The following is a 46,890-nucleotide window of genomic DNA, read 5'->3' on the forward strand; positions in this document are numbered from 1 at the left end:
CGCCCACCATCCGGGCGAAGGCCGGCGACAGGCTCCGCGTGGCGCTCAAGAACAACCTTCCGGACCCCACCAGCATCCACTGGCACGGTCTGGCGCTGCGGAACGACCAGGACGGCGTACCCCACGTCACCCAGGATGCCGTCGCCTCGAACGCCGACTATTCCTACGATTTCCGGATCGCCCACCCGGGCACCTACTGGTATCACTCGCATGTCGAAATGCAGCGCGAACGCGGGCTCTACGGCGCCCTCATCGTCGACGACCCGGCCGAGAAACTGGTCTACGACCGGGATTGGGTCATTGTCCTTGACGACTGGCTGGACGGCGTCACGGGCACCCCCGACGAGGTCCTCAAGGAGGTCTCCGGCGGCATGGGTATGGGCGGCGGCTCCATGCCCGGAATGGATCATGGTTCGATGGGCGGATCCATGGGTTCAACGCCCTCTCCGTCGCCCGGGTCCGGAACGCACATGTTGATGGGTTCACGCAGTGACTTCCTGGGCGGCGACGCCGGCGACGTCCGTTACCCGTACCACCTGTTCAACGGCAAGGCTCCCGATCAGGCAGAGGAATTCACGGCCAAGGCCGGCGAGATTATCCGGCTGAGGATCATCAACGCGGCCGGGGACACTGCTTACCGGGTCGGCATCCCCGGCCGGAAGCTCACCCTCACCCACACGGACGGCTTCCCTGTAGTGCACAAGGACGTCGACGCCGTGGTCCTCGGCATGGGCGAACGCATTGATGCCCTGGTCACGGTGGGCGACGGCTACAGCCCGGTCCTGGCCTTGCCCGAGGGCAAAACCGGCCAGTCGGTCGGTTTCATCAGCACGGGAACGGGCAAGCGGCCGGTGCCGGCGACGCTCCCCATCGCACTCGACGGCGATGTGGTGGACGGCGGCCAACTGAAGGCGGACCCGTCGGTCGCCCTGCCGTCAAAGACCCCGGACAGGACCCACGTTCTCAAGCTCACGGGCGGGATGATGAAGTACGACTGGGGCATCAACGGCCGGCGGTTCGACATGAACGACCCCCTCCGCGACGCGTTCGATATTAGGCGCGGCGAGCGGGTTGAAGTGCAGTTCGTCAACGAGACCACCATGTGGCACCCCATGCACCTCCACGGCCACACCTTCCAGGTGGGGCGCGACGGTGCCCGCAAGGACACGGTAATCGTCAGGGCGGGTCAGACCGTTACGGTGGTTTTTGATGCGGACAACCCGGGCCAGTGGCTGACGCACTGCCACAACGCCTACCACGCCGAGCGCGGCATGATGGGTGTGATCTCCTACGTGGCCTGAGAACGGCAGCGGAACCCGGCGCGCTGGTCAGCGGCCGGAAGCGGGTGAAGGGAAGGGTGATTGTCGATGTACTGGGGAATCCTGAGCATGCTGGGGCTGGTCCTGGCAGGAGTAGGAGGCTTGTATGCCTTCGCCAAACTCACCGCCGTCGCGCGCAATCCGCTGATCAGCCGCCCGTTCCTCAGCGGCTGGATCCCCGACCAGCACGCGCTCTCCCGCTATCACGCCCGCTACTACCCCGTGACTCTGGTGTTTCTGGCCTTCGATGTCGAAATGCTCTTCATGTACCCGTGGGCGGCAGTGGTGGGCCGACTTGGAGCGGGGGCCGTGATCGAGATGTTTGTCTTCCTCGGAGTGCTGATGGCCGGCGTGGTCTGGGCCTGGCGGGAAGGGGCGTTCAAGTGGGTCTAAAGAATATTTTGGGCAGGCTGGCGACCACGCGCTGTCACGTTCTTATCGTCGAGACACCTGGTCATGCCTCAGTCCGGATGGCAGTGGAGCAGGACCTGGTGGAGCGGGGCTGGGTGCCCGCGCTCTCCCCAGCGGACGCGGACATCCTCTGTCTCTGCGGGGAACCCGCAGCCGACCTCGCCGGGGTCCTGGACCGGATCTGGGATGAGCTTCCCTCGCCCCGGGCCAGAACAACTGTCGTGGCAGCCGCGGACATTGACGGGGCACTGACCGCGTGCGCCCGGGAACTCGCCGACCCCGAGCGGCAGGCCTCCCAGGCCGGGGCGCGGAACAATGACGCCGGCTCACCGGACTCCGGGGACCACGGCCAGATGGACGACGGCGACATGGACCACGGAAGCATGGATCATGGCGGCATGGACATGCCGATGCCGGACGGGATCGCCCTCGCCGGGCAGGGCTCGGACCGGGACGGCTTGGACCTGGACGAGCTTCAGGTACCCCTGGGGCCCGTGCTCCCCGCCTGGCCCGCCGGACTGGTGCTGCGCTGCACGCTACAGGGCGACGTCGTAATGTCCGCGCAGGCCGAATGGCTGTCGACCGGCCCCGGAGCCGAGGCAACCGTGGCCGACTCCCGGGCGGTAGTGGTTCACCAGACCGATCTGGCCTCCCGGCTCCTGCGGCTCGCGGGGAGTACCGACGCAGCCGGACGGATGGAGCGGATCCGGAACCAGGCGCTGGCGAGCGGCTCCGCGGCGGCCAGCCACGGACCTCTCACTGCCGAACTGTCGCGACTGAAGCGTTCGTTCCTGCTGCGCCGGTCCCTGCGGGGCGTGGGCCGGGTCGGGACGGATGCGCCCCGTCCGGAGGCGGGCACCGATGTCTGGGATCGCCTGCTCGGCATGGTCGAAGCAGCAGTCTCCGCTGCCGCGGGGGTTTATCAGCCGCCGTCCCGGCTCAGCCGACAAGTGGACGCCGCGCTGCTGGCGGACTTGGCGGCCGGGCTGGAACTCGGGACGGTCCGGCTCATCGTCGCCAGCTTTGATCTGTCCCCGGTCGCGGCCTTGACGGCGGCAGCCCGGTGAGCGGCGTCGTACAGGTGGCCCCGGTCTGGGCCGTGGCGGCGGTGCTCCTGACTGTGCTGGCGGGCGTTGCCGGGGCGGTCTTCGAGGCCGTGGTGCAGGCGCGCTCGGACGGCCGCTGGGGCGGGCTGCTGGCGCCTGTCGCGGAAACGGCGCGGCTCCTTCGGCAACCGCGCCGGTCCTTGGTCTCGGCCGATGTCCTGTTGTGGCGGATCGGGACGGCAGGTCTGCCGGTCATCGCCGTGCTGATGGCCGCGGTCCTGCCGTTCGGGTCCTGGGTTATCGCGGACCTACCGGTCGGGCTGGTCTGGTTCAACGCCATGGACGTCATGGTGTGGGCTGCGGTCTGGCTGGCAGGGTGGGGGCCCAACTCCGCCCACGCGATGATCGGCGGCTACCGCTTCCTCGGGTTGGCCCTCGGGTACGAGCTGCCGCTGATGTTCGCCCTGACCGCGCCGGCGGTCGCGGCAGGAAGCCTGCGCATGGCGGACATCGTCGCGGGCCAGGAAACGCTCTGGTACGTGGCCTGGATGCCCGTCGCGTTCGTGGTTTTCTGCGCCGCGGTGCTGGCCTTTTCGCTGCACCGGCCGTTCGACGCACCGGCCGGGTCGGACATCGCCGGAGGGGTGCTGGCCGAGGCCGCCGGCGTGGACCGTCTTCTGCTGCTCGCCGGCCGGCACATGCTGCTGGCTGTCGGTTCGGGCTTCGCCGTCGCCCTGTTCCTGGGCGGCGGCGCGGGACCGTTCCTCCCCGGCTGGGCCTGGTTCCTAACGAAAACGCTGGTGCTGCTGGGCGTGCTCCTGGTCGTCCGCCGGCGCCTGGCTCCGCTCAGGCCCGACCAGCTGATGGCCCCGGCCTGGCTCGTGGCGCTGCCGGCCGTGCTCCTCCAGCTTGCCATCGTCGCCGTCGTCGCTGTTGCGAGAGGTTGAAAACATGCTGACTACCGTTATTTTTGCCGCACTTGCCCTGATCGCCGTAGCCGCCGGCATCGCCGTGTTCCGCACGGATTCCATGGCGCGGGCCACCTACGCGCTGGCCGTGTCCTTCGTCGCCGTGGGCGCCATGATGCTGCAGTTCGGCCTGGACTACATCGGTGTGGTGACGATCCTGATGATGGTGATGGAGATGGCCATCATGGCCATTTTCATGGTCATGTTCATGGGGATGAATCCGGCCCTGATGCCCATGGACATGGTGCACAACAAACGGGGTTCCCTCCTGATCTCCAGCGGCGTCTTCGCGGTGCTCGCCGCCGGGGCCCTCCTGGTTCCCTGGCCGGCCCGCCGCGGCGCCCCTGCCGTGGACCTCACCGCCTCGCTGGGCGAGGCGATCATGGGCAATAAGATGCTCGTGATGCTGACGGTGAGCCCGGTGCTGTTCGCCACCCTCGTCTCCGCCGTGGTCCTCGCCAATCCCCGCGGCCGTTACCGGCAGTATCCCCCGCCCCTGGCTGCCCCCGGGGATGCCGACGGCGGCGCGGAGAACGGCAGCGCGGAGAACGGCGGCGCCGGACCTCAGGGCCATGGACACCATGGAGGTGGGCACTGATGAGTCTGCCCCTTGTCCTGGTGGCTGCCGCCGCGCTCTTCAGCGTGGGACTTTACGGCGCACTGTCCCAGCAGGTGGTCGTCATGGTCATGATGGGACTGGAACTGATGATCAACGGCGTCATCCTGGCCGCCGCCGGCTTCTGGTGGTTCCTCGCCCCCGCTCCGGACGGCCAGGTGCTCCTGCTGGTCGTGATCGCGGCGATGACGGTCGAAATGGCGTTGGGATTTGCCGTGGCGACACTGTTGCACCGGTCCCAGCAGACGGACATGACGGACATGGCCAAGGAGCTCTCCGAATGAGCGTCCTGCTGATTCTCGCGATTCTCCTTCCGGCGGCCGCCGGCACCGGGCTCTGCGTCTCCGGCCACCGGGCCGACCGCATCGCCCCGGCCGCCGCCATCGGGGTCTCCCTCCTGGTGCTCGCCGCGACCGCCGCGCTGGCCGCCGCCCGGCCTTCCTGGAGCGCGCCGTTCATGGCAGGAACCAGCTTCGGGCTCACCGTCGACGGCCTGACGGCCCTCATCCTTCCGGTCGTGGCCGCGGTGACGCTGCTGGTGCTGGTCTTCGCCGCCGCCGAGGGAACGTCCGGCGCCGCCCGCTTCCACGGACTCATGCTCCTCTTCTCCGCCGCGGTCCTGGTGACGTTGACGGCGACCACGTTAGCGGCGCTCCTTTTCGCCTGGGAACTGATGGGGGCAGCCTCTTTCGCGCTGATCGGCTTCAACTGGCGCGAAAGCCACCGCGTCGGCTCCGGCCTGAGCGCCTTTATCACCACTCGAAGCGCCGACCTGGGGTTGTATCTTGCGGCGGGAGCGGCCTTCGCCGGCGGCGGGACGCTGGACCTGGGCTCCCTCACGGACCTGCCCCCGGGATGGCGGGACGCTGCTACGGCCGGCATCCTGGCCGCTGCCCTCGGCAAGGCCGCCCAGCTGCCGTTCAGCTTCTGGCTTTCCCGTGCAATGGAGGGCCCCAGCACGGTCAGCGCGCTGCTGCACTCCGCCGCGATGGTCGCCATGGGCGGCTACCTGCTGCTGCGGACACAACCTCTGCTGGCCTCAACGGCATGGGGCTCGACGACGGCCGCCTGGGTCGGCGCCGCCACGGCCGTCCTGCTGGGGATCGTCGCGCTCGCGCAGCAGGATCTGAAGCAGTTGCTCGCCGCGTCCACGGCCGCGCAGCTCGGGTTCGTCGTGATGGGGGCCGGGGTCGGCGACGTGGCAGGCGGCGCCGCGCACCTGATGGCCCACGCGGCGACGAAGGCCGCGTTGTTCCTCTCCGCCGGGGCCTGGCTTGCCGCCCTGGGCACCAAGCAGCTTCCCGCGCTCCGGGGCGCCGCACGCCGCTGGCCGATCCTGGGGGCCGCCTTTACCGTCGGGGCGCTGAGCCTGGCCGGGATGCCGCCTCTGTCCCTCTGGGCCACCAAGGACAATGTGCTCGCCGCCGCCCTTGAGGTATCCCCGGCCCTGTATGCCGCAGGCCTCGCCGGTGCCGCATTGTCCGCAGCTTACGCCGGCAAGGCCCTGGCCTTGGTGTGGCGGCCGCTGCCAGCCGACGCAGCCGCCGCCTACGACACGGAAGAGAAGGGCACGCGCCGGGTGGAGCCCGGGCAGATTCTTCCGGTCGCTGCCCTGGCCGCCGCGGCCGCCGTCGGTGGCCTGCTGGTCTCGGGCCCGGTCGGCAGAGCCGTCAGCGCCGCCGTGGGTGGCGGTGCGGAGCCGGGCGTTGCCGAATTGATCACCTCTGCGGCCTTGGCGGTCGCGGTCCTGGTCTTCGGCCTGTGGCGTCCCGTCTCCGTCCGGGCCGGGCACGCGGCGGACTGGTTTGGACTGGAGCGGGCCGCGGCCGCCGTCGTGGTCCGCCCGGTTGAGCGGGCCGCGCACGCCCTGGCGCTGTTCGATGACCGGGTGGTGGACCGCGGCGTCATGGCGACGGCCCGGACGATCGTCAAGGCCGCCGGTCCCGCGTCCCGGGCCGATGCCGCGGTAGACCGTGGCGTCGAAGCCGTGGCCCACGGCTTCCGCAGCGCGGGCCGGCAGGCCAAGCGGCCGCAGACCGGCTTGATCCACCAGTATTACGCCCAGGCGGTGCTGCTCCTCGTGGGCGCCGCGGTTCTCCTGATTTTCGTGAGGTAAGTGTGCTTAGCCTGATTATTGTGTTGCCACTGGCTGCAGCGGCGGTGCTGGCCGGACTGCCCCGGCTGAAGGACTCCGCAGCACGGACGGTGTTCGCCGCGACGGCGGGCGTCGAGACCGCCCTGGCCGTCGGCCTCTGGGCCGGCTACCGCGACCCCGGGCCGGGCGGCCTGGCCTACGAGGAACGACTGCGGTGGATACCCAATGTCGGCAGCAGCTACCACCTGGGCGTGGACGGCTTGTCGCTGCCGCTGCTGGTGCTGACAACGGTCATCTTCCTGGCCTGTGCCGTCTACGACTGGAAGTCCCGGGACCGGGTCAGGGCCCGGTCGGCCCTCTTCCTGTTCCTGGAAACAACCTGCCTCGGCCTGTTCGCGGCGCAGGACCTGATCCTGTTCTTCCTCTTCTTCGACCTCTCGATCGTGGCGATGTACTTCGTCATCGCCGGATGGGGCCACGGAGACCGCGCCCGCTCCGCCATGAAATTCTTCCTCTACACCTTCCTCGGCTCCCTCGCCCTGCTGGTTGGCTTCATCGGCCTGTACCTGGGCGCCGATCCCCACACCTTCGACATCCCCGAACTCGCCGCGGCGAACGCTTTCCGCGGCAACCCCGCCGGCGGCTTCGTCCTCGCCGCGATTCTCCTGGGCCTTGCGGTCAAGACACCCACCGTGCCCTTCCACACCTGGCTGCCACCGGCCCACACCGACGCCCCGGCCACAGGTTCCGCGGTGCTGGCCGGAATCCTGCTGAAGATGGGCACCTACGGGTTCGTCCGAATAGCCATGCCTCTCCTGCCGGACGCCTGGCGGGCTTGGTCCCCGGCCATCCTCACCGTCGGGATCCTCTCGGTCCTGTACGGTGCCCTGGTCGCACTGGCCCAGAGCGATCTAAAGCGGATGATCGCGTACACCTCGGTCAACCACATGGGCTACATCCTGATTGCCCTCGGAGCGGCCGGAGCCGCCACGGGCGCCGGGTCAACGATCCGCGCCACAGCCGTCACCGGCGCCGTCACCCAAATGGTCAGCCACGGCCTGATCACCGGTGCGCTGTTCCTGCTGGCCGGGGTCCTGCAGGACCGGGCCAAGACCTACGACATGGGTGCCTTCGGCGGGCTGGCGACGCCGGCCCCGAAGTTTGCCGGGTTCTTCGCCGTCGCGGCGTTCGCATCCCTCGGGCTCCCTGCCTTCAGCGGCTTCATCGCCGAGTTCCAGATCTTCGCCGGAAGCATCGGTGCCGTTCCGCTCACCGCCATTGCGCTGCCAGGAATCGTGATCACCGCCGCGCTGTTCCTCAGAGCCCTCCAGAGGATCTTTACCGGCCCGGTCAAGGGCAGGGCCGAGGGGTTCACGGACCTCCGCCCGGCGGAAATGCTCTCCGCGGGGTCCCTGCTGGTGCTCTCAGCGGTCGTCGGCGTGTTCCCTGCACCCTTGCTGGCGGCCATCACCCCGGCCGCCGACGCCATTGTTTCCCTGGTTCGGCGGTAGCCGGTGGCACTTCAACTCTTGACCGAAGTTGCGCACTCGGGCCCGGACCCGCTGGCCCTGCTGCCCGAAATCTTCCTGCTGGCCGGCGCCATCACCGCCCTGCTCACCGGATCCTTCCTGGCCCGCCAGCGGCAGTGGATCACCCGGGTCATCGCCGTCGTGGCGCTCGTGGCCTCGGCTGCCGCAGCCGCTGCCGCCCTCGGCGCGCCGGAGGCCAGCGTGTACGAAGGCAGCTACACCGTCGACGCCGCCACCGGTGGGGCCCGGCTGATCGTCGCTGTCTCCGCGTTGCTGGTCATCCTCCTCGGCCGCGATGAGCTCAAGGGAACTGACCGGGAAAGCGAACACCACGTCCTGGTCCTGCTCGCGTCACTTGGCGCCGTGGTACTGGCCGGCACCAGCGACCTGCTGGTCCTCGGCGTCGCGTTCCTGCTGGCCAGCGTGCCACTGTATGCCCTGATCGGCATGAACCGGACCCGGGGCGGCGCGGAAGCTGCCCTCAAGACCTACCTCCTGGGAGCGCTGCTCGGCATTGCGCTGCTCCTCGGAGTGACCATCACCTACGGGCTCGCCGGGACCACCGACTACGCGGGCCTCGCGTCCGGCATGGCCACCGCGCCCGGTGCCGCGGTCGCCGTCGGTCTTCTCGGCATCATCGCCGGGCTGATGTTCAAGGCGGGCGCCGTGCCGGGCCACTTCTGGGTTCCCGACGCCGCCCAGGGGGCGGGGACTGCCAGCGCGGCCTTCGCCACCACGGTGCCAAAAGTTGGCGGATTCATCGCCGCCTACCGCCTGTTGGACGCGGTCCACGGGACGGTGAACTGGCCCCTGCTGATCGCCGTGCTGGCCGCCCTGACCATGACGCTGGGCAATCTTGCGGCCTATACGCAGGACGATCCGCGACGGCTGCTGGGCTGGTCAACCGTGAGCCAGGCAGGCTACCTGCTCATGCCCGTCGCCGTCGCCGGAAGCGTGCCCCTGGCGCTGCCGGCGCTGCTGGTTTACCTCGCCGGCTATGCCGTGTCCAACCTGGCCGCCTTCGCTGTCACGGCCGCTTACCCTGACCGGCGCACTCTCGCCGGGTTCCAGGGGCTGGGCAGTGCCCGGCCATGGCACGCCGGGGCACTGGTCGTCTCCCTCCTCAGCCTGGTGGGGACCCCGCCCACCGCCGTGTTCCTCGGCAAACTGACGGTTTTCACGGCGGCCTGGGACGGAGGGTTCTGGTGGCTGACAGTCATCGCCGCCCTAAACACCACCGTCAGCCTGTTCTATTACCTGCGCTGGATAGCCCCCGTCTTCCGAGCAGCCGGCCCAGACACGCCGGGCGCCGGCGACTTCTCACCCCGGCCATGGGCGGCCCGAACCGCCGTCGGCGCGGCATTCCTGATCCTGGTCATCGGCCTCGCCGCCGGCCTCGCCTGGGCCGCACTCGCAGGGGCGCCTCACAGCTGAAATGTCTTTTGTGATCATCAAAGATTGCCAAGGCGGGACGAGCCGGACAGCTTGTCCGTTCCACTATCGGAATTCGCGGACGTCCGGAAACCAGCCGGATGGGGCCTTTTTGGGTTCAAGATGATCGGGGTCGCGGTGCTTCTGCATGTCACATTTGTAGAACGGGCCCCGGGGGTCCAGGAGCACGCTCATGTGGTGGTCGGCATGGTCTTTGAACCACACGCTGATTCCCGTCGCTCCGTCCAGCCTGAGGTGCTCCCAGGCCCGCCACAGCGCTTCGACGCGCGAGACAGCTTCCGGGTGGAAGTACCACTCGAGACACCATTTTGCGGCGCGGCCGTCGACGTCGCGGACATATGTCGGGAGCAGCTGCTCGTGAAGGAATTCCTCAGCTGAGCCGTAAACCAGCTCTGGTGCCCTCTGGTCTTCTGCCGGAGCATCTGGGGGTGTTTCAGCGTCTATTGAGCCGAATCGGCCGATCTTGGTAGCCATCCCAGCGTCTCCTAGCCTGTGACCCAGGGGTTGGAGCCCGGCACGGCAGCGACCGGCACAGCTTCCTCTTCGGGGCGCGGGCTGTACTGCTTGATCGACGCTTCCACAGCGTCCTTGTGTGTGCCGGTGTACCAGGGCATGGTGCGGACGAGTGTGGCGGGGGCGCCGGATGCGAGGATGACGGCGCGGCCGCGGTCCAGCTCGGCGAGGTTGGATACGTCGAAGATGCGTTCCTTCCCTTCCTGGCGGGAGCGGCTGGACCCGGTTTTGCCGGAACTGATGGAGACGTTGGTGTAGCTGTAGTCCCCGATGAGGTCTGAGAGGGCGCGGAGGAATCCTTCTTCGGCGACGCCGCCGCCGTATACCTTGACGTTCGCGGCGGACCAGATCTTGCGCATGTTCGCCTCTCCCCAGAGTTCGACGCCCTGGGACCAGGACTGCAGGATGCCCATGACGATCAGGCCTTTGGAGCCGTAATGGCTGAACTGGTCCGGCAGGCCGGCCCAGCGGACGACGTTGGCCAGCTCGTCCAGAGCAAACAGGGCCGGCTTGGGGAGGCGTCCGCCTCTGCGTTCTGCCCGTTCTTCCATGGCTTCTGCGATGGCCACTGTCAGGGCTGTGGTGAGCGGGGCGGCGGAGCCGGCACCTTCTTTGGAAAGGATGTAGATCGTTTCCTGGGATGCGGCGAAGGCGTGGGGGTTGAATTGCCGCCGGGAGTCCGTGGTGACCGTGGCTCCTCCGGTGGGGGCGACCCAGCGGAGGGTGTTGCGGCTCTTGAGGCACTGGATCATCTTCTCGGCGGTGCCGAAGATTCCGTCGCGCTGCTTGTCCGCGAGCTTGAGCGTGGATTCCAGGCCCCGGTATTGAAGCTCGTAGTCGTGCTCTTTCAGGATCTCGATTGGTTCCTGGCTCACCTGTTCGGTGACCCAGAAGTAGACCTGCGTGATGGGCAGGTCCCCGAGGGCTGCGGCGAGGAAGTAGGAGGAGAGTATGTCTTCGGCCTTGGGGTCGAAGTAAGCGTCCGGCTTGGACCCCGGGACGCGGGAGCCGACGGAGAAGTGCTGTGTGAGCTTGTAGGCCTTCTCTTCGTCGGTGACGTAGGAGAGCGGGTTCCACCACCAGTCGGGCTCTTCCTGAGCGATTTTCTGCGGGTCAAAGACCCAGACAGGGGCGGTGGCGGCGCGGACGCCACGGGTGCCGTCAACGACGTCCCGCTTGTTCGAGGTAGAGACGACAGCGCCGGGCGCGTCCAGGATCGCCGGCATGACCCGTGAGGTGGACTTACCGGTCCGGGGTCCCCATATATCGAGGCTGAGGTCTTCCCAGGACTGGATGAACGTTTGCCCGGTGGAGACGACCTTGCCCACGACGATGCCCGGGTTGCCGGTGACGCCCAGTCGGTCTGCGGTGGCTTGGGCGCCCTTTCCGGAGAACGCGGTGAGGTTCTTGCCGCGGCCGAGGTACCGGGCGGCTTTGTCGACCCGGGCACGCTTGGAGGCACCCTTCCGCCAAGCCCAGAACACGAGGATCGCCAGGGCGAGGACCAGGCCGGCCATGACGGCCACGACGACGGTGGCCTGGGCCGGCCAGATGACTTTGCCCTTCACGAGGCCGGCGATCAGGTCGATGGGGTGGCCCGGAGGGCTCGGCAGGCCGGCCATCCATGAGCCGATGTGCACGGCGGCGTACGCGCCGCCGCCGACGATGACGATGAAGCCGATGGCCAGCCAGATCAGGATGGCGTCCCCCAGGCCCATGCCTTTGCGGTTCGGTGCGCTCACTTTTTGCCACCTCTCGCTTTACCGCCATTCTGGAGGAGATCCCTGTTCCCGACCGTGGCCTTCCTGTTCGCTGCTTCAAGTTTCAGCTTCACGATTTCCAGTCGGAGGGCCTTGATCTCAGCCTTGTCTTTGGTTTCGGCTTTCCAGATCGGTTCGAGCAGGGCAAGCGACAGGAATATGAAGATCCAGCCGATCAATGTGCTCCACAGCGGAACCGCATCCAATGGTGTTTTCCATGACGGAGGAAAATTGAAGGCTATGGCAGAGGCAAACACGCTGAGGATCGTAAGGCCATTTCTGGTCCACGTGATTTTGTGGTTTGGAGTTCTCTTGACGCGGTGGATGTAGATCCCTAGGGCGCCCGATGCCACCGCCAAAATCAACCAAAGCCAGAGCCAGGACACCAGACCCTGAGAATGAGATGGGTCAGCAATCATGTTCACCAAGACGCTAAAAGCCACTGCAGCGCAGAAGAACACGGCCTCAACGCAGCGGTACCACAATTCGGTGAAAGTCGGTCTTCTCATGAGCTGGCTCCTGTCGTCGGCAGCTCAGTGGTCGCAGGATCAAGCAACGGAGCCGCGGGTTCGTGCCAAAGGGTGTTGGTGTCGTTCAGGCCCTCGGCCCGTTCGATGGAGGTCAAGCCGATCTGGACCGGGATTCCCGGGCGGCCGCCAACCTTGATGAGGAACTTTCCGCGGCCCGGGGGTTCGACGTCGGCGCCGCGTGAGTCCCAGGCGGGCGGGTCCTGCCACCCGATGAGCTTCTGCTGTTCCTGCCGCGAGAGCGGGATTGCCTGGGTCAGCAGCGGCATCTCGGAGGCGGGGAGACCGCCGCAGATGACCATGCCGGAGCGTTCAACGAACCCGCGGGCTTTCATCCGGTCTTCTTCTGCCGGCAGTGCGAGCAGGTCGGACATGGTGTGGGAGATCATGATCTGCCCGACACCCACGGAACGGTTCAACCGGGTCAGGGCATCGACCCGGTCGACCATGCCCTTGCCCGAGCGCAAGGCCCGCCACAGCTCGTCCAGGACGACGAAGTAGTTCCGCCGCGGCTCCAGCCCGGCGTCGGCGAGGGCGTTGGCGACGTTGACCGTGCCGAAGCCGTAGGACCAGCAGGCCAGCAGCACGGCGGCCTGCAGGTCTGTTTCGGTCTCGTCAATGGTGGAGACGTCGAAAACGACGGCGCGGTCCCGGCTCATGGGGTTGGTGGTCTGGCGGGAGAAGATTTCGCCGAGCTTCCCGCCGCCGGTCAGGCCGAGCAGCGTTGCCTCCAGCGCCCGGGTTTCCTTCAGATAGACGTTGATGTCGCCGCGGTCCAGCGCGACCTGGCGCAGCTCGTCGGGTGCGGAGACAATGACGTCGAGCAGGTCCTTGAGGACCGGAACCCCGTCGAACCGGTCATCGAGCACCCGCAGAGCACGGTCCAAGATGGTCTGTTCCTGGTCGGTGGGCGGATTGTTCCGGCTGATCGTGACCAGGGAGACGACCATGTTCAGCCGTCGGCCGTGAGCATCGGCGCGGACGCGGGTGGCGGCCTCGTGGTGACCGGCCTCTTCGAGGCGCTGGGCGACTTCGACAGCCTGGCCCGGGTCCAGGATGTTCAGGTACCCGACGCCGCGGCCGAGCTTGATGACCTGCCCGCCCAAGGCCTGCACGGCTTTGACGTGCTCACCTTTCAGGTCGCCCAGGACGAGGGCGTTGACGCCCTGAGCGGCTAGCCCTAAGAACATGCGGCGGACCAGTGTGGACTTGCCCAGGCCCGGCTTGCCGAGGATGAATGCGGACGGGTTGGAAATCAGCCGGGCCCGCTGGAACCAGCTGATCGGGTCGCAGCAGACGGTGGCTTGGGTTTCCTCGTGCCGGCCCAGCGGCACACCGATCATCGGTGAGGACGCGCCCGAGGAGAACGGCCACAGGCCGCAGACCTGAACAGTGGTGCCGCGGTATTCGGTGACGGAGGAAACGAGCGCGGCCATGCCGCCGCCGCGTCCGGTCCAGCCTCGCGCGCCCGGGCCGGCGTCCCGGGCGGGGCGCTTTTCCGGACGCACCGCGGGTTCCTTTACTGTCTTTGACTTCTTTGCAGTCAAAAGGCGCATGCGGGCCACTAGAGGGCGTCCTTAATCTCGGAGGGCACCATGCTGTGCTTGGGCAGGACCAGTCCCAGGGGCAGGGACGCGGCGAACGCGGTGTCCTGGGATCCGTAGGCCCGGCGCAGCAGCACCCGTGCGGTGCCGGAGGTCTGCTCGATGGCCGCGACAGCGTCAGCGAGGCGTTCCTTATCGGTGACGGTGGCGGTGACGACCATGCCGAAGTTCACCAGGCCCGCGCCCTGGGCTTCCTCCTGGGCGGTCTGCACGGCGGACCGGGCATCGACCAAGGCGCGGGCAGAGGGGCGGGTCCCGGAGGTGATGCGGACGTTGGCGTTGTTCTGGTCCCGTTCGACCACGGCCGCGGCGCGCGCCGAGTCCATCGGGCGGTACAGCAGGGAGATGCGCTTGCGGTCGATGTCCCCGTGCGGGGCCAGCAGGCGGGAGAGCACCGAGGAGTTCACGGAGCCGCGGGGTGCGCCGGTCATCGTCCAAGACGCCGAGAAGGCGCTGTCGTGTCGGTAGTCGTCCCAGCTGGCCTGGGTCGCGGTCGGGCCGACTTCGCCCCAACTCAGGGAGACAGGGGAACCGGCGGCGTGCGCCTCATCAATGATCAGAGCCGCCGGCGGGTCATAAGCGATCCGGACGACCTCGCAGAGTTCCTGCGCGGACATGGGCCGGGCGATGCCTGCACCTGTGGACTGCAGCCGGGCCGAGAGACCCGGAATGCGGGAGGCCAGGTCGCGGGCAACGTCCTCCGGGGTGCGCTTCTTCGAACCCGACCGGAGTGAGGCGTTGAACGTCAGGGAAACCCAGGCCCGCACGGTGGCGGAGCCCTCGGGGTAGGTGTCCACGACCTCGCGCAGGATCGCCTGGGCGAAAGCCGGGGCGTTCGGGTCGATGTTCATCTCGACCTCGTTACGGAGACGGTAGCCGGAGTCGGGCGCCGTTTCGACCGTGGCGGCTGCGGCGTCCAGACCGGCTTCGTCGGCCAGACCGGCGAGCCAGCCGCCCCAGTTCGCCACCCACGCATCGACCTGTTCAGGGTCGACCAAGGACGCGCCATCGGGTTCGGTGGAGAAGATGACGGTGAAGTGATTCGTGGCCGGGACGTGCAGGAGGGCGAACGGGCGCTTGTAGGAGTCGGAGAATTCGTACAACGTGGACTTCGCGGCCAGTCCTGGCAGCTGGTACATGCCCCACTGCGTGACGCCCAGAGGGCCGGAGCGGTAAAGATTGGTGCCCGAGCCTTTGGAGATCCGGAAACTCATCCGGGTCGCGGTGCGGTCAACAACGGACTGGCCATGCTTGTCCTTGACCGTCAGCAGCAGCGCGCTGATCCCGGCAACAGCGAGGACCGCCAGGCCGGGAAGCAGGCCCCAGATAGCGAAGCTCGTGATGCCCAGCAGCAGACCGACCATGACGATGCCGGTGCCGATGGCACCGAGGTTGCCCAGCCCCGCCGAGCGGGGCACGCGCCAGTTGCCGTAGGACGGTTCTTTGTATTCGGTGTTAATTGCTGCCACTGGGGCCCTCCATTGATTCCGATTGGCCGGTTGAGTCCTGTGCGGTTTGTTGGGCGGCCTGGGAAACCCGGGACGCTACTTGTGTTCCTGCTGCCGCGGCCATACCAGCCGGGCCGGCTGCTGCCGTGGCACCCGACGCGGCTCCGGCAGCGCCAGCGGTGCCTGCCCCTGCAGCTCCAGCTGCTCCTGCGGCTGGCGCGCCCGCGGTACCGGCCGATCCGGGGGTTGGTTTTCCACCGCTGCCCTTGGGGCCGGGGGTCCCGTCGCTCCCCTTCGGGGTGGAGTCCGGCTGGTTGGAGCTCGCCGGCGTTGGGGCGGCGTTACCGCGGCCGCTGCCGCTGCGTCCCATGGACACGGCGCCGGTGGCCATAGCGCCGACGGCGGCGCCGGCTCCCGCGCCGCCGCCGGATGCGACCGCTCCGACCATGGGGGTTACGAAGCGCATCAGGGCCGGCATGGCGAACAGGGCCACGACCATGAGTGTGAATCCAGTGATTGAGCCGATCAGAGCGTTTTTCCCGCTGCTCCCCATGAGGAGGAATGCCACCGAGTACACGATTGCCGCGGCGGGTTTGTAGAGGATGAAAGCGATCGTCCAGCCGATCGCTTTCTGGAACCACTGCCTGCCCATCTCCGTGTTCGTGAACGCGGCGGTCGTGGGCAGGATGCCGGCGAGGATTACCAACATCCCGCTCCGCACGACCATGAGCACGACCTGGACGAGGGAAGCCAGCAATCCGATCAATCCCAGAATGATGAGGATGAAGACCCCGACCCCGGTCTGGTTGGTCATGACCAGAAGCTTCATTGCGTCCGCGAAGCCTTTACCGTCGGTCGAGCGGTTGATGATCGCGGCCGAGAACGCATCCGCAGCGACCACGAGAATGGAAATGACTCCCAGGCCCAGCCCGGACACCAGCGTCAGCGTGACCAGAGAGCGTAGAAGGTCCTTCAGGGGTGCTCCCCGCTGCTCCCAGATCATGCGAATACCGCCGATGATGACCGCCAGGACGGCCAGTGCGACCGTCCAAACCATGAGCTCCCCGTTGACCATGGAAACAACCGGGCTTGCCGCAGTCCCGTCCTGGCTAGTCAGGTTCACGGTCGGCATCGAGACCCAGAAAGTCGACAGAGTCGTCACCATCTGGCTCATGCCCTCCATGATCGCCTTCGCCATGTTTCCCATGGCGTCGTTCGTCAGATCCGAGATGGCGTTTCCGACGCCGCAGCCGATGTCCCCAAACTTGCAGTCGGCCATGTCAGATTCCGGCCCAGAGGATGTATCCGCTTAGGTCGCGGAGCTGCGAGACATTGCTGTAAGTGACCCCGTCATCCGAGGGTTTTACTTTCCAGTCCCCGTCCATCCAGCGCATTGACATCGTGAAGTGGGCGAGGGCTCCGGTGTCCGTTTTGAAGGCCAGGTCGAGGTTGGCTTCCGACGGGGTGTAGGACTTCAGGAGAAACCCTTGGACCTGGATGGTGGTGCTGTTCCCGGAAGATCCGGCGCCTGCGCCGGTTTCGCGAATAGCTGCGTCCCTCCCGGTGCCCGGAACGAGCAGTCGGTCAGCGAGCTTCTTTTCAAGCTCCGGAGCCTGTGAGGAACCGAGTGCAGCGACATTCATGGCCGCGTAGAGGGCGCCCGTAGGCGAGTGCGCGAAGCATGAACGGAATCCGTCCGCGTCAGCCTTCCCCGGGCCCGTGGTCTTCGGATCGGTGGGGACAGCCATCTTCCCAACAAGCTCCCATTTAGACGCCGGTGCCGTTCCCAGCGCTGTGTCATTGCTGGAGGGCAGCCCGCAAACACTCTTGCCGGTAGCGTCCGCCGCAGCGGACGGGGTAGCAGAGGCGCTGGACGAAGGTGAAGCTGGGGCGGGCTGGGCAGTGGTGTCGCCCTTGGGGAGCAGGAAGATGACGACGGTGGCCGCGAGGAGCGCCACGACCAGCGCCGCAGCGATGATGAACCCGGGCTTGGTGACGGGGTTGGCCTCGGGAGTGCTTTCGGTGGACTGGCTCATGGTGAACCTCCGTGTGGTGGTGATTTAGACGAATGCGCGAACGATGCCGGAGGCGCCGGTGATGATGATGCAGCCCAGCAGTACCCAGCCGAGCTTGCCGATGGCCTGGGCTCCCTCGCCGCGCTGGAGCTGGATGACCATGCCGATACCGACGATGATCACGCCGAGGACGCCGAGGACCAGGCCGATGCCGGAGGCCCAGTTCAGGATGGTGAGCAGGCCGCCGGCCTGGGCCGGGACAACCGGGGTCGGGTTGGGGATGACGCTGGAGTCCAAGAGTGCCAGGGAGTTCATGGTGAGACCTTTCATTTGGTGGTGCGGGTGTCAGCTACGAGTGCAGCTATGTCGGTGGTGAAACGTTGGTATTCGCGGGCAGAGGGGACACTGGGGGTGTCTTCATGCCGCCAGGCCTCCACCCAGGGCAGGGTCCAGAGGCGGGGCGCTCCCCCGCCGACAATGGCGGTGAAGTCGCGAAGGGCTTTGGGGGTCTTGCCGGGGGCGTCGGCCAGTACGGCAAGGCCGAGGAGGTCAACGGCGGGAGCGGCCCCTGACGCCCAGTGGGTGAGGGCGCTGCGGGCCGCACTCAGTCCGCGCATATCGGCGCGGCACACCAGCAGCAGCTTCGGGACGCTTCCGTCTTGCGGAACCGGCCAGCTGTGGCCGGTGGCGCGTGCCCCGTCCAGGATCTCCGCGAGCCGGCTTTCCCCGGAGCCGCCGTGCGCCCCGGTGACCCAGAGGGCAGCGTTTCCGGCGACGGTCCGACGGCCCAGCCGGTCAGCGGCGTCGGGTTCGACCATGCCCAGCAACGGAGCGGTGATGGCCGCCGCCGGCGGCGTGTGTACCTCCGTCTCTGGAGTTTCCGTCTCGACGGCGGGGCGGCTGATCCAGGGGTTCAGGGTCTGCTGCATGGGTCCTCCTTTCGAATGTCCGGTGGGTGGGTGGTTAGAAGCCGTCGGCGACGGCCGCGGCCGCGGCGAGCCACGCCCGCTGTGTGGCCGGCTGGAGGGCTTCGTACCGGATGGGTCCGTTGACCAGGGCGGGGTCGTAAGGGATGCGGACGACGGCGCGGACGAAGGGTTCGAAGCCCTTGGCGATCCGCTCGGCCTCGTCCTTGGCCCGCTTCAGGGCATCCCCGCTCATGGACCGTTTCGCGTCGGTGGACTCGGAGACGATCACGACCGCGTTGCGGGCCAGCTCCGCGTCGTGGCCGCCGCGGGATTCCAGGGTCTGCAGCGTCAGCCGGGCGGCTTCGGCGCGGTCCTCGATAGCCGTAACAGGAACGACGAGCTGGTTGGTGTGGTCGATCATGCGGCGCCAGTTCGCGGCGCGGGCGGTATTGCCCGAGTCCATGACAACGAGCCGGTAGTACCGGGTCAGGACCTGGTGGGCGATATCGACTTCCTCCGCGGTGACTTCGTGGTCGCCTTCCTCGTTCTCATCCGAGCGGAGGACATCGAACTTATCCGCCGTCTGGTGGTGGACGAACTTGGCGATTTCGGCCGCGTTCGTGGACGGGGACAGCAGCTCGGTCGAGGAATCGATCAGGTCAAGGACGCTGCGGTCGTGGGAGCCCTTTTCGGTCCGCCAGCCAAGCGTCCCCTGGGATTCGTTGTTGTCCCACGCGACCGTGGCCGCGCCGCTGTAGCGGGCGAGGATAGCCGAGAGCATGACGACGGTGGGGGTCTTGTTGGCCCCTCCCTTGCGGTTGACCACGGCGATGGTGCGCGGGCCGGGCCAGTGCTGGCTGACCGTACGGATGTCCTCGCGTTCGGAGAGTTCTTCGTCCGAGGGGTTCATGCGGATACCCAGGCGGGTGAGCGCGCCGCGCCAGCCCTGGGTGGCCGGCTCGAGGACCGGGGCGCTGACCAGGAAGGAGGTGTCCTTCAGGCTGCGCCGCGTCGGAGCCGGCTCCTCCACTGCAGCTTCAGTCACGTTAGAGGCCACGGGCGGCCACGGCTGGGCATCGGCTACAGCGGCGGGAGACGGCGCGGTCTCAACAGGCTTCGCGGCGGGCTCCGGTGCCGTAAGAGGCGTGGTTTCGATGACGGCGGGAGCGGCGGTCTCCGGGGTGGTGGCGGGGGCCTCGACCCGGCGGCGGGCCGTGCGGGGTTCATAGGAGACGGATTCGATCTTGTTGTCCGGATGGACAATGAGTTCGCCGTGGCCCTCGGGGTCCTCGATCTGGACCCTCACGGGGCGCTGGAGCGTTTGCGCTTCACCGACGACCAGGGCCAGGGCGTTGTTGCGCAGGTCCTGCAGGGAATCCCCGGCGGGAACGATGCGGGAGTTACCCGCGACGACGACCTCGGCGGTGCCGTTGTCGCGGACGATGGCCTTGATGCTGGGGAAGGCCATAACTTGCGTAGGTGAGGTACCCATCGGCTTGTTCCTTAGATGTGAGAAGGGGAAAAGGCGGTGACGTTCAGGATGCTGGCGGGGTGAGACGGTTGACCTTCCACGGAGCATCCTTGCCCGTGCGGAGCAGCTGCAGCGTGTAGGTCCCGGCGTTCGTCGGGACGGCGGCGGTCGCGCCGTAGCCGTTGGCCTCATCGACGGACAAGGTGGCCGCTCCGGTCACCCGGGAGGCCGGGATATTGGAGGGGTCCACGGAGGAATAGTCGGCCGTGGCCTGAGGCGTAAGCCAGCGGGCCAGGTCGTTGGCCCACTGCTTCTCATCCAGGGTGGGCCGGGCGAAGTCGGTCATCGCGTTCTCGGCCGCGTCGACGGCGGCGTCCTTGCTGGCCTGGTCCCATTCGATGCCGATGGTGGCCGGTATTGTGCCGCCGGGTGCCTGGGGGCCGCTGTTGGCGCTCAATGAGACTGGGGCGGAGGGGGTGGGGCTGGCGCTGGAAGAGGACGCGGGCGCGGTCCCGGTGGACGCGGCAGGGGCGCAGGCCGCGCACAGCAGCGCCACCGCGATCAGGGTCAGGGGCTTCTTCACTTCGTCTCCTCTTGGCTGGGCAGGTACAGGAAGGCTGAGGGGACCGTGTTGGACACGGTCCGGGTGTAGTAGTTGTGGTCATCCGGGGCCGGGTTGCCGTTGTAGCCCTCTTCGACGTAGGTGCTGTTGTCCTTGACTTCCTTCACGACGCCGACGTGGCCGAAGTTGGGGTCCGCTCCCCCGGTCCCTGGGGCGTACCAGACCACGGCACCGACTTTGGGTGCGTGGCCGGTGGGCCAGCCCTTGGCGTCCCAGCCGTCCTTCCACTTCAGGGCCGAACCCAGGCCCTGGCCATCGGGGCGGAAGTTGCTGTTGAGGAACCTGAACGGTGCACTCGTGGATCCCATCTGCTGGTTGACCCGCCACAGGGCGAAGTCCACGCACTCCCGGTAGTACATGCCCAGCGGTGAGGTGCTGGCGGCGGTGGCCCCGGCCTGCGTCCAGGTCGGTGAGTTCTTCCACGGGTAGTCGTTCCCGGCACCTGACTGGCCGGGGATCCCGCACTCGCTTCCCTGAAGAGAGAACTTCGGTGTGGAGAGAGCCTGGACGATTTTCACGGCCTCGGGCCAGTACTTCTGGTAGTGGTACGGGTCGGCATTGCGCTGGACTCTGTTGGCAGCGATGGTCGGTTCCAGCAACTCCCACCCAGGCACCGCCTGCAGCGCCTTCATGAAGTTCGTTGCGCTCGTGGTCGGGTTCATGCGGTCCTCATAGGATCCCCACGCGCCGTTGCCGCGCTGCTGGAACAGGCCGCGGGAGTCGGGGCCGGCGGTGTCGCCGGTGTCCAGAACGCGCAGGCCGGATTCGCCCAGGGCAACCATCACCGCGATCATCTGACCATTCACGGAAAGGTTCAAAGCCTTACCCGCTCCCATGATCGAGGCGGCGTTCTTCAGCTGCTCCTGGGTGTAGCCGGCGACTTTGGTATTGGCGTCCACGGAGACGGACATTGCCGGGCCGCAGTCCGCGGCAGCGGGCTTTGCCGGCCCCAAAAGCAAAAGCATCGAGGAAATGAGGCCTAGCAGGGCCACAGGAACAGCTACGGCTACGCCGGTGGCGAGCGGCTTGGCTTGCACGAGTGATCCCCCCTAAGTTTATCTAAAATATTATAGCGATACTTTAAGTATTGCCCTAGCGACGGTTTAGCCGCAGCTGCCGGCACTGCGCGACAAGTAGGATGTTCGATATGCCTCGACTGGTTAAGCCCGCAGACGCCGCATGGAACGAGTCGGTAGCGACCGCTCAGGCGGTCTTTAGTAGCGGCGTAAACCTAGCCCTGCTCCACCACTTGGCCGCCAGGGCTGTGCCAGCAACCCGGTCCGAACTTGCGCACGAGCTCAAGGACTTTTCGCCCGCAAGCCTGAGCAAGGCAGCGGGCGTCCTTGCCGCCGCCGGGGTGTTGAAGAAAACGCCAGTGCTCGGGTCAACCTCCGGGCGCCTGAACCACGCATTCTCGGCAGATCTGCCGCGCATTGAGTCGCTGATAGACAGCCTCCGGCGGTATGCGCTTGCGGAGGAAAAGTGAAGCGGCGCATGGCTCGCCTCGTGATGGTGCGGTAAGTAACGCTCCGTTGCTCTGCCGGGTTTAGCCTGCACGAGTGGTAGGTCATGACTCAAGGATAGCCAACCTTAGACATGTCTAAGGCATTCTCAGGGATCTAGTCCGTGGATTTCATCTCTTCTTCGAGGATTTTGGCGATGGCCGAGGTCGCTTCGGGAGAGAGGTCCCCGAGAGCCCTGGCCGCAAAGCTGCGGACTTCAGCAATTCTCATGGCTTTCAAGAGTTTGAGCTGAGCCTCCACTCGCGCCGGGAGGGAAGGGTCCGAGTCGAGCAAGTAAGCGGGCGGGACGCCGAAGAACTCTGCGAGAGCGGAGAGGAGCTTCGGATCGGTTACGGTCGCCCCAGTTCCTTCGCGCATGTAGAACCAGCGCGCCCGGGACAACCCCACGCCCTTCTCGGCCAGGGCAGCTTGGATGTCAGCAAACTTGTACGGCTGGCCCCCTTCCGCAACCACGACGTCCATGAGGAGGTCCAGGCGGCGAGCCAATTCCTCCCGCCGCTGAGAGGCGTTGTCTTTGCGGTTCATACGGCAGTCCTATCGAGGCTGGAGGGTGTATGAGGCGTTTTCAGAAATTTCTCAGCATCGAGTAGTGCTGACCCATGTTGGTTCCACACATCCTCCAAACCGACAGAGTCAACCAGCAGGCAGTCTCGCACCTCCGTGATCCGGCGCTGCAGCGCGGCATGCGGGTTGGAGCTCAATATGTCTTTACCCGGCGACCCGCCCTGGTGGAGCACCAGATGTGGGTTGCTGGCGGTGGAGGCCTTCCAAAGCGGCCGAAGCCGAAACAGCCGCCACCGGGCAGCCAGGGCTGCAGATGTAGCTGCAGCAATCCCCACCAGCCGTGACGTGGAGAGCCCGGCAGCCACGCACACGACGGAGATAGCCTGGCCGGCGCCATAGAACGGAGAGAAGGATTCCTGTCCCGCGTGGTCCGTGGTGAGCTGCAGCAAGGACCGGACCGCAAGGAGCGAAATGGCGCCGAAGCAACCGGCGCATACAAGAAAGAACCCGAGGCGGAAGGCGGAGGACATTTTGCTCAGATAGCCGAACACAGACCGGATGACACTAGCGCTTGTGTAGGCGATGAAGAACGAAGCGGCCAACAGGAACGCGGTCATGCCAGGCTGGGACCCGTATGTGCGGATCAGTGAGGGGCTGGTGACGGGTAGGTCGCTGATTGAAAAGCCGACCACGACGATGAGCGATGAGGCAATCCAGGCGGCCCTGTGGCGCCGCTCCTTACGCAGACTCTGCTGCCCCGAGGGCGGCCCGGCAGCGTTCGTTACGGCAGTGTAAAGCTGGGCGAACGCGGCGAGGACGCACAAGGAGAGGACCAGGCCGGCGAAGTTTCGGTTGCCTGTGAGCGAGTCCACGAAAATGTAGACAGGTTCGATGTACAGCGTAAAACCGGCTGTCGCGAAAGCCGACGCCAAAAAAGCTGGCCGTGCCGGCCGGTTCCAGAGACCGGAGAGCCTGAGCAAGGTCAAAATCCCTAGGCTGACCGCAACCACGATGCTCGTCATCCGAATACCTCTGCAAACCTGGATGGCTCATCGAGTGGCCGCAGATGAGCGCGCCACATCCTGTCCATCACGATGTCCGCAAAAGTCTCCGCACGTTTCTCCTCGGACACCGTGAAGGTGGCGCAGCTGGCCGAACTTCGACGGCCCAGTAGCTTGGGCTCCGAAGCGTCGACCTGCAATTGGTTAGTGACCATCGAAGCGCCCAGGAGTGGCATCGGGCGCGCGACGTTTCCGCGGGCCTGCTCATGGTGGCCCAGGAGGAGGTGTCCGAATTCGTGGCACACGAAATGATCTTCCCGCCGGCGCTCATCGGCGGGGGCGAAGAGGATCAGATCGACCGCTGCGTTGCAGTAGGTCATGGCGCATACCGGGCTTCCGGCAAGTTCTTCGGTTCGGCGGACCACGAGCTTCCTCGCTCTTCGGGACGATACTGCGTCCCTGAGAGCGTCCAGCGTCAGCTTCTCGGGCAGGTCGAGCTGCGCAATGGTCGACTGAACCGTCGCGACGTAGCTCGGCATCAGCAGCGGGGTCATGATTTCCCCGGACCCAGATTCTCCAGCACGTACCCCGAGGGATACTGCGACGATCCGGAGAGACCGGGCCGGAACCTCGGGGTCTGCCTCAGCGGGCGAACCGCCGTGATGGTTGACTTCAATCTCAGTAAACCGCTTAGGACGGTCTTGACGACGGGATTGGGGCGGGGCAGGCCCAAGGCCGCGGATTGACGCGGATCGTCCAGCATCGCAGATAGGAGAGTTTCAGTGGCCGGCCGGAGGGGCTTAGGAAGCCGGCCCCGAAGAACACCCAGCGTAGAGTCCATGAGTTCGAGCCCGGCCGGGCTCGCCGCCACATTTTGCCGCTCGTAGTCGTCCAGGAACGCGGCGGCACCAGCGAAGTCGCTTGGTATGTTCCGAAGACCCATGCGTTCTCCGAGGTCTGAGAAAAAATCAACTGCGGCTTGCTTCTCGGTTTCCAGAGATGCCCGCCAGGCATGGCGGTCGGCCCACCGGATGGGAACGACGAGCATTGTCATCAGGACGTAAACAAAGTCTTCGTTGCTGCCAGGCACTCCCCTATGGACATTGCGCAAGAGTGCCACCATGGCGGCGCCCCGTTCGCTGTCGAGGCCGCCAGCGATGATTTCGTAGATGACAATCGCCGTGTCGTAGGAGCGCTTTTGAGGACGTGAGCGGATCTCCCCGGTAGCGGCCAGCGTTCCAGCCAGCGAAGGGATGGAGAAGTTGCGATAGTACGCGAGGAAGAATCCCAGATCCATGTCCTCGGCCAGGTCGAAAAGGACGAAGCGTCGATAGATCTCTTCGTATTGGCTGCGGCTGAGCGTCCCCTGGCGCTTGAGGCTTTCTACTCGGCTTTTGTGCATCGAATCAAACTCCAGCAAAAGAGGCCACAGGTGCGACAAGGCTGAACCCAGCCTGGACGTCAGAGCTCAAGATAGAGCACCCGCACCATGTGTAACCTTAGACATGTCCAAGGTTTGAGTATAGTGGTTCACGGCCTATGCGCCCAGCCGTCCGAGCAACCTTGACCCTGGAGGAACGCGGTGCAGCAACAAGACGCGACACGCGGGGGCGTTTTCTGTAAACAAATCCCCGGATGCTTGGAAGGGCGGTGCTAGTTTCGACACAGTTGATAGCTGTAAACAGAAACTCAGGGCGATCGACTGCAGTAGCACCAGCGATGAAGCAGCCACGACCGTAAGTCGTGCGAGATTCAAAGGACATGACCATGAGCGCAGTAATCAATCGTGGAGGCGGGCGGCCCAGTAAGGGACTCCGCAAATACATTGGCTTCCGCACGCAGGCTAAGACCGCGGAGGACGTTCAGATGATCGCTGCCGCCAAGGGCATGACTGTCACTGACTACGTTTCCTCCGCCGTAGACCGTTCCCTGCGCGAAGATCTGGCGTTGCTGGATCACTTCGCGCATCAGGAGGAACTGCCGATTCGAATAGCCTCTTAACAGAAGAAGGCCCGCACTAGGCGGGCCTTCGAAGCTGAAGATCCACGATCCGGGAAGCTTGCCGGCGAACAGATCGTAGATCGAATGAAAGTCCTTCACAGGACTTCCCTTGTGTTTCAAACCGATCTTGCAGGATCGGTCCTTAGTCATTCCCTCGACAGGAATATCATCATCGTACAACAGCACAGTCGCGTGCTGCCAGCCCAAAACAGGGATGGCGTGTCGCGAGAACCATCCGCCGCTTGTGGCGCCGCTCAAGCCTGGGCCGCCCTGGCACCTCTCCTTGCCGGACAGCCCCGTGTCCGGCTGTCCCGCGATGCAGGCAAGACTTACCCCCAGAAGCACGAACGCACCCTCAGCGGCACTCTCCCTACCCTTCCTGCTGCGGTGCGAATTTTCGGCAAAGACGGCACGTGCGCGGCGATTTTCCTTGACTTTGATTCCTCGGTAGCCGGCGTCGACCGGGTACAGAAGGACGTCCGCTCCGTCCAAACTTGGCTGCACTCAGTTGGCGCACGCTGGATCGAGGACTACTCCCCCAACGGTGGCCGGCACGTCTACATCCCGCTCGCTCAGCGGGTCACTTTCTCTGAAGCGCGTGATCTTGTCGAGGCGCTGGGCGTCCGGTACCGGACCCTGGACAAGACCCCGCATCAGAACCTCCTCCACGGCTGCATGCGCACCCCCGGCTCCCCGCACAAGCGCGGCGGCCATCAGGAACTCGCGATGCCTTTGTCCAGGGCCTACGACGTTGCCCGCCGGCCCAACGCACCAAAGGTCTGGGCCACAATGATCGCCGACCTGACGCGGGAGATCAACGCCGTGCGGGCTCTCCGCCTTGAAGAAGTCTTCGACTCAACGGCCGACAAGACCGCAGAGGCGCCCGCCCTGGGCGCCCCCGTTGGCCGGATGTCGCGCCCTATGCAGCTCATGGCACAGACCGGCCTCTACGACACCAACCGGTACGCAACCGACTCGGATGCCCGCCAGGCAATCGTCACGGGCGCCGCGGCCGCTGGCCTCCAGCTAGTCGACGTCGAACGCCGCATGATGCAAGGGACCTGGCCCGGACTCGCATCCTTCTATGCCCGGTACTCGTCCAAGCACCGCATGCCGGCGCTCCGTCGCGACTGGACCAACGCCGTCGCTTACCTGAAAAAGAACGCCGCTGCCGAAACGAATCACAATGTCCGTAAATCCCCCACAAGCCAGCCAATTACACAGCCCCCACTACTCAAGGGGCACGGCATAACTGCAAATCCCGATGCCGAGCATCGGTTCATCCGGACCTGGCGGAATGCGCTTCGAACCAGGGAGGTGAACTACCAAGAATCTAGGACGGGACTGGCACGCAGGATGGTGCTCAGATCATTGGGTGAGGCAGCGCATATGACCGCCTCACGGTTTATCGAATTCGGAGTTCGGTCCATTGCCGTGGCCACCGGACTCGACCACACCACGGTTGCGCTCCACCTGAAGGCGCTGCGCAGCGAGAGGGAGCCCTTGATTACCCTTGTCGAGGAAGCACGAGGTACGAAGGGTGATCTGTACATGCTGAGTGTCCCCGAAGAGCTGAAAGCCGCCGCAGAGGACGCCTCCTGGCAGAAGGGGAAGATCCACGCCCTCCGCCCGGTCTTCAGAGAACTTGGTCTACCGGCCGCGTTCGTCTACGAGGCCCTCGAGCACTCCCCGGCCATGTCCACTACCGAGATTGTGCGAGTCACCCGGCTTTCCCGGTCGACAGTAAACGAGGCGCTCGAGATCCTTGCCGCCTGGAATCTGCTGTCAAGGGACGCCGGCAGATTCTGGTCGATCGTGGCATCGACTTCGCTGAGGCAGCTCGCAGAACAGTTCGGGGTGCTTGAAGCCGTCGCCGCACAGCTCCAGCGGTACCGCCAGGACCGGGTTATCTGGCGCGAATGGTTGGCCAAGCACGTGAATACCGTCGCCGAGCTCCTCTCACCTGGGGAGGACTACCCCTGGCATGAGTTTGAAGGGCCACCGGACGAGTGGTCACTGCCGGATATCGCCTTCGGCAGAGCTAGCTAGGGGCGTAGATGGAAGAGCCGTGCCTCAAGCCTCTCCCTTGCTCAAGGACCTTCGCAGTCCGCGATCTCGTGCCATAACCCATGCCATAGGACCTGTAGGAAGCTAGTACTCGGGATCAGCGTGACGCGTTTTTCACTCCTTGGCGAGATTTCCATGCACGTGGAGCTTGAGAGCTGCCGATACAAGGGCGCTCCGCGACGGAGCCCCCATTTCTACGACCTTCTCATCAAGCCAGGCGACTTGGAGTCCGTCGAGCCGAAGCTGAATCTGAATACCGGCCTCTCCCCTCTTTCGAGGCGCGCGTCGCGGCATGCCAGAGCTCGACATCACTGTTTCGACCGCGAACTCGCTCGAAATCGTTTCTTCATCCAATGCCTCAAATGCATCGATGAGCAGGTCCGCGTAAGTCGTCCGTGCTTGGTGAACGACATCCTTTACAACAGCTAGCAAGGCTGGCGGTAGGTAGACTCCGACGTTGCGAAGCCCTCCTGAAACCGTTTCGGATGCCTTCTTCGCCTGGGATGCACCCTGCGTGGACTCCGACCTTTGTCTGCCGGGTGATGGACTTGTTTGAGGACCGGTAGACACCCGTTCGGACTCAGGCCTAACGCTCTCATCTTGCTTAGAGGTCAGTTCGAGTGTGTCAATACCATTGGAGTCTGGGTCCGCCGCGGGAGTTGGAAGAACCCGGCCGGATTTCGGCGCCGTCGCTTCCTCCCGTCGTTCAGGCTTTACGGCTTGATTGACCTGTTCAGTAGTTTGACCGACGTTCCCTCGCCGTTTCGGGGCCAGTAAGCCCTGCAAAGCTGCGCCACGGGCTGGAGCCGGCGCTGGGGCGAATGCACCGGAAAGGTTAGGCCGACCGCTCATGCTTGGTTACCGCTTTCGATGTCGTTGAGACGAGCCAGGATCTCCCCGGTCAGCTGCTCGTACTCTTCGGCCAGTCCTCCGGCGTTGCGGGAGAAGAATCCGTCGGCGGGCTTTTCTCCGGCTCTGAGGGCTTTCAACCGATTTTTTTGGGCGTCCGTGACCGCACCCTCCAGCTCGTGGAACAGTAAGCCCTTCCGACGCGCGTCCGCACTGGCGCTCTCCAAGTTCCGGATTCGAGTCTCGAAGACCGGAGCGACGGTGCCAAGCATTTCCTCGAGCGTCTCTCTCACGCTGCGCTCCAGCCGCAGAGAACGGGGCCCAACGCCGAACAGAACTATGCCGGCCAATTGCAGGTTCGGGTTACGGTCTCTGACGGCCATGAAGCGACGGGCAATGCGTTCAACACCGTCGATGCTGGCATCATCTGAACGCGTAGGGATCACAACGGCGCTCGAGATAGCGAAGGCACCCTCAACGAGAATGCGTTCCCCTGGCGGCGTGTCGATCAAGATGAGGTCGTAGTCGTCTGCCAGAGGTGCGAGCACGGTGTAAAGCATGTCCCCGAAGTCGCCCGCATCGGATCGGTTGGACCTCGAAACCATAAGGCCCTGAATGTCTTCGAGGTCCTGGCCACCGGGGATGACGTCCAGGTTCTCCCTTACGTCGCGGAGAATCATTGGTGCTGTACCGGCCACGAGTGCATGGAATAGTTCGCGTCCGCTCTGCCGTTCGTACCCGAGATCCCGGGCGAGGTCGCCTTGGGGGTCGAGGTCGACCATTAGAACCCGGGAACCGGCCAAGGCTACATATCCGCCTACGTTGGCCGCGGTGGTGGTCTTACCCACTCCCCCTTTACCGTTCGCCAGAGATATCACGCGGTCGATTGCCCGCGTTTCTCGAGACTTCGCTGGTACTGAGGCTTGCAGTGATCGTGCCATCGGCCGGCTGTTCTCCTACGTGCTGGAAGGCGGATGTTCCTACCGTCAAAGCTACGCGAGTACTCGTTTGTTCTCCGGCATTGACACGGGTTGGATGCACAGTTTTAGATCCGGTGGGTTGCAAGGCTTCGACACCTATTCGTTTACCTGCTTGAGCAAGGGTTGGAAGGTTCATGGACATGTAGGCAGTCTTTTATGCACGTCATAAGGTGCACATTCCTGCATGAGATATGGGTGAAGTTGCGGTGTGACCTATCATTTGGAGGCACGCCAGGAAGCAGGCGTTCCGTACAACCTGTTGTTCAATCAGATTTCACGCCTGACGTATGGCAAGCCTTATGGCACGACGGACAATACACCGTCAGCTTGGTTCAATCTCTGATCTTGACCAACGGGACTCGGCCACGACTCTTCGGCTGGGCTCATAACAAGTGGGTCGTTACCAGCACTAGAGAGCAGGAAAGGTGCCGTCCTAACAAAGACCCTCTAGATAACGCTACGCACGCCGCCGGCCCCGTCAAGGGCCGGCATCTAGTGCCATCGATAGGAGTCCAGCGCTTGGAGCAGGGGAGCGGTGCCCTTTTCCAGCTGGTCGACGGGGCGGTTCCCGGCAAGAGCCCGTGATGGGGTGACCATCCAGAGGGTGAAGTAGTTATGCGGAATTTTCAGATCCATGGCCCGTTGGAAGAGCGTTGTCACTGCGGCCTGGAGCTGTCCTCCGGGGAGGAACTGGAAGCCTGGGCAGTAGGTCCCGTCTCCGACGATCTGTTTACCGGACTAAGTTGACGGTTCACGGCGCGTGTCGCCGGCCTGGACGAGCTCCTTCAGAGTCATGCTTTTGGTCATGGATCTCTCGGATCGCAGTTGGGATAGGCATCGAGCGGAGGGACTGACTGTCGCGAACGTCGGGCGGGTGATTCCTCGCTCCAGTGTTCCTGGGTTCGTGGTCCTCGACGCGATGGGCGAGGAGTTCGCTCCTGCCACGGAGTATCTGCTTGAGCTGGCAGCGTCGGACCGTTCGCCTCAGACGGTACGAACTTATGCCTTGTCGTTGCTTCGGTTCCTTCGCTTTTTGTGGGCTGTCGGGGTCAGCTGGGAGCAGGCAACGTCCCTTGAAGCGCGTGACTTCGTGTTGTGGGCGCGCCAGGCCGAGAAGTTCGTCGGGAATCGTAACGTCCCGCAGCGGCGGGGGAGCCGGAACCTTGTCACGGGAAAGAAGCATCTAGGAATGCGTTACTCACCCTCGACGATCAACCACACGACGACGGTGTGTAAGGAGTTTTACGCTTTCCAGCTTCGGATGGGTGACGGGCCCATCGTGAATCCTTTCGAGCTGCGCCGTGGGCGATCCCATGCGCATCATGATCCTCAGCGGGAGTTTGCCCCGGTGCGGCGCCAGCCCTTGCGTCAGCGCGAGGCGCACCGGGTGCCCAGATCAATCCCGGACGGAAAGTTCAACGATCTGTTTCGCCGTTTGCGGTCCAACAGGGACCGGGCGTTGGTGGCGTTTTATGTCAGCAGCGGTGCACGGGCGAGCGAGCTGCTCGGGCTCACGGGTGACCGGGTCAACGTGGGTGACCAGCTGATCGGCGTTTACCGCAAAGGTGGCCAGCTGCAATGGTTGCCCGCGGCGCCTGATGCTTTCGTATGGCTTCGGCTCTATCAGCTCGAAGGAGGCGTTGCCGGCCCGGATGAACCGGTTTGGCTCACGCTGCGGGGCGAGCCCCGTCCTCTGACCTACGAAGCCATGCGCGCCGTACTGAGACGCTGCAACGACCTGCTCGGTTCGAACTGGACGCTGCACGATCTGCGGCACACGTTCGCGATCCGAGCGCTCGAGGGCGGGATGGGCCTTCACGAAGTCCAGGAGTTACTGGGTCACCAATCGCGGACTACGACCACGGTCTATGCGGTTCCGCATATGGAGGAAGTCATCGAGCACTACCGGACCCATCTGAGCAGCAGGACTTCCCCTGCCATTGACAGTTCACCGGCCGGCCAGCCCTATAACCCCGACGAGTTGCGCGTGCTTTGGGGGAACCAGTGACAACTCCACCCATCAATAAGATCCAGACCGCACGACGAAGCTGGAATGACCACACGCCGCCACCACAGGAACAACAACCGCCTGCACTGCCGCCCATCCCGCCTGGACCGCTGACCAGCGCCAGCATTGAGGACATCATCAACCGTCTTGAGGACTGCAGCCCGTACTGGCCACAGGTGCATGAGCACAGGGCGCGCATCCGGCGCTTCCTCGGTCATTTGAGGCAGTTGCCGGGTGAAACCTGGCAGGACCGCTGGGCGCTGTTCGAGGGCCATGTCGGGCATGACGCTCTGACGTGGAGGCTCAGAATAGCCGGCGGTTCAAGCAAGAACACGAAGAACCGCAACGAGGTCGAAGCGCTCAACGCGGCGATCGGACCGCTGCTGGCCCTCGACGTCATGCGCCCCTCCCACCGGTGGATCGCGGGTCAGCGCTTTGCCTTCTGGAAAGCACTCAGCCGGTTCCGGGACCCCGCCCACACAGCTGAACTCGAAAACGCCCTCCTCCATGCGAAGGCTTCACCGGCCCAAGCCACTAGCGGGATCCTCACCCTAGGTCGCATTCAGGCCCATACAGGCAAATCGATCCGCCAACTAACAGCCGCAGACATCCTCGACCTGACTACCCAGCTTCCCGGGAAGCTGATCGACGTCAGCCGCAGCGGGCTGACCGCCGTATGGCCCGTGCTCCACGGGCTGGGATGGATCAAACACGATTCCGGGACCATGCCCACACGGCTCCGCGTCGGACCGAAAACGGTGGATGAGATGGTCGACTACTACGACATCACCGGCCCCTGCCGGGAACCACTCATCCGCTATCTTCAGGTCCGGTCGGCTGGCCTCGACTACGCCTCGCTCTGTGCTTTGGGCAGGTATCTGGCCGGCCTCTTCTTCGCCGACATCCTCAAGCACTACCCTGACCAACGCAGCTTCGCACTGACCCCGAAGCAGGCGGCTGGCTGGAAAGCCAGGGTCAAAGTCAAAGCCGACGGCTCGCCGCGCCGGGAAGTTTACAGCGTCTTCTTCTCCATCCGGGCGTTCTATCTCGACATCAGCCAATGGGCACTCGAAGACGCCTTCTGGGCGCAATGGGCCGCCCCAAGCCCTATAACCTTCGCCGAAACCCGCGGTTACGTGAAGCACCGGCGCGCCACCATCGCAACGATGCAACAGCGCACCCGTGAACTGGCCCCCGTGTTGCCCCGTCTGGTGGAGGCCGCAGAACAGGCCCTCCGCGCAGCAGAAGCAACCCTGGCGGATGCCACCACGGCCGGCGCCGGCCAAACCATCGACATGGACGGCGAGGCTTGGAAAGTCTTCCAGAGCAGTGAACATGCGCATGTCCGGATTCGGCGCAATGGAAAGGACCGGGACCTGTCCTTCGAAGAGGACAACGCCTTCTGGACTTGGGCGCTTGTTGAGACACTTCGACACACCGGTGCAAGGATCGAAGAAGTCCTCGAGCTGGTGCACATGAGCATCCAGCCCTACAAGGTTCCAACGACCGGGGAGACCATACCGCTGCTGCACTTCGCTCCGAGCAAGACCGACACAGAGCGTCTAATGGTGGCAGGCCCCGAGCTCGTGCACGTGCTCTACCGAGTGCTTTCTCGTATCACCAAGGACACTGGTGGTGCACCTCTGACACAGCGATGGGACTCAGCCGAGAAAGTGCTGAGCTCACCCCTTCCGCACCTGTTCGCCCGCCGCCGTGGCGCCGGACCGCCGAACGTGATGACGACGGCCACCGTCTCCACGCTGCTCAATGACTTGGCAGGACGCGCACATATCAAGGTCAGCGGTGCCGAGGTCAGGTTCACCCCGCACGATTTCCGTCGCATCTTCGCGACCGAGGCACTTGCCAGCGGCCTGCCTCCACACATCGTGCAGGTGCTGATGGGGCACGCCAGCCTGGCGACGACTCAGGGATACGCAGCGATTTATCCCAGGGACGTCATCCGGCACCACCGCACCTTCATCGAAAAGCGACGGGTCATTCGGCCAACCGAAGAATACCGCGAACCAACCGCCGCCGAATGGGACGAATTCGAAGCCCATTTCGTGCAACGCAAACTCAGCCTGGGCAGCTGCGGACGCGCCTACGGCACAGGCTGCCAACACGAACACGCCTGCCTCCGCTGCGCCCTTCTCCGTCCGGATCCCAGCCAGATCAACCGGCTCCAGGACATCATCGACAACCTCGAAGAACGCATCACCGAAGCCGAACAACACGGCTGGCTCGGCGATGCCGAAGGACTGCGGGTCACGCTCAACAGCGCCGAAATGAAACTGGCCCAAATGTTCAAACTACAGAGCCAACGAAACAGCAAAATCGTCGACCTCGGAACTCCACAAATGCGGAACTCCACGGGTGCCGGTTATCACCCTCACCCGCCACAACAGTGACGGAGTGGGCCTGTTGCTAACCTGTGCACTCTCTCAAAGCCCTGCTGTAATCGTCCGGTTGGTTCCTGGTCTCCGCAGACGGGACTGTGGAAATAACGGTGTATCCGGCTCGACACGCCGGGCGGTAAGCCTGGCGGGAAGGAGCCCGATATGGCCGCAACACTTGAGGCTGTGCCGAGTACGAAAACTGCTGACAAGAAGACAGAAATATCCGAGGCCGACGCTGCCCGCGAGCTGGTCAGGATGGCGAAGGAGCAGGGCCTGTCCCTGACCGGTCCCGACGGGCTGCTCAAGCAGCTTACGAAGACCGTGATCGAGACCGCGCTCGACGAGGAAATGACCGAGCATCTCGGATATGAAAAGCACGATTCGGCCGGCAAACAGACTGCCAACTCCCGCAACGGGGTTCGCCCGAAAACGGTGCTCACGGAGACGACCGGCCCGGTGGAGGTGGACGTGCCGCGGGACCGGGCCGGCACGTTCGAGCCGGTCATCGTCAAGAAGCGCCAGCGCCGCCTGACCGGGGTCGATGAGATGGTCCTCTCGCTCTACGCGAAGGGCCTGACCACGGGAGAAATCAGTGCGCACTTCGCTGAGATCTACGGCGCGTCCGTGTCGAAGGAGACCGTCTCCCGGATCACCGACCGGGTGTTGGAGGAGATGGCCGCGTGGCAGAACCGGCCGCTGGACGAGGTCTACGCGGCGATCTTCATCGACGCAATCGTCGTCAAGGTCCGCGACGGGCAAGTCGCCAACCGGCCCATCTACGCTGCGATCGGCGTGACTCTGGAGGGCGAGAAGGACATCCTCGGCCTGTGGGCCGGGACCGGCGGAGAGGGCGCGAAGTTCTGGATGAGCGTGCTCACTGACATCAAGAACCGCGGCGTGAAAGACACCTTCTTCCTAGTCTGCGACGGGCTCAAAGGCCTGCCCGAAGTCGTCACCAACGTTTGGCCGCTGGCGACCGTGCAGACCTGCATCATCCACCTGATCCGGAACACCTTCCGGTTGGCCTCGAGACAGGACTGGGACGCCCTCAAACGCGACGTGAAGCCCATCTACACGGCGCCGAATGCTGAGGCGGCCCGGACGGCGTTGGAGGAACTCGCGGAGCGCTGGGGCAGGAAATACGGGGCGATCGTGCGGCTCTGGGAGAACGCGTGGGAAGAGCTCATCCCGTTCCTGGACTACGACGTGGAAATCCGGCGCGTGATCTGCTCGACCAACGCCATCGAATCGCTCAACGCCAGATACCGGCGCGCCGTCAAGGCCCGGGGTCATCTCCCCACCGAGCAGGCTGCGCTAAAGTGCCTCTATCTGGTCACCCGATCCCTCGATCCGACCGGTGCCGGCAAGACCCGATGGGCCGTGCGTTGGAAGCCCGCTTTGAACGCCTTCGCCATCACTTTCAGCGACCGATTCCCGGCAGCTGAAAGCTACTAAATGAAAACGCCGGATACACCGTTAATGAGATAGTCCCCGGCAATCATGCCGGGGCCGGCAGGCCAGCACACCCACATCCTGCAACAGGAACGGGCTACGAAAAAGGTAACGGGGCATCAGGCGAGCGGTGCGCGGTCGTGGTGCCGGTACGTGGTCGTTATAGAGTGTTGCTGGAAAACGGCGGGTAGCTGGAGATTATGTAGTCGGCGGCGGCGGGACCTGCGATTCTTCGTCGATTCTTGCCTGGTTCTACTCCGTGGTGTTGGAGCGCGTCGCGGAAGTGGCGGGCCTCGAGGGGGCTGATGCGATGCAGAATGCACCAGCTGGTGTAGAGCCCGTAGAGGCAGTCGGACCCGAGGGGTTCCTGCGTCTGGTCCGGAATTGTTGCTTCCAGGAGAAATTGCGTGATGTGTGAGGTGGGCATATCGCCTCATTCTGCGCGTGTGCGTTCTTTCCACCGGACTGCTTCAGTGGCTTCCACCGCACCCTGCACCTGGGGGCGGGGATCCGGCCCCGAGGGCATATCGGATACACGCGAATCTACGTGGTGTACTTTGGCACCGTCCACTTTCCAGTGGACGGTGACTACGGCATTTTTGTGGCTGCCCGGAGGCCGGTGGCTGTGCTTCGCATTCGGAGCAGAAATTGTGCCCACTTATCGTTCGTGCGGCAAAGGCCAGCGGCTCCTGCACTCCACTCTGAGTCAGCCTCCAGACTGTACCGGCGCGTCTCCCCTGCAGGGCCACGGATTGGAGCTCGATTTCCTGGCGCGAGGTGCCCTGGCGGCCATGTGGTCGAGGCGGGTGTCTTTTCCACCCTACGATTGCCGGCGGGCCGCCGCCGGCGATTTTGTTCGCAGGGCCAGTGACGGGTATGGAATGCCGCCCTCTTGCGGCCCTTAGTGGGTTCCCGTTACCCATGTTGGGTTTCCGTCGGGCCGGTAGATGACTGCGTTTCCGTCGTCCTGGATGACGAGCCGGCTTCCGGGGTTGTTATCGGTTTCGGTGTCCCACACGTATTCGTCGTGGGGGCCGTAGAGGACTAGGTTCCCGTCGGGCTGCATGATGCATGCCCCGGCGCCGCGGCCGTTGGTCCCGGAGTCCCACAGGGGTCCGTCGGGGCCGTAAAAGACGAGGTTCCCGTCAGTTTGGTATAGAAGTCCGTAGAGCCCGTTGGCGGATCTGATTCCGTGGGTGGGGGTGAGTGTTGATCCTGACTGCAGGACGTGGGAGTCGGCGCTGCCTGGCGGCTGGCATGTTTCTGTAGCCCACAGCGGGGAACCGTCGGGCCGGTAGATGACTGCGTTTCCGTCGTCCTGGATGACGAGCCGGCTTCCGGGGTTGTTATCGGTTTCGGTGTCCCACACGTATTCGTCATTGGGGCCGTAGAGGACTAGGTTCCCGTCGGCCTGCATGATGCATGCCCCGGCACCGTGGCCGTTGGTCCCGGAGTCCCACAGGGGTCCGTCGGGGCCGTAAAGGACGAGGTTCCCGTCCGTTTGATAGAGCAGCCGGTAGCGGCTGTTCGGAGAGGTTGCTGCGGCGCCGGGGCGGAGTGCTGTTTCCGGGTGCAATGTCATGGCCGTTCCCGGTCGGTTGTGGTGATGAATCGTGGACGCATCTCCGGGCGTTGGTTTACGGCGGCCCGGTCCGGAGGCGGAGACAGCGGTGCGCGGGTTTGGATCAGGTGGTGTCTGAGTACGGTGATGTGGTCGCCGGGGTGGACAGCGAGCAGACTGCGCAGCCGGTGCCTGGCGGGTGCGGCTGTTGGGTCCGTTCCTGACAGGACGGTCCGGATAATGTCCTCCGCCTGTGAGTCCAGTGTCATGGAGGTGTCGTCATCACGTTCTGCGTGGCTGGCATTTGCCTCAGTCAGTGCAGTCGGGGGTTGCTGAGAACTCATGGGGTTATCCTTCTTCTTCGATGTGGACGCTTCGGGGAATCGGTTTTGATCTTTTGTCCGCGCGTGGACGGGCGGGGAGGTGCGTCCGGCCGGGTGCCTGTCCCTGCCGGCGTTTGGGTGGTCAGTTGCGGCGGCCGTCTGTACGCGTCATCGATGATGATCCCTGAATTTTGCAGGTTTTGACGGGTGCCGGCCTCCAGCCCGTGGCGGGAGTTTAGGTGTTCCCGCCGTGGCGGGCGATACGTGGCGGCCGGAGGTGTTGCTTTGGGCCGCCCGGAGGTTCGGTTTTGATCCTTTTTCGAACGTACCACGCGGCCGCGGCGGCGGTGAGGGCGGCCAGCAGGGCGATGGTTGCTGTGGGGCCGAAAGTTTTGGCTGCCGTGAGGTAGGCGCTTCCGGCGAAGTAGCCGGCGAGGACCACGGCGGCACCCCAGGTAGCGCCGCCGGCGATGTTGAAGGCCAGGAACCGGCGGTAGGGCATGTGGGAGAGCCCGGCAAGGGCGGGCATGACAGCGCGGAAGAACGCGGTGAACCGGCCAAGGAACACGGCGGATCCTCCCTTGCGGGCAAGCAGGTCCCGGGCGCGGTCCAGCCCGGCACGGCGTTTTTGGAGTAAGGAGATTTCCAGGATTCGGGATCCGAAACGGCGTCCGATCTGGTATCCGACGGTGTCCCCGCCGATAGCGGCTGCGATGACGAGGACCAGGACCAGCCAGAGCTGCAGGTGGTGCTGGCTGGCCAGGACCCCGCCGAGGACGGCTGCGGTTTCCCCGGGCAGGATGAAACCGATGAAGAAGGCGTCTTCGGCGAAGACCAGCACACTGATAATCAGGTAGGCGGGCAGGGGCCCGGCGTTACGGACGGCGTCGATGATCCAGGTCATGAGCTGGCCCTCTGCTGTCGGTCCGCCGGGCGCGGAGGTCCGGGGCAGGCAGCCGGGTTCGGGCTAGTAGGGATCTGCATGATGGTGCCTCCTGCGGTTTCGTTCCGGTACTACCAGCATGGCTGGCGGTTCCTGAGGGCGTCCTGAGTCTTATTCCTGCACCAGTGCTTGACCGGTAGGGGGTTAGTCGATTTTTTCTCCGGTGCCTTTGGCTTTCGTGGCGGTGGCGGTGACCGGGGCGAGTCCGGGGGCGGCGGCTTCGACGTTGATTTTTACTTCGTTCGTGGAGGTGCGGTAGAGGCTGTATTTGTTCTCCGGGTAGTGCCCGGTGCCGGTGGCGTTGTCGAAATACACTGTCGCTGACGTATCAGGTGCCAGGGTCAGCCCGTCGAGTTTCTGGTAGTAGGACTCTGTCTGTCCGGTGGCGGTGTCTTTCATGGTGTAGTACACCTCCAGGCCGGTAAGCGGCGCGGGGGTGGAGTTGCTCAGGGTGAACTGAAGGCGGTCCGGGACTGCGGCGTTGGTTTGCGGGTCGGTGTTGTCTTCGGCCTTGGCCTTGCTGATGGTCAGTCCGGGGGCGGTCCCGGTGGCGGTGATGGGGTTTTTTGTCACGGGAAGTACGGTCGCTGCGGGGCCGGCCGCGGCGGTGCCGGTGGTGCCGGCCGTGGGGCTGCCGGGGCCGGAGGCCCCTTGCCAGATCAGGATGGCGGACAGGATGGCGATGGCGATGAGGGCCAGAGGGAGGATTTTTTTAAGGGCGGGCGTTTTCATTGTTCTTAGGCCTTTCGGAGGAGTTTGTGCCGGGTGGCGGCCAGGACCGCGGAGCCCGCTGCTGCGGTGAAGCCGGCGAGGAGCCAGAGGGTGTGGTTGAAGGTCTGAGCCCATACATAGGCGGGGCTCTGTTGGTTGTATTGGTTTTTGATACCGAGCCAGGCGAAGAGGGGGCGTTCGTATTGTTTGGTGAGGGAGGTTTGTTCGATGAGGTCGCGGGCTGTTTCGTAGCCGGTGAAGTTGGCCATAACGGCGTGTTCGTGTGCTTTGTCGATTTGGAGGCTTGCGAACAGCCCTCCGGGGATCTGGTTGTCCGGATCCATGGTGTCGCCGATCTGGGGGATCACCAGAACGACGATGAGCCAGAGGACCAGGGCCAGTACCAGGCCGGTGGCCGGGGTCCGGGTGAGGGCGGCCAGGGCCAGCGCGGCGAGCGACCACATGGTCAGGTAGATGGTGGTGTGGGCTGCGGCGAGTACTAGTCGGGTGAGGTCTGTGCCGGTCAGGGGGGCGTTGCCGGCGATGAGCAGGGCCCCGGTGATGACGGAGAACAGGGCTGCGGTGACGGCGGCCCAGATGGTGAAGGCGGCCAGGATTTTGCCGGCGGCGAAGCTGTGGCGTCCCAGGGGACGGGTGAAGATCAGTTGCAGGGTGCCGTTGTTTTTTTCCTTGGCGATCAGTCCGTAGCCGAGGATCACGGCGAAGAGTGCCCCGACGATTTCCAGGTACTCCATCGCTGCCCGCAGCATCTGCAGCGGGAAGAGGTCCGGGGGCGGTGCGGTGACGGTGCCGCCGCTGGCTTTGAGGGCGGCCAGGTAGCTGGTGTAGTCAGCGGTTTTGGCACGGAAGTCTGCGGCCGCTACGAGGACGGAGAGCACGACGATGAGGGCCAGGAAGGTGATCAGCAGCCGCATGGAACGGTTTCGGGACAAGTCCCGGATTTCCTTCCCGCAGAGCGTGAGGAGGCTAGTCATGGAGTTCCTTTCGCATGCTCGCGCGGCCGGTCAGGACGATCAGGGTGACCCCGACGGCGAGGAAGGCCAGGATGACCATGATCCCGCCGGTCATCGTGCCGCTGGCCTGGGGGTCCTGCAGCAGGATCGAAGCGACGTGTTTGAACTGCTCCCCGAGGGACAGGGGGCCGGTGAGGGAGCCGGTGACGGCGAAGATCCCGGTCTGCGGGGCCGCGGGAGGTGTCACCGGGTTCAACAGCGAGACCGGGTGAACGGCGGTGCCGAGCAGGGGCAGGACGAAAATAATGACGCTCCAGACCACGATGGGAACCAGGAGCGCGGCGGTGTAGCTGGATGCGTGGAGCCCGGCCAGCATGCCCAGGGCCACGAAGAAGAGCAGGAAGATCCATGCCAGGGCAAAGAGGGCGGTGAGCCGGAGCAGCTGGCCGGGTGCCGGGATGCTGCCGGTGACCGCGCTGATGGAGGCCATGCTTATCAGCGCCGAGGCCGCCAGCACGCCCAGGAGTCCCAGGCTGATGCCGGTAAATTTCGCGGCCAGGTACCCGGCCGGGGACAGGCGCCGGGTCAGGACCAGGTCGATCGTCCGGGCACGCCGGTCCCGCATCCCGGACTGCACACCGGTCACAACAGCCAGGAGAGCCCCGATCAGGAGGATGTAAATGACGGTATTGCGGGCGTAGTAGAGGGCCGGGACGTTGCCGAAGGGGTTAGGGGCACTTGTCAGTCCCTGGCCGGCGGCTGAGTTGTACACGTTCGTGACGGTTGCCTTCGCGGCCGAGCCGATGAACGCCGAGACTGCGGTCATGCCGATAAACACGGCCAGGAGCAACTGGGGCAGACGTTCACGTCCGGCGCTGCGCAGTTCATGACTGACGGTGGCGGCCCAGGGATTCATGACGGGGTGCCGGCTTCGATGTGGAGGTAGATGTCTTCCAGGGATGCCTGGTCGGGGAAGGCCCCGAGGGTGGCCGCGACGGAGTTCTGGTAGATCAGCCGCCCTGAGCTGAGGATTCCGATGCTGGTGCACGTTTTGGTCACTTCGGCCAGGAGGTGGGTGTTCATGAACACCGTCATTCCCAGTGACCGGTTGAGGCCGATGATGATTTCCCGCAGGTTGGCCACCCCTTGCGGGTCCAGCCCGGAGGTCGGTTCGTCCAGGAACAGCACCGCCGGTTCGTGCAGGATGGCCTGGGCGATGCCGGCGCGTTGACGCATCCCTTTGCTGAACGTGGACATTTTCTCGTGGCCGTGGCCGGTGAAGTCCACGGCCCCAAGGGCCGCTTCGATCCGGGCTGCGGGGGCCGCTATCCCGGAGAGCCTGGCGAAGAACGTCAGGTTCTCGGTGAGGGTGAGGTTGTCGTAGAACTGGACATTCTCCGGCAGGTAACCGATCGAGCGGCGCACCAGGTCAGCGCCGGTGGCCACGTCATGGCCGGCGATGCGGGCTGTGCCGGACGTAGCCGGCAGCAGGGTGGTCAGGATGTTCACGGTGGTGGTTTTACCCGCCCCGTTGTGTCCGAGTAGCCCGAAGATTTCCCCTCGAGGGACCTCGAGGCTCAGGGCCTGGAGGGCCTGCTTGGATCCGTAAGCCTTAGCCAGTGAGCTGGTTTCGATTGCCATGTCCGTCATACACCGCAACTTATGACGACGCCGGTAAGAGAAACCTGAGGACGGGCCTGAACCCCTGAACCCCGGACGCTCGCTCTTGAGCCCCCGGGCGTCAGCGGCTCAGGCCGAGGGCCGGAGCCAGCCAGTCCAGGGCCGGTCCCATCGTTTGTCGGGGGATCTCCCAGGAGTGCCCCTGGCCCGGGACCAGGACGGTCCTGACGCTCATGCCGGCTTTGGCGGCCGCGTCAGCGGTCCGGGCCTGGTATCCGGAGAACGTTCCATCCTGCGCCCCGGCGGCAAGGTAGATCCTGCTGTGGCTGTAGTGCCCGGCGGCCAGGACCTTCAGGGGCGAGACCGCATCAAAGGCTGCCGTGTTGCCGCCGAACGCCTGGGCGATAGTTGCGGACCGGTCCGGGCCCAGCGCGGGTTCGGCTTCGCCGCTGAGGTCGATCGCGGAAGGGTAGATGTCCGGGTGCAGTGCCGCCATCTGCAGGGCGCAGGTCCCGCCGAAGGAGAACCCGCCGACCGCCCAGCGGGCCGGGACCGGATCCACTCTCAGGGTGGTCTTGATCCACGCCGGAACATCGGTGGCGAGATAGGTGCCGGCGTTGGCGATCTTCGAATCCATGCACATGGTGTTCCCCGGCGCCGAGCCGTTGACATCCGGGATAACGACAACCGGGGCGAGCCCTTCGTGCGCTGCTGCGAAGGCATTCATGGTTGTTGCTACTCCTCCGGCGGTGATCCAGTCCGCCGGTGAGCCGGGCTGGCCCGCCACCAAGACCAGGACAGGCATCGCCGGCCGGGACGGGGCCTGGTAGGCCGGGGGGAGGTAGACGTACGCGGGGCGTGCAGCGAAACCTGAAACGATACCCGGAATCTGCACCGAGCTTATCGTCCCGGTCGCGGGGAGCCCCGGCGGTTTCACCCAGGTCGAGGCCACCGGGCCAGTCTTCGGGCCGGAAGCCGGCCCGGGCATGGTGCGGGGTACCGCGCGCGCGGCCTGCGGCAGCGCCCCGATGGCGGCGGTACTGGCCCCGGTCATGTCACCCAGGGTCCGGTACGCGGCGAAGTAGATGTTCACTTGTAACGCCGCCACCAGAATCAGCGCCGTCATGGCCACCGGTGCCAGGATTCTGCGGCGCCGGGAGCTTCCGGCCAGGTTCAGCCCGGCCAGCAGCACAGCCCAGTACGCGAGCCCCATCCACACGGTCACGGGCAGCGGCAGCTCCTGGGCCGAAACCCCCGCGGCGTGGACCAGAACCCAGCCCGTCCCCGCAGCCAGCAGTGCCGCGGCCAGAAAGGCCCCGCCCGTGGCCATCCACCAGCGCCGCCGGCGGCGGATCAGCAGGAAGAGCGCGGCCGCCGCGGCAGCAACAGCGGTGCAGGCCGGGACTGCCCCGCTCAACAGCTCCACTCCGGTCAGGGTGATCATGCGGTCCTCTAACAGGTCAGGACATTGTGGACGCCGGGGGATTGTTACCGGGGACAGGAGGACCCGCGAAGCCGGGGTGCTTCGCGGGTCCTGGTATGCCGGCGGTGAGGGCTGGGGGGTCCGTGGCGCCGGCTGGTTTCTTCCCTGGGTGCCCGGTGTTACGGAGTTCCGGGGGCGTCGCCCGGATCGGTGTGCTCACCGGTCTGTTCGACGTTCGGTCCGGTATCACCGGGGGCTTCAGGGGCGTCTGCCTTTTCGGTTCCCTCGGCCGCGCCCGGGGCGTCGGCGGCGTCGCCGGGCGTGGCCTTCTCCACCGTGCCCGGCGCGTCGGCCGTGTCACCCGGGGTGGGGGTATCCGCGGTGACGGACTGGGTGGTGGTCGGTGACGGGGAGGGGGTGGCAGCGTTTGCTGCCCCGATGCCGAGTCCGGCCAGGCCGAGGACTCCTGCGCTGACGATGACGATTTTTGTCCTGGCTTTCAGGTCTTTGACGTTCATGTCCGGCTCCTTTCGTGGCGGGTTGCGGGTCCGCCGGCGCCTCCCGGTGCGGGGGGCTATGGATCCAGTGTGTCCCGCGGGACCTGAGAGGACCCTTAACCCGGTTGAGATCCCGCTGAACCGGATCCGGTACCCTGCCACGGGAGGGGTTTGGTATCTGCACCGTGCCGGGCCCATCCTTGGATTATGGATACTGACCGGGTTCTGCCCTCTGCCGGCGGCGCGCGGTGGGGTGTGCGCAAGCGCGCCACGGCAACTGCGGTTCTGGTGGTCGCGGCGGCTCTGGCCGTGGGCGGGCTGGTCCTGCTCGTGTTGCTGCAGACCTCTCTGGTCGCTTCAACGGAAACGGCCGCCCGGCGGCAGGCGGCGGATGTGATCGCGCAGATCTCCGGGCAGGATGTCGCCGAAGCGGGCCAATACATTGTCTCGACCGCCCACACCGGCCAGTATGTGCAGATCCTTACTCCCGGCGGGGCGGTTTTTGCCGCCTCGGTGCCGGCGGCGAAGACGGTTGCCCTCACTTCCCTGCGGCCCGGTCACGGGCAGACTCTCACGCAGGATGTGTCCGGGCTGCCCAGTCTGCGCGATGATGATGATTTCCTGATCATCGCGACCGGCGCCGACGTCGGCGGTCGCCTTTACACCGTCGTCGTGGCCGCGACGGTGCAGGTCCAGGCGGATACGGTGTCCACCGTGGCCTGGTTCATCCTCGGAGCCACCCCGCTGTTACTGGTAGTTGTGGGCGTGTCGGTCTGGGTGCTGGTGGGCCGGTCCCTGCGGCAGGTTGAACGGATCCGCGGCCAGGTCGCAGGGATCAGCGCCCGGAACCTGGACGGCCGCGTTGACGTCCCGCCGACCAGTGATGAGATCCAGGCGCTGGCGGAGACGATGAACATGATGCTGGGCAGGCTGCAGGCCTCGGACCAGGAACAGCGCCGCTTCGTCTCGGATGCCAGCCATGAACTCCGCAGCCCGCTCGCGACCCTCAGTGCCGGTGTGGAGATCGCCGCCGCCGACGCCTCGGGGGCGACGTGGGAACACATGAAAACCGTTCTCGCCGGCGAAACGGCCCGCATGCGGTATCTGGTCGAGGATCTGTTGACCCTGGCCAAAACGAACGACGGCGGCCTGCGCCTGGAAACTACAGATGTGGACCTCGACGATGTCCTGAACGAAGAAGTCCGCCGGTTGCGCTCCACCAGCACCCGCCGGATCGAAGCCAGCCTCGAACCCTCCCGGATCACCGGGGACCCGCGGCGCCTGGCCCAGGTCATACGCAACGTCCTGGACAACGCCGACCGGCACGCCGCGTCCCGGATCAGCATCACGTTGCGCAACACCGGCAGCGGGGCACAGATCACGATCGATAACGACGGCCCGCCGGTGCCGGCGGCCGACCGGGAACGGATCTTTGAACGGTTCGTCCGGCTGGATCAAAGCCGGTCCCGCGAAAGCGGCGGCAGCGGCCTTGGCCTGGCCATCGCCGCCGGCATCATGACAGCCCACCACGGCTGGATCCGCACCGGCGAAACCCTCGGCGGCGGATGCCGCTTCGAACTGGGCTTCGCCCCGGCACCGGAACCCCGCCAACCAAAGGACCCGGTCACGGCGGGAGACCCGCGGGCGCCGGATACCCCGTAAGAGTCCGGCCGGCTTCGCAGCCATCCGGGAGCCCCGGCCCGGCGCCGGCGGTATCCGGACCGCGGAAGCCGGGGTTGCGGGACGGATCGTCACAGCGGTTCCTCAGCAGCGGTGAGGAAGTGTGGTCCCCATGAACCTTCGCAGCATACCCGGCACCGCTTTGGCGGTCGTCGTCGCTCTGAGCCTCGGCATGGGCTCGGCGTCCGCGGCGGAGCACGGAAAAACCCCGCCGCCGGCGACACCCGCCCACACTGCCGCCCCGGCAGTACACAGCCCCGGCGGCTCTGACCTGGACGTCCTCACCGGCTACCCCAAGGAAGTCCACACCGATGAGCGGCTGATCGAGGAGGAACTCGAATTCGGCGAAGCCGCCCCGCACACACACCGGCGGTTCCACGCCGGCACCGCCTAAGCCAGCCCCGGCCCGACCGGCGCCGGAACCTCCGCAGGCGGCCTCAGGCACCGCGCCGGACCAGGACAATCAGGGCAAGGGCGGAGGTTTTTCACCCGGCCGGCCGGTCGGCGCCCAGCATGTACCCCATGCCCCGGACCGTGGCCAAGGTCTGCAGCCCGAACGGGACATCGATCTTGCGCCGCAGGTAGCCGATATAGACCTCCACCACGTTGTCGCCGCCTTCAAACGCCGGATCCCAGACGTTGTCGAGGATCTGGGCTTTGGACACGACCTGGCCATGGCTGCGCATCAGGTAATGCAGCAGACCGTACTCCCGGGCCGTCAGTTCGATGACGGTATCGCCCCGGCGCACGCTGCGGCTGCCCGGGTCCAACGTCAGCGAACCCACCGTGAGGGTGACAGGCCGCTCCGGCGCGCCCCGCCGGATCAGGGCACGGATCCGGGCAACGAGGACGATAAAGCTGAAAGGCTTGGTCAGGTAATCATCAGCTCCCAGATCGAAGGCGTCCGTCTGGTCGTATTCCCCGTCCTTGGCCGTCAGCATCAGCACCGGGGTCCAGACCAGCCGCTCCCGCAACTCCTTCAGAACGTCGTAACCGTTCTTGAGCGGAAGCATCAGATCCAACAAAATCACGTCGTACGGGTTCTCCGTCGCAGCCCACAAACCACTGACACCATCATGGGTGACATCCACCACGAACCCCTCGTTGACCAGCCCGCGCCGGACCGTCTCGGCCAGCATCTTTTCGTCCTCGACCAGCAGAACCCGCATGTCCGCACCCCTTTCCTTTGATAGCTGCAGTATCCCGGAGTCCTGTTGTGCGGAACCTGAGAAACGTCGAAGCCCCTCTCAGGTTCTTCTCAGAGCCGGTGCCGCAAGCTGGTGGCACGCCCCGCGCATCAGCACTCGAACTGTCAGGACTGCACCATGGATACCTCCCCGGCCCGCCGGAGCACAATATTTCCCGGACTTCAGTCCTGGTGGTGGGTCACCGTGGCTGCCTCCATCTTCGCCACCACCGCCGCGGCCGGAATGGTGGCGAAGTCTTTCGGGCCGGTGTCACCGGAACTGGGACTGGACATTGCCCTGAGCCACGGCCGAAACAGTGCCCTAACCGGGTTGAGCGAGGCCATCCACTACGGACTGGGACCGGTAGGAGCGGTGACGCTCGTCCTGGTCATCTGCCTGTATCTGCTCGGGGTCCGCCGCAACCCGGTGCAGGCGGTGGCGTTCGGGTCCGTCGTCGCCGCCGGCTGGCTGGCCTCATCTGCGGTCAAAGCACTGGTGGGCCGCTCCCGGCCGCCGGGGGACGTGACAGCGTCCCTGGTCGTTGAAACAGGCCACAACAGTTTCCCCTCCGGCCACACGGCCTTCGCCGTCTCCCTGGTCCTCGCCGCCGTGCTGGTCCTGGCCCGCAGCAAGGGTCAACGGCTGGCAGCGCTGGTCGCGGGTTCGCTTTTCGCGGCAGTCGTCGCGTTCTCCCGCCTTTACCTCGGGGTCCATTACCTCAGTGACGTGGTCGGTTCGGTGTTCATCAGCACCGCGGCGGTCCTGGCCTGGTTGCCGGTATGGAATACCCTCATTGCACCCCGGATCGGCCGGGTGCAGCTGATCCGGAAGTTCGACCGCACGGCCACGGACCGTACCCGGCGGTAACCCGTGCGGAAAGAGGCCC

Annotated in this window: 46 protein-coding genes (1 of these 46 running past the window's edge); 17 read left to right on the forward strand and 29 right to left on the reverse strand. The window is 65.3% G+C overall.

The annotated features are described in order from the left end of the window. The 9 genes from ARTH_RS21720 to ARTH_RS21760 all read left to right on the forward strand — a co-directional run. Positions 1–1,301 carry the 3' portion of a multicopper oxidase family protein gene (locus ARTH_RS21720; protein ID WP_043431369.1) on the forward strand. 265 nt of this gene lie to the left of the window's left edge, so only the last 1,301 of its 1,566 coding nucleotides appear in the window; its start codon lies off the left edge, out of view; it ends in the stop codon at positions 1,299–1,301. A gap of 66 nt (positions 1,302–1,367) precedes the next feature. Further along, complete coding sequence (locus ARTH_RS21725; RefSeq protein WP_011689666.1) at positions 1,368–1,712, forward strand: NADH-quinone oxidoreductase subunit A; 345 nt, start codon at positions 1,368–1,370, stop codon at positions 1,710–1,712. 77 nt (positions 1,713–1,789) lie between these two features. Beyond that, entirely contained in the window at positions 1,790–2,797 is a 1,008-nt protein-coding gene (locus tag ARTH_RS21730; RefSeq protein ID WP_156810877.1) for a hypothetical protein, read from the forward strand. After that, positions 2,794–3,723 carry a complex I subunit 1 family protein gene (locus ARTH_RS21735; RefSeq protein ID WP_011689668.1) on the forward strand — a complete coding sequence of 310 codons (930 nt, stop codon included), beginning with the start codon at positions 2,794–2,796 and terminating at the stop codon, positions 3,721–3,723. The genes ARTH_RS21730 and ARTH_RS21735 overlap by 4 nt, the downstream gene beginning before the upstream one ends. Before the next feature lie 4 nt (positions 3,724–3,727). Continuing rightward, positions 3,728–4,342: an NADH-quinone oxidoreductase subunit J gene (locus ARTH_RS21740; protein ID WP_011689669.1), complete on the forward strand. Its 615-nt coding sequence runs from the start codon at positions 3,728–3,730 to the stop codon at positions 4,340–4,342. Next, complete coding sequence (locus tag ARTH_RS21745; RefSeq protein WP_011689670.1) at positions 4,342–4,644, forward strand: NADH-quinone oxidoreductase subunit NuoK; 303 nt, start codon at positions 4,342–4,344, stop codon at positions 4,642–4,644. Before ARTH_RS21740 ends, ARTH_RS21745 begins: the two co-directional genes overlap by 1 nt. Continuing rightward, positions 4,641–6,476, forward strand: coding sequence for a proton-conducting transporter transmembrane domain-containing protein (locus tag ARTH_RS21750; protein WP_011689671.1), 1,836 nt, complete (start codon positions 4,641–4,643; stop codon positions 6,474–6,476). The genes ARTH_RS21745 and ARTH_RS21750 overlap by 4 nt, the downstream gene beginning before the upstream one ends. 2 nt (positions 6,477–6,478) lie before the next feature. Beyond that, positions 6,479–7,966, forward strand: a complete 1,488-nt coding sequence (locus ARTH_RS21755; protein WP_011689672.1) for a complex I subunit 4 family protein — start codon at positions 6,479–6,481, stop codon at positions 7,964–7,966. 18 nt (positions 7,967–7,984) lie between these two features. Further along, a complete protein-coding gene (locus ARTH_RS21760) occupies positions 7,985–9,418 on the forward strand; it encodes an NADH-quinone oxidoreductase subunit N (RefSeq protein WP_011689673.1) in 1,434 nt (477 codons plus the stop codon). A gap of 63 nt (positions 9,419–9,481) precedes the next feature. Here the strand turns inward: ARTH_RS21760 and ARTH_RS21765 are convergent, their stop codons facing one another. The 12 genes from ARTH_RS21765 to ARTH_RS21820 are packed head-to-tail and all read right to left on the reverse strand — an operon-like array spanning position 9,482 to position 21,341. After that, positions 9,482–9,910 (reverse strand): DUF4913 domain-containing protein, encoded by a 429-nt coding sequence (locus ARTH_RS21765; RefSeq protein ID WP_011689674.1) that lies wholly within the window; start codon positions 9,908–9,910, stop codon positions 9,482–9,484. 11 nt (positions 9,911–9,921) lie between these two features. Beyond that, entirely contained in the window at positions 9,922–11,691 is a 1,770-nt protein-coding gene (locus ARTH_RS21770; protein ID WP_011689675.1) for a type IV secretory system conjugative DNA transfer family protein, read from the reverse strand. Further along, a complete protein-coding gene (locus ARTH_RS23665; RefSeq protein ID WP_011689676.1) occupies positions 11,688–12,218 on the reverse strand; it encodes a hypothetical protein in 531 nt (176 codons plus the stop codon). The genes ARTH_RS21770 and ARTH_RS23665 overlap by 4 nt, the downstream gene beginning before the upstream one ends. After that, positions 12,215–13,792, reverse strand: coding sequence for a helicase HerA domain-containing protein (locus tag ARTH_RS21780; protein ID WP_232223677.1), 1,578 nt, complete (start codon positions 13,790–13,792; stop codon positions 12,215–12,217). The genes ARTH_RS23665 and ARTH_RS21780 overlap by 4 nt, the downstream gene beginning before the upstream one ends. A gap of 8 nt (positions 13,793–13,800) precedes the next feature. Next, on the reverse strand, positions 13,801–15,309 hold the full coding sequence (locus tag ARTH_RS21785; protein WP_011689678.1) for an SCO6880 family protein: 1,509 nt from the start codon (positions 15,307–15,309) through the stop codon (positions 13,801–13,803). Continuing rightward, positions 15,296–16,567: a hypothetical protein gene (locus tag ARTH_RS21790; protein WP_011689679.1), complete on the reverse strand. Its 1,272-nt coding sequence runs from the start codon at positions 16,565–16,567 to the stop codon at positions 15,296–15,298. The genes ARTH_RS21785 and ARTH_RS21790 overlap by 14 nt, the downstream gene beginning before the upstream one ends. 1 nt (position 16,568) lies before the next feature. After that, complete coding sequence (locus ARTH_RS21795; RefSeq protein ID WP_011689680.1) at positions 16,569–17,324, reverse strand: hypothetical protein; 756 nt, start codon at positions 17,322–17,324, stop codon at positions 16,569–16,571. A 24-nt stretch (positions 17,325–17,348) separates the two neighbouring features. Then, positions 17,349–17,618: a hypothetical protein gene (locus tag ARTH_RS21800; RefSeq protein WP_011689681.1), complete on the reverse strand. Its 270-nt coding sequence runs from the start codon at positions 17,616–17,618 to the stop codon at positions 17,349–17,351. An 11-nt stretch (positions 17,619–17,629) separates the two neighbouring features. Then, positions 17,630–18,232 carry a DUF6668 family protein gene (locus ARTH_RS21805; protein ID WP_011689682.1) on the reverse strand — a complete coding sequence of 201 codons (603 nt, stop codon included), beginning with the start codon at positions 18,230–18,232 and terminating at the stop codon, positions 17,630–17,632. 34 nt (positions 18,233–18,266) lie between these two features. Continuing rightward, complete coding sequence (locus ARTH_RS21810) at positions 18,267–19,703, reverse strand: hypothetical protein (protein WP_011689683.1); 1,437 nt, start codon at positions 19,701–19,703, stop codon at positions 18,267–18,269. Positions 19,704–19,746: 43 nt separating this feature from the next. After that, positions 19,747–20,265: a hypothetical protein gene (locus ARTH_RS21815; RefSeq protein ID WP_011689684.1), complete on the reverse strand. Its 519-nt coding sequence runs from the start codon at positions 20,263–20,265 to the stop codon at positions 19,747–19,749. Beyond that, on the reverse strand, positions 20,262–21,341 hold the full coding sequence (locus tag ARTH_RS21820; RefSeq protein WP_011689685.1) for a CHAP domain-containing protein: 1,080 nt from the start codon (positions 21,339–21,341) through the stop codon (positions 20,262–20,264). Before ARTH_RS21820 ends, ARTH_RS21815 begins: the two co-directional genes overlap by 4 nt. A 110-nt stretch (positions 21,342–21,451) precedes the next feature. Here ARTH_RS21820 and ARTH_RS21825 point away from each other — a divergent pair, with 110 nt between their 5' ends. Further along, the gene (locus tag ARTH_RS21825; RefSeq protein WP_043431373.1) at positions 21,452–21,790 is read left to right on the forward strand and encodes a hypothetical protein; all 339 of its coding nucleotides are present in this window, start codon (positions 21,452–21,454) and stop codon (positions 21,788–21,790) included. Positions 21,791–21,923: 133 nt separating this feature from the next. Here ARTH_RS21825 and ARTH_RS21830 read toward each other — a convergent pair whose 3' ends face one another. From ARTH_RS21830 to ARTH_RS24145, 5 genes are all read right to left on the reverse strand, one after another. Next, complete coding sequence (locus tag ARTH_RS21830) at positions 21,924–22,352, reverse strand: hypothetical protein (protein WP_011689687.1); 429 nt, start codon at positions 22,350–22,352, stop codon at positions 21,924–21,926. Next, positions 22,349–23,353: an MAB_1171c family putative transporter gene (locus ARTH_RS21835; RefSeq protein ID WP_011689688.1), complete on the reverse strand. Its 1,005-nt coding sequence runs from the start codon at positions 23,351–23,353 to the stop codon at positions 22,349–22,351. Before ARTH_RS21835 ends, ARTH_RS21830 begins: the two co-directional genes overlap by 4 nt. Next, on the reverse strand, positions 23,350–23,886 hold the full coding sequence (locus ARTH_RS23275) for a hypothetical protein (RefSeq protein WP_011689689.1): 537 nt from the start codon (positions 23,884–23,886) through the stop codon (positions 23,350–23,352). The genes ARTH_RS21835 and ARTH_RS23275 overlap by 4 nt, the downstream gene beginning before the upstream one ends. Beyond that, entirely contained in the window at positions 23,883–24,773 is an 891-nt protein-coding gene (locus ARTH_RS21845) for an oxygenase MpaB family protein (protein WP_232223678.1), read from the reverse strand. Before ARTH_RS21845 ends, ARTH_RS23275 begins: the two co-directional genes overlap by 4 nt. Before the next feature lie 311 nt (positions 24,774–25,084). Then, on the reverse strand, positions 25,085–25,678 hold the full coding sequence (locus tag ARTH_RS24145; RefSeq protein WP_232223679.1) for a hypothetical protein: 594 nt from the start codon (positions 25,676–25,678) through the stop codon (positions 25,085–25,087). 42 nt (positions 25,679–25,720) lie between these two features. Between ARTH_RS24145 and ARTH_RS21855 the strand changes: the two genes are divergently transcribed. After that, on the forward strand, positions 25,721–27,382 hold the full coding sequence (locus tag ARTH_RS21855) for a helix-turn-helix domain-containing protein (protein ID WP_232223680.1): 1,662 nt from the start codon (positions 25,721–25,723) through the stop codon (positions 27,380–27,382). Between the two features lie 866 nt (positions 27,383–28,248). On the opposite strand, the gene ARTH_RS21865 is transcribed toward ARTH_RS21855, so the two are convergent. Continuing rightward, the gene (locus tag ARTH_RS21865; protein WP_011689694.1) at positions 28,249–29,190 is read right to left on the reverse strand and encodes a ParA family protein; all 942 of its coding nucleotides are present in this window, start codon (positions 29,188–29,190) and stop codon (positions 28,249–28,251) included. A 531-nt stretch (positions 29,191–29,721) separates the two neighbouring features. After that, positions 29,722–29,865, reverse strand: coding sequence for a hypothetical protein (locus ARTH_RS24020; protein WP_156810879.1), 144 nt, complete (start codon positions 29,863–29,865; stop codon positions 29,722–29,724). 169 nt (positions 29,866–30,034) lie between these two features. Between ARTH_RS24020 and ARTH_RS21875 the strand changes: the two genes are divergently transcribed. From ARTH_RS21875 to ARTH_RS21885, 3 genes are all read left to right on the forward strand, one after another. After that, positions 30,035–31,237, forward strand: coding sequence for a tyrosine-type recombinase/integrase (locus ARTH_RS21875; RefSeq protein WP_011689695.1), 1,203 nt, complete (start codon positions 30,035–30,037; stop codon positions 31,235–31,237). After that, positions 31,234–33,645, forward strand: coding sequence for a tyrosine-type recombinase/integrase (locus ARTH_RS21880; protein ID WP_011689696.1), 2,412 nt, complete (start codon positions 31,234–31,236; stop codon positions 33,643–33,645). Before ARTH_RS21875 ends, ARTH_RS21880 begins: the two co-directional genes overlap by 4 nt. Before the next feature lie 150 nt (positions 33,646–33,795). Next, on the forward strand, positions 33,796–35,088 hold the full coding sequence (locus tag ARTH_RS21885) for an IS256-like element ISArsp4 family transposase (protein WP_011689697.1): 1,293 nt from the start codon (positions 33,796–33,798) through the stop codon (positions 35,086–35,088). Between the two features lie 898 nt (positions 35,089–35,986). On the opposite strand, the gene ARTH_RS21895 is transcribed toward ARTH_RS21885, so the two are convergent. The 9 genes from ARTH_RS21895 to ARTH_RS23280 all read right to left on the reverse strand — a co-directional run bounded on the left by ARTH_RS21895 (position 35,987) and on the right by ARTH_RS23280 (position 43,158). Beyond that, positions 35,987–36,667 (reverse strand): curculin domain-containing protein, encoded by a 681-nt coding sequence (locus ARTH_RS21895; protein ID WP_011689699.1) that lies wholly within the window; start codon positions 36,665–36,667, stop codon positions 35,987–35,989. Further along, the gene (locus ARTH_RS21900) at positions 36,664–36,990 is read right to left on the reverse strand and encodes a hypothetical protein (RefSeq protein WP_011689700.1); all 327 of its coding nucleotides are present in this window, start codon (positions 36,988–36,990) and stop codon (positions 36,664–36,666) included. Before ARTH_RS21900 ends, ARTH_RS21895 begins: the two co-directional genes overlap by 4 nt. 214 nt (positions 36,991–37,204) lie before the next feature. Continuing rightward, complete coding sequence (locus ARTH_RS21905) at positions 37,205–37,873, reverse strand: DedA family protein (RefSeq protein ID WP_011689701.1); 669 nt, start codon at positions 37,871–37,873, stop codon at positions 37,205–37,207. A 183-nt stretch (positions 37,874–38,056) separates the two neighbouring features. Beyond that, positions 38,057–38,644, reverse strand: a complete 588-nt coding sequence (locus ARTH_RS21910; RefSeq protein WP_011689702.1) for a hypothetical protein — start codon at positions 38,642–38,644, stop codon at positions 38,057–38,059. 5 nt (positions 38,645–38,649) lie between these two features. Next, a complete protein-coding gene (locus ARTH_RS21915) occupies positions 38,650–39,618 on the reverse strand; it encodes an ABC transporter permease (protein WP_011689703.1) in 969 nt (322 codons plus the stop codon). Beyond that, complete coding sequence (locus tag ARTH_RS21920; RefSeq protein ID WP_011689704.1) at positions 39,611–40,513, reverse strand: ABC transporter permease; 903 nt, start codon at positions 40,511–40,513, stop codon at positions 39,611–39,613. Before ARTH_RS21920 ends, ARTH_RS21915 begins: the two co-directional genes overlap by 8 nt. Then, the gene (locus tag ARTH_RS21925; protein ID WP_043431378.1) at positions 40,510–41,247 is read right to left on the reverse strand and encodes an ABC transporter ATP-binding protein; all 738 of its coding nucleotides are present in this window, start codon (positions 41,245–41,247) and stop codon (positions 40,510–40,512) included. The genes ARTH_RS21920 and ARTH_RS21925 overlap by 4 nt, the downstream gene beginning before the upstream one ends. 91 nt (positions 41,248–41,338) lie before the next feature. After that, positions 41,339–42,661 carry an alpha/beta hydrolase gene (locus ARTH_RS21930; protein ID WP_011689706.1) on the reverse strand — a complete coding sequence of 441 codons (1,323 nt, stop codon included), beginning with the start codon at positions 42,659–42,661 and terminating at the stop codon, positions 41,339–41,341. A gap of 158 nt (positions 42,662–42,819) precedes the next feature. Then, on the reverse strand, positions 42,820–43,158 hold the full coding sequence (locus tag ARTH_RS23280) for a hypothetical protein (RefSeq protein WP_011689707.1): 339 nt from the start codon (positions 43,156–43,158) through the stop codon (positions 42,820–42,822). Positions 43,159–43,344: 186 nt separating this feature from the next. Here ARTH_RS23280 and ARTH_RS21940 point away from each other — a divergent pair, with 186 nt between their 5' ends. Continuing rightward, on the forward strand, positions 43,345–44,799 hold the full coding sequence (locus ARTH_RS21940) for an ATP-binding protein (RefSeq protein ID WP_011689708.1): 1,455 nt from the start codon (positions 43,345–43,347) through the stop codon (positions 44,797–44,799). Between the two features lie 130 nt (positions 44,800–44,929). Beyond that, entirely contained in the window at positions 44,930–45,211 is a 282-nt protein-coding gene (locus tag ARTH_RS21945; RefSeq protein WP_011689709.1) for a hypothetical protein, read from the forward strand. 91 nt (positions 45,212–45,302) lie between these two features. Here the strand turns inward: ARTH_RS21945 and ARTH_RS21950 are convergent, their stop codons facing one another. Further along, positions 45,303–45,986, reverse strand: a complete 684-nt coding sequence (locus ARTH_RS21950) for a response regulator transcription factor (RefSeq protein ID WP_011689710.1) — start codon at positions 45,984–45,986, stop codon at positions 45,303–45,305. 156 nt (positions 45,987–46,142) lie between these two features. On the opposite strand from ARTH_RS21950, the gene ARTH_RS21955 reads away from it, so the two are divergent. Beyond that, positions 46,143–46,871 (forward strand): phosphatase PAP2 family protein, encoded by a 729-nt coding sequence (locus ARTH_RS21955; protein WP_011689711.1) that lies wholly within the window; start codon positions 46,143–46,145, stop codon positions 46,869–46,871. Positions 46,872–46,890 lie beyond the last annotated feature (19 nt).

It is taken from the genome of Arthrobacter sp. FB24 (assembly GCF_000196235.1).
Lineage (GTDB): Bacteria > Actinomycetota > Actinomycetes > Actinomycetales > Micrococcaceae > Arthrobacter.

What these genes read in the sequence shown, in the direction of transcription:
- ARTH_RS21725 (WP_011689666.1), top strand. Translation starts at nt 1,368, where the DNA reads ATGTACTGGGGAATCCTGAGCATGCTGGGGCTGGTCCTGGCAGGAGTA.
- ARTH_RS21730 (WP_156810877.1), top strand. Translation starts at nt 1,790, where the DNA reads ATGGCAGTGGAGCAGGACCTGGTGGAGCGGGGCTGGGTGCCCGCGCTC.
- ARTH_RS21740 (WP_011689669.1), top strand. Translation starts at nt 3,728, where the DNA reads ATGCTGACTACCGTTATTTTTGCCGCACTTGCCCTGATCGCCGTAGCC.
- ARTH_RS21745 (WP_011689670.1), top strand. Translation starts at nt 4,342, where the DNA reads ATGAGTCTGCCCCTTGTCCTGGTGGCTGCCGCCGCGCTCTTCAGCGTG.
- ARTH_RS21750 (WP_011689671.1), top strand. Translation starts at nt 4,641, where the DNA reads ATGAGCGTCCTGCTGATTCTCGCGATTCTCCTTCCGGCGGCCGCCGGC.
- ARTH_RS21765 (WP_011689674.1), bottom strand. Translation starts at nt 9,910, where the DNA reads ATGGCTACCAAGATCGGCCGATTCGGCTCAATAGACGCTGAAACACCC.
- ARTH_RS23665 (WP_011689676.1), bottom strand. Translation starts at nt 12,218, where the DNA reads ATGAGAAGACCGACTTTCACCGAATTGTGGTACCGCTGCGTTGAGGCC.
- ARTH_RS21780 (WP_232223677.1), bottom strand. Translation starts at nt 13,792, where the DNA reads ATGCGCCTTTTGACTGCAAAGAAGTCAAAGACAGTAAAGGAACCCGCG.
- ARTH_RS21790 (WP_011689679.1), bottom strand. Translation starts at nt 16,567, where the DNA reads ATGGCCGACTGCAAGTTTGGGGACATCGGCTGCGGCGTCGGAAACGCC.
- ARTH_RS21795 (WP_011689680.1), bottom strand. Translation starts at nt 17,324, where the DNA reads ATGAGCCAGTCCACCGAAAGCACTCCCGAGGCCAACCCCGTCACCAAG.
- ARTH_RS21800 (WP_011689681.1), bottom strand. Translation starts at nt 17,618, where the DNA reads ATGAACTCCCTGGCACTCTTGGACTCCAGCGTCATCCCCAACCCGACC.
- ARTH_RS21805 (WP_011689682.1), bottom strand. Translation starts at nt 18,232, where the DNA reads ATGCAGCAGACCCTGAACCCCTGGATCAGCCGCCCCGCCGTCGAGACG.
- ARTH_RS21810 (WP_011689683.1), bottom strand. Translation starts at nt 19,703, where the DNA reads ATGGGTACCTCACCTACGCAAGTTATGGCCTTCCCCAGCATCAAGGCC.
- ARTH_RS21825 (WP_043431373.1), top strand. Translation starts at nt 21,452, where the DNA reads ATGCCTCGACTGGTTAAGCCCGCAGACGCCGCATGGAACGAGTCGGTA.
- ARTH_RS21830 (WP_011689687.1), bottom strand. Translation starts at nt 22,352, where the DNA reads ATGAACCGCAAAGACAACGCCTCTCAGCGGCGGGAGGAATTGGCTCGC.
- ARTH_RS21835 (WP_011689688.1), bottom strand. Translation starts at nt 23,353, where the DNA reads ATGACGAGCATCGTGGTTGCGGTCAGCCTAGGGATTTTGACCTTGCTC.
- ARTH_RS23275 (WP_011689689.1), bottom strand. Translation starts at nt 23,886, where the DNA reads ATGACCCCGCTGCTGATGCCGAGCTACGTCGCGACGGTTCAGTCGACC.
- ARTH_RS21865 (WP_011689694.1), bottom strand. Translation starts at nt 29,190, where the DNA reads ATGGCACGATCACTGCAAGCCTCAGTACCAGCGAAGTCTCGAGAAACG.
- ARTH_RS24020 (WP_156810879.1), bottom strand. Translation starts at nt 29,865, where the DNA reads ATGGATCTGAAAATTCCGCATAACTACTTCACCCTCTGGATGGTCACC.
- ARTH_RS21875 (WP_011689695.1), top strand. Translation starts at nt 30,035, where the DNA reads ATGGATCTCTCGGATCGCAGTTGGGATAGGCATCGAGCGGAGGGACTG.
- ARTH_RS21885 (WP_011689697.1), top strand. Translation starts at nt 33,796, where the DNA reads ATGGCCGCAACACTTGAGGCTGTGCCGAGTACGAAAACTGCTGACAAG.
- ARTH_RS21895 (WP_011689699.1), bottom strand. Translation starts at nt 36,667, where the DNA reads ATGACATTGCACCCGGAAACAGCACTCCGCCCCGGCGCCGCAGCAACC.
- ARTH_RS21900 (WP_011689700.1), bottom strand. Translation starts at nt 36,990, where the DNA reads ATGAGTTCTCAGCAACCCCCGACTGCACTGACTGAGGCAAATGCCAGC.
- ARTH_RS21905 (WP_011689701.1), bottom strand. Translation starts at nt 37,873, where the DNA reads ATGACCTGGATCATCGACGCCGTCCGTAACGCCGGGCCCCTGCCCGCC.
- ARTH_RS21910 (WP_011689702.1), bottom strand. Translation starts at nt 38,644, where the DNA reads ATGAAAACGCCCGCCCTTAAAAAAATCCTCCCTCTGGCCCTCATCGCC.
- ARTH_RS21915 (WP_011689703.1), bottom strand. Translation starts at nt 39,618, where the DNA reads ATGACTAGCCTCCTCACGCTCTGCGGGAAGGAAATCCGGGACTTGTCC.
- ARTH_RS21920 (WP_011689704.1), bottom strand. Translation starts at nt 40,513, where the DNA reads ATGAATCCCTGGGCCGCCACCGTCAGTCATGAACTGCGCAGCGCCGGA.
- ARTH_RS21925 (WP_043431378.1), bottom strand. Translation starts at nt 41,247, where the DNA reads ATGACGGACATGGCAATCGAAACCAGCTCACTGGCTAAGGCTTACGGA.
- ARTH_RS21930 (WP_011689706.1), bottom strand. Translation starts at nt 42,661, where the DNA reads ATGATCACCCTGACCGGAGTGGAGCTGTTGAGCGGGGCAGTCCCGGCC.
- ARTH_RS23280 (WP_011689707.1), bottom strand. Translation starts at nt 43,158, where the DNA reads ATGAACGTCAAAGACCTGAAAGCCAGGACAAAAATCGTCATCGTCAGC.
- ARTH_RS21940 (WP_011689708.1), top strand. Translation starts at nt 43,345, where the DNA reads ATGGATACTGACCGGGTTCTGCCCTCTGCCGGCGGCGCGCGGTGGGGT.
- ARTH_RS21945 (WP_011689709.1), top strand. Translation starts at nt 44,930, where the DNA reads ATGAACCTTCGCAGCATACCCGGCACCGCTTTGGCGGTCGTCGTCGCT.
- ARTH_RS21950 (WP_011689710.1), bottom strand. Translation starts at nt 45,986, where the DNA reads ATGCGGGTTCTGCTGGTCGAGGACGAAAAGATGCTGGCCGAGACGGTC.
- ARTH_RS21955 (WP_011689711.1), top strand. Translation starts at nt 46,143, where the DNA reads ATGGATACCTCCCCGGCCCGCCGGAGCACAATATTTCCCGGACTTCAG.